Annotated in this window: 52 protein-coding genes and 1 pseudogene (2 of these 53 cut by a window edge); 18 read left to right on the forward strand and 35 right to left on the reverse strand. The window is 67.0% G+C overall.

The annotated features are described in order from the left end of the window. The 5 genes from IB259_RS03525 to IB259_RS03545 all read right to left on the reverse strand — a co-directional run. Positions 1 to 395, reverse strand: partial view of a taurine ABC transporter ATP-binding protein gene (locus IB259_RS03525; protein WP_054456797.1) — the 5' portion only. 439 nt of this gene lie to the left of the window's left edge; only the first 395 of its 834 coding nucleotides appear in the window; it begins with the start codon at positions 393 to 395; its stop codon lies beyond the left edge, outside the window. Positions 396 to 486: 91 nt separating this feature from the next. Beyond that, positions 487 to 1,515, reverse strand: coding sequence for a taurine ABC transporter substrate-binding protein (tauA, locus tag IB259_RS03530; RefSeq protein WP_119451109.1), 1,029 nt, complete (start codon positions 1,513 to 1,515; stop codon positions 487 to 489). A 229-nt stretch (positions 1,516 to 1,744) separates the two neighbouring features. Next, positions 1,745 to 2,290: a GTP cyclohydrolase I FolE gene (folE, locus tag IB259_RS03535; RefSeq protein ID WP_119451110.1), complete on the reverse strand. Its 546-nt coding sequence runs from the start codon at positions 2,288 to 2,290 to the stop codon at positions 1,745 to 1,747. A 117-nt stretch (positions 2,291 to 2,407) separates the two neighbouring features. Next, on the reverse strand, positions 2,408 to 3,064 hold the full coding sequence (locus tag IB259_RS03540) for a response regulator transcription factor (RefSeq protein ID WP_054456800.1): 657 nt from the start codon (positions 3,062 to 3,064) through the stop codon (positions 2,408 to 2,410). After that, positions 3,061 to 4,479: a cache domain-containing protein gene (locus IB259_RS03545; protein WP_054456801.1), complete on the reverse strand. Its 1,419-nt coding sequence runs from the start codon at positions 4,477 to 4,479 to the stop codon at positions 3,061 to 3,063. Before IB259_RS03545 ends, IB259_RS03540 begins: the two co-directional genes overlap by 4 nt. Positions 4,480 to 4,794: 315 nt before the next feature. Here IB259_RS03545 and IB259_RS03550 point away from each other — a divergent pair, with 315 nt between their 5' ends. Then, positions 4,795 to 6,876: a carbon starvation CstA family protein gene (locus IB259_RS03550; RefSeq protein ID WP_054456802.1), complete on the forward strand. Its 2,082-nt coding sequence runs from the start codon at positions 4,795 to 4,797 to the stop codon at positions 6,874 to 6,876. A gap of 20 nt (positions 6,877 to 6,896) precedes the next feature. Further along, positions 6,897 to 7,109: a YbdD/YjiX family protein gene (locus tag IB259_RS03555; RefSeq protein ID WP_013393534.1), complete on the forward strand. Its 213-nt coding sequence runs from the start codon at positions 6,897 to 6,899 to the stop codon at positions 7,107 to 7,109. A gap of 55 nt (positions 7,110 to 7,164) precedes the next feature. On the opposite strand, the gene IB259_RS03560 is transcribed toward IB259_RS03555, so the two are convergent. Continuing rightward, entirely contained in the window at positions 7,165 to 8,340 is a 1,176-nt protein-coding gene (locus IB259_RS03560) for an MFS transporter (RefSeq protein ID WP_054456803.1), read from the reverse strand. 192 nt (positions 8,341 to 8,532) lie between these two features. Between IB259_RS03560 and IB259_RS03565 the strand changes: the two genes are divergently transcribed. Then, on the forward strand, positions 8,533 to 9,084 hold the full coding sequence (locus IB259_RS03565) for a Dps family protein (RefSeq protein WP_013393536.1): 552 nt from the start codon (positions 8,533 to 8,535) through the stop codon (positions 9,082 to 9,084). Between the two features lie 58 nt (positions 9,085 to 9,142). On the opposite strand, the gene IB259_RS03570 is transcribed toward IB259_RS03565, so the two are convergent. Then, on the reverse strand, positions 9,143 to 11,347 hold the full coding sequence (locus IB259_RS03570; protein WP_119451187.1) for a TonB-dependent siderophore receptor: 2,205 nt from the start codon (positions 11,345 to 11,347) through the stop codon (positions 9,143 to 9,145). 325 nt (positions 11,348 to 11,672) lie between these two features. Between IB259_RS03570 and IB259_RS03575 the strand changes: the two genes are divergently transcribed. Next, positions 11,673 to 12,539 (forward strand): AraC family transcriptional regulator, encoded by an 867-nt coding sequence (locus IB259_RS03575; RefSeq protein WP_175180830.1) that lies wholly within the window; start codon positions 11,673 to 11,675, stop codon positions 12,537 to 12,539. A gap of 26 nt (positions 12,540 to 12,565) precedes the next feature. Here IB259_RS03575 and IB259_RS03580 read toward each other — a convergent pair whose 3' ends face one another. Together IB259_RS03580 and IB259_RS03585 are read right to left on the reverse strand one after the other, a co-directional pair. Further along, positions 12,566 to 13,066, reverse strand: coding sequence for a hypothetical protein (locus IB259_RS03580; RefSeq protein ID WP_054456804.1), 501 nt, complete (start codon positions 13,064 to 13,066; stop codon positions 12,566 to 12,568). Further along, entirely contained in the window at positions 13,063 to 13,230 is a 168-nt protein-coding gene (locus tag IB259_RS03585) for a hypothetical protein (protein WP_156337416.1), read from the reverse strand. Before IB259_RS03585 ends, IB259_RS03580 begins: the two co-directional genes overlap by 4 nt. A 200-nt stretch (positions 13,231 to 13,430) precedes the next feature. On the opposite strand from IB259_RS03585, the gene IB259_RS03590 reads away from it, so the two are divergent. Then, positions 13,431 to 14,165: an SDR family oxidoreductase gene (locus IB259_RS03590; protein WP_175163744.1), complete on the forward strand. Its 735-nt coding sequence runs from the start codon at positions 13,431 to 13,433 to the stop codon at positions 14,163 to 14,165. Here IB259_RS03590 and IB259_RS03595 read toward each other — a convergent pair. Beyond that, positions 14,046 to 15,053, reverse strand: coding sequence for a LysR family transcriptional regulator (locus IB259_RS03595; protein ID WP_192327530.1), 1,008 nt, complete (start codon positions 15,051 to 15,053; stop codon positions 14,046 to 14,048). The genes IB259_RS03590 and IB259_RS03595 overlap by 120 nt on opposite strands. Positions 15,054 to 15,237: 184 nt before the next feature. Between IB259_RS03595 and IB259_RS03600 the strand changes: the two are divergent. Beyond that, positions 15,238 to 15,402, forward strand: a pseudogene (locus tag IB259_RS03600) (nitrilase-related carbon-nitrogen hydrolase); the annotation flags it as partial. A gap of 265 nt (positions 15,403 to 15,667) precedes the next feature. Next, positions 15,668 to 15,838, forward strand: a complete 171-nt coding sequence (locus tag IB259_RS03605; RefSeq protein ID WP_175163740.1) for a hypothetical protein — start codon at positions 15,668 to 15,670, stop codon at positions 15,836 to 15,838. A 75-nt stretch (positions 15,839 to 15,913) separates the two neighbouring features. Here IB259_RS03605 and msrA read toward each other — a convergent pair whose 3' ends face one another. The 5 genes from msrA to IB259_RS03630 are packed head-to-tail and all read right to left on the reverse strand — an operon-like array spanning position 15,914 to position 18,992. Then, entirely contained in the window at positions 15,914 to 16,606 is a 693-nt protein-coding gene (gene msrA, locus IB259_RS03610; RefSeq protein ID WP_175163738.1) for a peptide-methionine (S)-S-oxide reductase MsrA, read from the reverse strand. Between the two features lie 31 nt (positions 16,607 to 16,637). Continuing rightward, positions 16,638 to 17,138, reverse strand: coding sequence for a peptide-methionine (R)-S-oxide reductase MsrB (msrB, locus tag IB259_RS03615; protein ID WP_119451117.1), 501 nt, complete (start codon positions 17,136 to 17,138; stop codon positions 16,638 to 16,640). A gap of 35 nt (positions 17,139 to 17,173) precedes the next feature. Then, positions 17,174 to 17,518 carry a pentapeptide MXKDX repeat protein gene (locus IB259_RS03620; protein ID WP_192327533.1) on the reverse strand — a complete coding sequence of 115 codons (345 nt, stop codon included), beginning with the start codon at positions 17,516 to 17,518 and terminating at the stop codon, positions 17,174 to 17,176. 42 nt (positions 17,519 to 17,560) lie between these two features. Continuing rightward, entirely contained in the window at positions 17,561 to 18,352 is a 792-nt protein-coding gene (locus IB259_RS03625; RefSeq protein ID WP_119451119.1) for a molybdopterin-binding protein, read from the reverse strand. A gap of 10 nt (positions 18,353 to 18,362) precedes the next feature. Next, complete coding sequence (locus IB259_RS03630) at positions 18,363 to 18,992, reverse strand: cytochrome b/b6 domain-containing protein (RefSeq protein WP_119451120.1); 630 nt, start codon at positions 18,990 to 18,992, stop codon at positions 18,363 to 18,365. 150 nt (positions 18,993 to 19,142) lie between these two features. Here IB259_RS03630 and IB259_RS03635 point away from each other — a divergent pair, with 150 nt between their 5' ends. Next, positions 19,143 to 19,871, forward strand: coding sequence for a response regulator transcription factor (locus tag IB259_RS03635; protein ID WP_054456812.1), 729 nt, complete (start codon positions 19,143 to 19,145; stop codon positions 19,869 to 19,871). Beyond that, entirely contained in the window at positions 19,868 to 21,340 is a 1,473-nt protein-coding gene (locus tag IB259_RS03640; protein WP_192327536.1) for a HAMP domain-containing sensor histidine kinase, read from the forward strand. The genes IB259_RS03635 and IB259_RS03640 overlap by 4 nt, the downstream gene beginning before the upstream one ends. A gap of 7 nt (positions 21,341 to 21,347) precedes the next feature. Here IB259_RS03640 and IB259_RS03645 read toward each other — a convergent pair whose 3' ends face one another. From IB259_RS03645 to IB259_RS03670, 6 genes are all read right to left on the reverse strand, one after another. Then, positions 21,348 to 23,921, reverse strand: a complete 2,574-nt coding sequence (locus IB259_RS03645) for a PEP/pyruvate-binding domain-containing protein (protein ID WP_192327539.1) — start codon at positions 23,919 to 23,921, stop codon at positions 21,348 to 21,350. Continuing rightward, positions 23,918 to 24,568: a TetR/AcrR family transcriptional regulator gene (locus IB259_RS03650; protein WP_192327542.1), complete on the reverse strand. Its 651-nt coding sequence runs from the start codon at positions 24,566 to 24,568 to the stop codon at positions 23,918 to 23,920. The genes IB259_RS03645 and IB259_RS03650 overlap by 4 nt, the downstream gene beginning before the upstream one ends. 81 nt (positions 24,569 to 24,649) lie before the next feature. Then, on the reverse strand, positions 24,650 to 25,807 hold the full coding sequence (locus tag IB259_RS03655) for a nitronate monooxygenase family protein (protein WP_054456816.1): 1,158 nt from the start codon (positions 25,805 to 25,807) through the stop codon (positions 24,650 to 24,652). 273 nt (positions 25,808 to 26,080) lie between these two features. Beyond that, positions 26,081 to 27,469, reverse strand: coding sequence for a tripartite tricarboxylate transporter permease (locus tag IB259_RS03660; RefSeq protein WP_119451124.1), 1,389 nt, complete (start codon positions 27,467 to 27,469; stop codon positions 26,081 to 26,083). Beyond that, positions 27,466 to 27,951: a hypothetical protein gene (locus IB259_RS03665; RefSeq protein ID WP_054456818.1), complete on the reverse strand. Its 486-nt coding sequence runs from the start codon at positions 27,949 to 27,951 to the stop codon at positions 27,466 to 27,468. The genes IB259_RS03660 and IB259_RS03665 overlap by 4 nt, the downstream gene beginning before the upstream one ends. Positions 27,952 to 28,072: 121 nt before the next feature. After that, entirely contained in the window at positions 28,073 to 29,362 is a 1,290-nt protein-coding gene (locus IB259_RS03670; RefSeq protein WP_175160763.1) for a hydroxymethylglutaryl-CoA reductase, degradative, read from the reverse strand. 131 nt (positions 29,363 to 29,493) lie between these two features. Between IB259_RS03670 and IB259_RS03675 the strand changes: the two genes are divergently transcribed. Further along, positions 29,494 to 30,912, forward strand: a complete 1,419-nt coding sequence (locus IB259_RS03675) for a PLP-dependent aminotransferase family protein (protein WP_192327545.1) — start codon at positions 29,494 to 29,496, stop codon at positions 30,910 to 30,912. Here the strand turns inward: IB259_RS03675 and IB259_RS03680 are convergent. The 5 genes from IB259_RS03680 to IB259_RS03700 form a co-directional block, all read right to left on the reverse strand. After that, a complete protein-coding gene (locus IB259_RS03680; protein WP_192327548.1) occupies positions 30,903 to 31,715 on the reverse strand; it encodes an anaerobic ribonucleoside-triphosphate reductase activating protein in 813 nt (270 codons plus the stop codon). The genes IB259_RS03675 and IB259_RS03680 overlap by 10 nt on opposite strands. Next, on the reverse strand, positions 31,681 to 31,863 hold the full coding sequence (gene nrdD / locus IB259_RS03685) for an anaerobic ribonucleoside-triphosphate reductase (protein ID WP_054456820.1): 183 nt from the start codon (positions 31,861 to 31,863) through the stop codon (positions 31,681 to 31,683). The genes IB259_RS03680 and nrdD overlap by 35 nt, the downstream gene beginning before the upstream one ends. Positions 31,864 to 31,934: 71 nt before the next feature. Continuing rightward, a complete protein-coding gene (locus IB259_RS03690; RefSeq protein ID WP_054456883.1) occupies positions 31,935 to 33,929 on the reverse strand; it encodes a ribonucleoside triphosphate reductase in 1,995 nt (664 codons plus the stop codon). Between the two features lie 111 nt (positions 33,930 to 34,040). Beyond that, positions 34,041 to 34,391, reverse strand: coding sequence for a DUF3325 domain-containing protein (locus IB259_RS03695; RefSeq protein WP_042793406.1), 351 nt, complete (start codon positions 34,389 to 34,391; stop codon positions 34,041 to 34,043). Continuing rightward, complete coding sequence (locus tag IB259_RS03700) at positions 34,388 to 35,995, reverse strand: PepSY domain-containing protein (RefSeq protein ID WP_192327551.1); 1,608 nt, start codon at positions 35,993 to 35,995, stop codon at positions 34,388 to 34,390. The genes IB259_RS03695 and IB259_RS03700 overlap by 4 nt, the downstream gene beginning before the upstream one ends. A gap of 288 nt (positions 35,996 to 36,283) precedes the next feature. On the opposite strand from IB259_RS03700, the gene IB259_RS03705 reads away from it, so the two are divergent. From IB259_RS03705 to IB259_RS03715, 3 genes are all read left to right on the forward strand, one after another. Beyond that, positions 36,284 to 36,898, forward strand: a complete 615-nt coding sequence (locus IB259_RS03705) for a hypothetical protein (RefSeq protein WP_054456822.1) — start codon at positions 36,284 to 36,286, stop codon at positions 36,896 to 36,898. A gap of 9 nt (positions 36,899 to 36,907) precedes the next feature. After that, on the forward strand, positions 36,908 to 39,301 hold the full coding sequence (locus IB259_RS03710) for a catalase (RefSeq protein WP_192327554.1): 2,394 nt from the start codon (positions 36,908 to 36,910) through the stop codon (positions 39,299 to 39,301). A gap of 152 nt (positions 39,302 to 39,453) precedes the next feature. Continuing rightward, positions 39,454 to 40,008 carry a lipid-binding SYLF domain-containing protein gene (locus IB259_RS03715; protein WP_225588717.1) on the forward strand — a complete coding sequence of 185 codons (555 nt, stop codon included), beginning with the start codon at positions 39,454 to 39,456 and terminating at the stop codon, positions 40,006 to 40,008. A gap of 23 nt (positions 40,009 to 40,031) precedes the next feature. Here IB259_RS03715 and IB259_RS03720 read toward each other — a convergent pair whose 3' ends face one another. Both IB259_RS03720 and IB259_RS03725 read right to left on the reverse strand, forming a co-directional pair. Continuing rightward, positions 40,032 to 41,012 (reverse strand): tripartite tricarboxylate transporter substrate binding protein, encoded by a 981-nt coding sequence (locus IB259_RS03720; RefSeq protein WP_119451129.1) that lies wholly within the window; start codon positions 41,010 to 41,012, stop codon positions 40,032 to 40,034. Positions 41,013 to 41,026: 14 nt separating this feature from the next. Then, the gene (locus IB259_RS03725; RefSeq protein WP_192327557.1) at positions 41,027 to 42,448 is read right to left on the reverse strand and encodes a M20 family metallopeptidase; all 1,422 of its coding nucleotides are present in this window, start codon (positions 42,446 to 42,448) and stop codon (positions 41,027 to 41,029) included. A gap of 118 nt (positions 42,449 to 42,566) precedes the next feature. Between IB259_RS03725 and IB259_RS03730 the strand changes: the two genes are divergently transcribed. Continuing rightward, positions 42,567 to 43,478: a LysR family transcriptional regulator gene (locus IB259_RS03730; RefSeq protein ID WP_054456827.1), complete on the forward strand. Its 912-nt coding sequence runs from the start codon at positions 42,567 to 42,569 to the stop codon at positions 43,476 to 43,478. 32 nt (positions 43,479 to 43,510) lie between these two features. Here IB259_RS03730 and IB259_RS03735 read toward each other — a convergent pair whose 3' ends face one another. The 6 genes from IB259_RS03735 to IB259_RS03760 all read right to left on the reverse strand — a co-directional run bounded on the left by IB259_RS03735 (position 43,511) and on the right by IB259_RS03760 (position 50,103). Next, positions 43,511 to 44,485 (reverse strand): tripartite tricarboxylate transporter substrate binding protein, encoded by a 975-nt coding sequence (locus tag IB259_RS03735; protein WP_119451131.1) that lies wholly within the window; start codon positions 44,483 to 44,485, stop codon positions 43,511 to 43,513. Between the two features lie 114 nt (positions 44,486 to 44,599). Next, positions 44,600 to 45,748: an FAD-dependent monooxygenase gene (locus IB259_RS03740; RefSeq protein WP_175160630.1), complete on the reverse strand. Its 1,149-nt coding sequence runs from the start codon at positions 45,746 to 45,748 to the stop codon at positions 44,600 to 44,602. Next, a complete protein-coding gene (locus IB259_RS03745; RefSeq protein WP_054456830.1) occupies positions 45,745 to 46,221 on the reverse strand; it encodes a thioesterase family protein in 477 nt (158 codons plus the stop codon). The genes IB259_RS03740 and IB259_RS03745 overlap by 4 nt, the downstream gene beginning before the upstream one ends. Then, positions 46,208 to 47,896 (reverse strand): AMP-binding protein, encoded by a 1,689-nt coding sequence (locus IB259_RS03750; RefSeq protein ID WP_054456831.1) that lies wholly within the window; start codon positions 47,894 to 47,896, stop codon positions 46,208 to 46,210. Before IB259_RS03750 ends, IB259_RS03745 begins: the two co-directional genes overlap by 14 nt. A 24-nt stretch (positions 47,897 to 47,920) precedes the next feature. After that, positions 47,921 to 48,820: a VOC family protein gene (locus IB259_RS03755; RefSeq protein WP_192327560.1), complete on the reverse strand. Its 900-nt coding sequence runs from the start codon at positions 48,818 to 48,820 to the stop codon at positions 47,921 to 47,923. A 23-nt stretch (positions 48,821 to 48,843) separates the two neighbouring features. Continuing rightward, the gene (locus tag IB259_RS03760) at positions 48,844 to 50,103 is read right to left on the reverse strand and encodes an alpha/beta hydrolase (RefSeq protein WP_192327563.1); all 1,260 of its coding nucleotides are present in this window, start codon (positions 50,101 to 50,103) and stop codon (positions 48,844 to 48,846) included. A gap of 219 nt (positions 50,104 to 50,322) precedes the next feature. On the opposite strand from IB259_RS03760, the gene IB259_RS03765 reads away from it, so the two are divergent. After that, a complete protein-coding gene (locus IB259_RS03765; protein WP_119451135.1) occupies positions 50,323 to 51,033 on the forward strand; it encodes a TetR/AcrR family transcriptional regulator in 711 nt (236 codons plus the stop codon). Between the two features lie 748 nt (positions 51,034 to 51,781). Here the strand turns inward: IB259_RS03765 and IB259_RS03770 are convergent. Then, entirely contained in the window at positions 51,782 to 52,510 is a 729-nt protein-coding gene (locus IB259_RS03770) for an IclR family transcriptional regulator (protein ID WP_119451136.1), read from the reverse strand. Between the two features lie 199 nt (positions 52,511 to 52,709). On the opposite strand from IB259_RS03770, the gene IB259_RS03775 reads away from it, so the two are divergent. From IB259_RS03775 to IB259_RS03785, 3 genes are all read left to right on the forward strand, one after another. After that, entirely contained in the window at positions 52,710 to 53,648 is a 939-nt protein-coding gene (locus IB259_RS03775; protein ID WP_192327566.1) for a hydroxymethylglutaryl-CoA lyase, read from the forward strand. An 89-nt stretch (positions 53,649 to 53,737) separates the two neighbouring features. Beyond that, entirely contained in the window at positions 53,738 to 54,934 is a 1,197-nt protein-coding gene (locus IB259_RS03780; RefSeq protein WP_175180846.1) for a CaiB/BaiF CoA-transferase family protein, read from the forward strand. Positions 54,935 to 54,936: 2 nt separating this feature from the next. Beyond that, positions 54,937 to 55,859, forward strand: partial view of a tripartite tricarboxylate transporter substrate binding protein gene (locus IB259_RS03785; protein ID WP_054454785.1) — the 5' portion only. 64 nt of this gene lie beyond the right edge of the window; only the first 923 of its 987 coding nucleotides appear in the window; it begins with the start codon at positions 54,937 to 54,939; the stop codon falls past the right edge of the window.

The raw sequence follows: 55,859 nt of genomic DNA on the forward strand, positions 1-55,859 counted from the left end.
ACCAGCTCCAGATTGCGGCGGGCGCGGGCGCGGCGCGTTTCCTTGTCCACGCCTTGCAGCTTCAGGCCGAACTCGGTGTTCTCCAGCACGTTCAGCCAGGGCAGCAGGGCATGCTTCTGGAACACCACGCCGCGGTCGGCGCCGGGACCCACGATAGGCCGGCCGCCCAGCGTGATCTCGCCCTCGGTGGGCGACAGGAAGCCGGCCAGCAGGCTGAGCAAGGTGGTCTTGCCGCAGCCCGAGGCGCCCAGCGCCACGACGAACTCGCCAGGCTGGATGGTCAGGTTGACGTTCTGCAACGCGATGACCGGACCGCTTTCGTGCAGGCCGGGGTAGGTGACGCTTACTTTTTCCGCGCACAGGCTATGCGTGGCGGACGAGGACTGCATGGTCATGCCGGCTCCCCTGGTTGCGACGGGCTGCGCGCAGCCCTGCGTGGCGCTGGGCAGGCGGCGCCGGACGGGCCGCCTTGGCCGCAAGCGCTCCTTACTTCTCGGCCGCCTTGGCGTACTTGTCGGTGACGTGCGGGCTGTAGTCGGCCAGGGCGCGGTCGATCTGCTTCTGGTCCTTCAGGAATTGGGCGCTGGCCGCGAAGGCGCGCGCGGCGCCCGATTCCTTGCCGCCGCCCAGCCAGACATTGGAGGCCTGTTCCTGCACGGTCGGGAAGACCAGCAGCTGGAGCGCTTCGACCATGTCCTCGGGCTTGCCGCCGATCAGCTTGACGATGCTCTTGACCTGCGGGGAATCGGCGGTCCACTTGGCGCTGTTGGCGCGGTAGTCCGCATAGGACTTGGCCAAAACGCTGGTGAAGGCGGCCATGAACTTCGGATTCTTGGCGGCCCAGGCGCGATCGACCACGATGCCGTCGAAGGTTGGCACGCTGGCTTTGCCGATCTGTTCCGAGTCGGCAATGATCTTGCCGCTCTTGGCGATCTCGGTCAGGGCGGGCGGCCAGACGTAGGCCGCGTCGATGTCGCCGCGCTGCCAGGCGGCCACGATCTGCGGCGGCTGCATGTTCAGGATGCGCACGTCGCGCGGATTGATCTTCCAGACCTGTTCCAGCCCGACCAGCAGATGGAAGTGCGAGGTGGACACGAAGGGCGTGGCGACGCGCTTGCCCTTCAGGTCCGCCGTGCTGTTGATGCCGGAACCGTTGCGCGCCACCAGCGCCTCGGATTTGCCGATGTTGTCCAGGATCCAGAACAGCTCCATGTCGACGCCGCGGGTGGCGGCCGCGGTGATGCCGGTGGAGCCCAGCACACCGACTGGCACGTTGCCGGAAGCCAGCGCGGTGGAAATGTCGCCGCCGGAGGTGAACTGGCGCCAGTCCACCTGGTAGCCGGCGTCCTTCAAGGCCTTGTCGAAACTGCCGTCGGCGATGGCCGTCAGGAATGGCCCCACGATCAACTGGTAGCCGACCACCAGCTTGGTCTGGGCATAGGCGGGAGCGGCCAACAGCGCGGCGGCCAGGCCGGCCAGGGTGCAGCGGCGGATGAGGCGGAATATCGCGTTCATGGAGATCTCCGGGAGGGAACGGCCGCGCTCCGGCGCGACCGGCATGCTGGAGCCAGTTTGCCCGGATGGAGCCAGAACGCTAGGGCCAGATGCCCTAATCAGTAGGAGCCAAAAAGGCCCGGGCCCGCCCGCCGCGCCGGCAACGCCAGTCCTGGCGCGGCCGGCGCGGCGGGGTGCGGCCGGCGAGGCGGCCCGCGATATGCGCCAAAAGGGGGAGAGGGGGATCGGCCTAGCGGATGAGGCTCAGGAACTCGGCCCGGGTCGACGGATTGTCGTGGAATTCGCCCAGCATGACCGAGGTGACCATGGACGAGTTCTGCTTTTCCACGCCGCGCATCATCATGCACATGTGCTGGGCCTCGATCACCACGGCCACGCCGGCCGCGCCGGTCACCGACTGCACGGCCTCGGCCACCTGGCGGCTGAGGTTTTCCTGGATCTGCAGGCGGCGCGCGTACATTTCGACGATGCGGGCGACCTTGGACAGACCCAGCACCTTGCCGTTGGGCAGGTAGGCCACGTGCGCCTTGCCGATGAAGGGCAGCATGTGGTGTTCACAGAGCGAGTACAGCTCGATGTTCTTGACCAGCACGATCTCGCGCGTGTCGGAGGTGAACAGCGCGCCATTGACGATTTCGTCCAGGTTCTGGCCGTAGCCGCGGCACAGGTGGCGCATGGCCTTGGCGGCGCGGGCGGGCGTATCGGCCAGCCCTTCGCGGGACGGATCTTCCCCTAGTTCTTGAAGAATGGCGGTGTAGTTCTTTTCCAATGACATCGGGGACTCCTGGGGGCGGCGCTGGTTGCGGCGCTTTACTGTGTAGCGTAGTGCTGCAAGTCTACCGCAGCGCGGGAAAACGATCAGGCCGGGCTCAGGCCCAGGCCCAGGCCCGGGTCAGACCCCGCGGTTCTCGACCGCGTACTTGATCAGCTCGGCCTGGCCGTCTATGCCCAGCTTGCGCTTGATGTTCAGGCGATGGGTCTCCACCGTGCGCACCGACAATCCCAGCGCCTGCGCGATCTGCTTGTTGGCCTCGCCGCTGGCGATGTGGCGCAGCACGTCGCGTTCGCGCTGCGTCAGCATGGTGGCTGGCGCCGTGGCCTGCGACAGGCGCACCGCGACCGCAGCGCTGAAATAGCTGCGGCCTGCCATGACCGCGTCGATGGCGGTGACGATCTCATGCGCCGGTTCGTCCTTCAGCAGATAGCCGCGCGCACCGGCCTTGACCGCCTGCACCATGTATTCGGGGTTGTCGTGCATGGACAGCACCAGCACCGCGATCTGCGGGTAGCGCTCGTGCAGCAGGGCGGTCAATTCCAGCCCGCCCACGCCGGGCATGTTCAGGTCCATCAGCGCCAGGTGCGGCAAGGTGCCTCCTTGCGGGTCCTCGGCCAGGCAGGCGGCCAGGAAGGCCTGGGCGGCGGCGGCGTTGCCGGCTTCGCCCACGACCCGCAGTTGCGGCACGGTTTCCAGGCGCAGCCGCAGCCCGTCCCGCACCAGCGGGTGGTCGTCGATCAGCAGCAGCCGGATGGCGTCGGGCTTGTGGTTCATGCGTCGGAACTCGCGGGGAGAGGGGCGGCGGGCAGCGGCAGCCAGGCCTGCAGCACCGTGCCGTGGGAAGTGGAGCGGAAAGTCAGCGTGCCGGACAGCGCGTTCATGCGTTCGCGCATATTGCGCAGGCCGATGCCGCGGCGCGGATCCTGTTGCACCTCGGCATAGTCGAAGCCGCGGCCGTCGTCGGCGATGGTCAGGCGCAGGTCGCGCGGCGAATAAGCCAGCGTCATGTCGGCGCGGGTGGCGCCGGCGTGGCGGATGACGTTGGTCAGGGCTTCCTGGGTGACCCGGAACAGGGCGGTGGCATAGGCCTCGGGCAGCTTCACCGGCTGCCCGGCGGTGTGCAGGCGCACGGCCAGAGGCGGGGCGCCATCCTGGCTGGGAATGGCGAATTCCCGGCCCAGATGTTCGAGTGCGGCCGGCAGGCCCAGGTCGTCCAGCAGCGTCGGCCGCAGGTTGTGCGAAATGCGGCGGACTTCGCCCACGGCGGTATTCAATCGGTCCAGCGCGCCGCCCAAGGGGGTGTCGATATGAGCGAGGACGCGTGGCTCGTCCGGCAGCGTCTGCCGCAGCCGTTCCCGCGCCGCTTCCAGCGACAGCTTGATCGACACCAGCACCTGGCTGATGCCGTCATGCAGCTCGCGCGAGAGCCGTGCGCGCTCGTCTTCCTGCGAACGCACCAGCTGGCGCGCCATCAGCCGCAGCTTGGCGTCGGACTGGCGGTGGTCGCTGATGTTCAAGGCCAGGCCGCAGGCCGCCACGCCCAGGATGGACACGGCGGCAATCCCGGCCACCCAGGCGAACATGCTGCGGATATTGGCCTGGGCGGCGGCGTCGATGCGCTCCAGCGCCTGCTGCACGTCGTCCAGGTAGATGCCGGTGCCCAGCATCCAGCCCCAGCGCTCCAGCACCACCACGTAGCCCAGCTTTTCCTCGGTCTGGTGGGTGGACGGCTTTTCCCAAAGGTAGTGCACCGCTTCGCCGTCCTGGCCGCCGCGCCGGGCGGCGGTCAGCAGATTCTGGATGACGGGCTGGCCCTTGGTGTCGCGCAGTTCCCAAAGGTCCTGCCCAACCAGCTCCGGCTGGCGCGGGTGCATCAGGTTCCTGCCCTTCAGGTCGTAGACGAAAAAGTAGCCGTCGTGGCCGAATTCCATTTGCGCCAGCAGGTCCAGCGCGCGCTGGCGGGTGGCGTCATCGTCGGCCGCCGCCTGCAGGGGGGCGATGGCGCTGTAGGCCAGGTTGACGTAGTGGCGCAGCTCGCCTTCCTTGCTGGCCAGCCAGGCGTTTTCCACGACCTGCTTTTCGCGCTGCGCCAGCTGCAGGCCCTGCACGTAGACGGCCACCGTGATGGCGGCGACGGCCACCAGCAAGGGCACCGCGGCGAGCAGCAGGATTTTCAGGCGCAGCTTCATGAAGGATTTGTATCAGCGCGAACGCGAATATTGCGGCGCAGCATTTTGCTTGCCGCAGTCAGGATCGGGAAATTTCAGCCGTGATTTTACGGTTTTCGCCAAATCATGCTGCGGCGCATTGCGTAGTAACACGTAGCGGAATTGCGTAGTTTCGCGCTTGTTGCTGCGTAGTCAAAACGAAATACTAGCGTCCGCGTCGACACGGCGCTGCGTGGACGCGCGCGCGTCCGCCACCCCACAACAATGAGTCTGCCTTCCGCGGGACGATAAAAGCGTTTCACGCCAAAAGCATGGCGGGAGGCTAGAGGAGCACTTATGCAAACCAGCAGTAAGGGACTGGGTCAGCACCTGGTCTGGCTGGCGGTTGCGGTACTGGGCGCGTTCGCGCTGGGCACCGTGGCGCTGGCCAGAGGGGAGACCATCAATGCGCTATGGGTGGTGATCGCCGCCGTATGCGTGTATTTGATCGCATACCGTTATTACAGCCGCTTCATCGCCAAGAACGTGTTCCAGCTGGATCCGACGCGCATGACGCCGGCCTGGAAGCACAACGACGGCCTGGACTACGTGCCCACCAACAAGCACGTGCTGTTCGGCCACCACTTCGCCGCCATCGCTGGCGCTGGCCCCCTGGTGGGCCCGGTGCTGGCCGCGCAGATGGGCTATCTGCCGGGCATGCTGTGGATCCTGGCCGGCGTGGTGTTCGCCGGCGCCGTGCAGGACTTCACAATCCTCTTCATCTCGACCCGCCGCGACGGCCGTTCGCTGGGTGACCTGGTCAAGTCCGAGCTGGGCAAGATCCCGGGCGTGATCGCGCTGTTCGGCGCCTTCATGATCATGGTCATCATCCTGGCCGTGCTGGCGCTGATCGTGGTCAAGGCGCTGACGCATTCGCCCTGGGGCACCTTCACGGTGGCCGCGACCATTCCCATTGCGCTGTTCATGGGCGTGTACCTGCGCTACATCCGCCCGGGCAAGATCGGCGAAGTGTCCATTATCGGCTTCGTCGGCCTGATGGCCGCCATCACCTTCGGCCAGGACGTGGCCGCGCACCCGGTGATCGGCCCCATGTTCGACTTCGACGGCAAGGGCCTGACCTGGATCCTGATCATCTACGGCTTCATCGCTTCGGTGCTGCCGGTGTGGCTGCTGCTGGCCCCGCGCGACTACCTGTCGACCTTCCTGAAGATCGGCACCATCGTCGGCCTGGCCATCGGCATCGTCGTGGTCGCGCCCGAGCTGAAGATGCCCGCGCTGACCCAGTTCGTCGACGGCACCGGTCCGGTGTGGTCGGGCAACCTGTTCCCGTTCCTCTTCATCACCATCGCCTGCGGCGCGGTGTCGGGCTTCCACGCCCTGATCTCCTCGGGCACCACGCCCAAGCTGATCGAGAACGAAACCCAGGCCCGCTACATCGGTTACGGCGGCATGCTGATGGAATCCTTCGTGGCCATCATGGCGCTGGTGGCGGCTTGCGTGATCGAGCCGGGCATCTACTACGCCATGAACAGCCCGGCGGCCGTGATCGGCACCACGCCCGACCAGGTGGCCCAGGTGGTCTCCAGCTGGGGCTTCGTGGTGACGCCCGCGGACCTGATCCAGACCGCCAAGGACGTGGGCGAAAGCACCATCATCTCGCGCGCCGGCGGCGCTCCGACGCTGGCCGTGGGCATGGCGCACATCCTGCACCAGGCCATCGGCGGCCCGGGCATGATGGCCTTCTGGTACCACTTCGCCATCCTGTTCGAAGCGCTCTTCATCCTGACCGCTGTCGACGCCGGCACCCGTGCGGGCCGTTTCATGCTGCAAGACCTGCTGGGCACCTTCGCCCCGTCGCTCAAGCGCACTGACTCGCTGCCTGCCAACCTGATTGCCACCGGCCTGTGCGTGGCGGCCTGGGGCTACTTCCTGTATCAGGGCGTGGTCGATCCGCTGGGCGGCATCAACACGCTGTGGCCGCTGTTCGGCATCGCCAACCAGATGCTGGCCGCGATTGCGCTGACGCTGGGCACCGTGGTGCTGTTCAAGATGAAGCGTGACCGCTACGCCTGGGTCACGGTGCTGCCGACCCTGTGGCTGCTGGCATGCACGCTGACCGCCGGCTGGCAGAAGCTGTTCCACGCCGACCCGCGCGTGAGCTTCCTGGCCCATGCCGACAAGTACAACGCGGCCATCGCCGAAGGCAAGGTCCTGGCTCCGGCCAAGTCCCTGGGCGAAATGTCGCGCGTGGTCTTCAACGACTACATCAACGCCGGCCTGTGCGCGATCTTCATCTTCGTGGTCGTGAGCATCGTGGTGTTCGGCCTGCGTTCGGTGCAGCGCGCGCGCAACGAGAACAAGCCCACCGCCCGCGAAATGCCGTACGAAACGCTGCCGGCCGCCGCCGGCGCGGACTGAGCGCAACAGGGAGACGACGCATGCTGTTCACCAACATGAGTTCCGCGGCCGGCGCCGCCGGCCGCTACCTGGGGCAGACGCTCCGGCTGATGGTCGGCGTGCCGGACTACGAGACGTATGTGGCGCACATGCGGCGCACGCACCCTGACCAGGAGCCGATGACTTACGAAGCATTCTTCCGCGAGCGCCAGGACGCGCGTTATGGCGGGAAGAAGCGGATCGGTTGCTGCTGACAGGAAAGGCCTCGCTTGCGAGGCCTTTTTTTCGTTGGGCGCAGGCGGCGACGGGTTATACCGACTTTCTGCGTACCCTTTCGGCGTAGACCACCAAAGGCACCGCCCCGATCGCGCACAGCGACATCACCAGAAATCCCCCCGGCGCATAGCTGCGGTACAACGCGCCGCCCAGCTGGATGCTGGCGAACATGAAGACCCCTCCCGACAGCAGCGCGTAGAGCGCGATGGCCGACGTCTTGATGGCGGCGGGCACGTGGCGCGTGATGTACCACATGATCGCTGCGTTATTGCCCGCCAGCGTGAAGCACTGCAGCAGTTGCAGGCCCGCGATCAGCGCCGGATCGGTGGTGGCGGACAGACCGGCCCAGCGGATCGCGGTCATGACGGCGGACGCCAGGATCAGCCATTGCGCGCCCGTGCGGGCCAGGATGCGGGGCGCCAGGAAAAAGAACAGGACCTCGCTGGCAACGCCTACCACCCACAGCATGGAAATCAACGCGGTCGACAGGCCGCTGGCGGTCCAGTACAGCGTGGAATAGGAATAGAGGAAGCCGTTGCTGGCCTGGACCAGCGAGGCCGCAGCGATGCACATCAGCAGCGGGCGGTCGCGCAGGACTTCGAGCATGGGCAGGCGGACCGCCGGCGCGAGCGCTTCGCCCGCAGCGGGGCGCGCCGCCCGAGGCAGCAGCCGCACGCAGGCCAGGCAGGCGATGATGAGGACGATGGACAGCCACATCACCCAGTCGGCGTCGAACGTCTTGATCAGGTAGCCGCCCGCCAGGGTGACCACGGCAAAACCCAGCGAGCCGCAGGCGCGCATGACGGTGTAGGAACTCCCCTGGCCCCGACCGCTGGCGATGGCCATGCGGTCCATCAGCGGCAGGACCGCCGGGAACACCGCATTGAGCAGCAGCGTGATGGCCAACAGCCAGCCGGGCGCGCTGCTGAACGGATAGCAGACGAACAGCGCCAGCGACGCCGCCAGCGCCGCCGCAATCAGCGCATGGGCGCGGCCGGTCTGGTCGGCGACGTGGGCGACCACTGGCGTGGACAGGATCTTGGGCAGGAAGGACGTGGCGACGATCAGGCCGATGACGGCGGGATCCAGTCCGCGGCTGGCGAACCACAGGGGCAGAAAGGGGATGCTGACTCCCTGCAGGCCGTAATACAGGAAGTAAAACCCGTGCAGGGCGATGGCGCCTTGCCTGGGGTCGGGGTTGCCGCGCATAGCGATGGAGGGATCCGGCTGAATTGACGCGCCGTAGCATACTCCTAGCCGGATCGGATTTCAGAAGGGAGGGCGCCTTGATCCCGGACATTGGCAAAAGAACGCGTGCGGATTTACGCTAGCGAAGTCGCGGCGCAAGCAAGCCTCGCGCCGCGCGTGTGTTTTCACCATCATTCCTAGGAGTTGCGACCCATGGCCAAGAAACTGGATGAGAAGACCACCAAAGCCCTGAAAGAGCGGCGCAAGCGCCCGCTGGCGACGCCGACCGACCTGGCGTCGGCGGCCACCAGGGATATTTCCGCCGCGCTGAACCAGATACTCGCCGACGTGTTCGCGCTGTATCTCAAGACCAAGAACTTTCATTGGCACGTCAGCGGCCCCCATTTCCGCGACTACCACCTGCTGCTGGACGAGCAGGGCGACCAGCTGTTCGCCATGACGGATCCCATCGCCGAACGCATCCGCAAGATCGGCGGCACGACGCTGCGTTCCATTGGCCACATTGCGCGTTCGCAGCGCATCTCGGATAACGATGCGGACTACGTGCAGCCGCTGGATATGCTGGCCGAGCTGCGCGAGGACAACAAGGTCCTGGCCGCGGCGCTGCGCGAAGCGCACAACATCACCGACGAGCACCGCGACATCGCCAGCTCCAGCCTGATCGAGAACTGGATCGACGAGACCGAACGGCGCACCTGGTTCCTGTTCGAAGCCAGCCGGGAAGGGGATTCGACCGGCCATTGAGGCCGCAGGCGAGCCCCGCGCGCCCTGTCCACCGGGCCGCGCGGCTGGCTTGCCCGCCTTAGAACGACGCGGTGACCGTCGCGTAGTAGGCGCGGCCCGGTTCGTTGTAGGTGGCGGCGCCCGCTTCGCCCGCGTTGCCTTCGCGGTAGAGCTTCTTGTCCAGCAGGTTGCTGACGCCGACGCGCAAGCGCAGGTTCTTGTTGAGCTCGTAGCCCGTGCTCAACCCGACCAGGGCGTAGGGGCTGACGCTTTGCAACCCCTGGCCCGTGATGGTTTCGCCGCGGCGCGGGTTCAAGGTCGGGGCTTCCTGCTTGCCGTAGTAGGTCAGGTTGGCCTGGAACGACAGCTTTTCGGTGGCGAACCAGTCCAGCGTGGAATTGATCGTGTACTTCGGGATGATGCTCAGCGGCTGGCCATTGTCCTTGCTTTCGCTCTGGATCATGTAGGTGAAGTTGGTGTTCCAGTCCAGGCTGGGCGCCAGCGGAATGAAGAGATTGCCTTCCAGCCCCTCGACCACGGCCTTGCCCGAGTTGCTCCATTGCAGCACGCGCGCGCCGTTGGCCAGGCGATAGGCGATGTCCGTGCCGGCCACGATCTTGTTCTTGTAGTCGTTGCGGAAGTAGGCCGCGCTCATGCGCCAGCTGCCGGGGTCGTACTCGAAGCCGATTTCCTTGTTGACGCTGGTTTCGGGCGACAGGTTTTCATTGCCCACCAGGTAGCAGCCGTTCTGATTGGCCTGCGAGGCCAGGCAGCCGAAGCCGCGGCTGTACATCAGGTAGTTCGGATTCGACTGGTACAGGTTCGGCGCCTTGTACGCCCGCGCGATGCCGCCCTTGAGCCTGAAGGCCTCTGTGACCTTGTAGGCGGCATTCAGGCTGGGGCTCCAGTTGTTGCCGAACTTCTCGTTGTGGTCCAGGCGTACGCCCGGCGTCAGGGTGGTGCGTTCCCCGGCCTCGATATTGTCCTCGACGAACAGCGCGTAGCTGTTCTGCGTGGTCTTGGGATCGCGGTTGCCAGGCGCCACGCCGCCGATGACGCCGCCCGTGTAGGTCTGGCGCAGGCTGGCGGGATCGTCCAGGGATTCGCGCAGCCATTCCACGCCTACCGTCGCGACCTGCTCGAAGCCGAGCTTGAACGGGACGTTGACCTCGCCCGCCGCGCGCAGGTTCTTCAAGCGCGAGGTGGACCAGCCCAGGTCCATCGGGCTGCCTTCGCCGCTGCCGGCCAGGCCTTCGTTCTGGCGCGCGTTGCGGGTGTAGTCATAGCCCATCGAGGCGCGCGAGGTACCCCAGTCCCAGGTGCCGCGATGCGTCAGGCTCAGGCTCTCGCGGTAGAGCACGTTGGTTTCTTTGCCGTACAGGCTGTCGGTGAACTTGGTGGTGGAGTTCAGCATCGTGTCGCCGGCATAGAGGTTGCCCTGGCGGCTGAAGGCGGCTTCCAGGTCCAGCGTGTTGCGGTTGTCGGGACGCCAGGAGAAGACCGTATTCAGGTCCTGGTTGATCACGCCTTCGCGGCCGGCCGATTCCGCCTGGCCGTCGCCGTTGAGCAGCGAGCGGCCGGCGTTGATGTTGCGGGCGTCGGGGTTGGTCTTGTTGTAGTTGCCATAGAGCCGGAAGCTGAGGGTGTCGCTGATGGGGCCGCTCAGGCGAATGCCGACCCGGTTGGTATTGCCTTCGTCGCTGTTCTCGGGCTGGTTCAGATAGTAGGTCAGCGAACCGCTGAGCTTGTCCGTGGGCCGCTTGGTGATGATGTTCACCACCCCGCCCATCGCGCCCGAGCCATAGCGCGCGGCGGCGGGGCCGCGCAATACTTCGATGCGCTCGACTTCCTCGGCGGGCACCCAGTTGGTGTCGCCGCGGGTGTCGCGGTCTCCGCTCCAGCCATAGCGGATGGCGTTGCGGGAGGTGGCGGGCTTGCCGTCGATCAAGATCAAGGTGTTTTCCGGCCCCATGCCGCGGATGTCGACCTGCCGGCTATTGCCGCGTGAGCCGCTGGCGCTGTTGCCGGTCAGGTTGACCCCAGGTTCGCGCCGGATGATGTCGGACAGGTCGTTGGTGGGAGGACGGCGGGCGATTTCCTCGGCCGTGATCACCGAGACGCCCAGCGCTTCCTTCACTTCCTCTTCGGCGGTGCCGAGCACCTGCACGGTGGGGAACTGCTGGATGTGATCATCCTGCGTCGAGGTCGTCTGCGCGGTGGCGCCGGCGGTATGAAGCGCGCAGAACAGCGCCGCTGCGGCGTAGTTCAGGCGTTGGTTGGACAGGGACAGCACGAAGTTCTACTCCACAGGCAACGCAGCATGCGGACCGGGCGGGCAGGGTGGGGTTTTCACAACGCCCGCCGCAGATGCTCAACCCAAAGCCGGATGTGCATGATTTAATTGAGAACGATTTCTATTTGAAGCGTTCAGAATTATGTCAGCGGGAGTGCACGCCGGGTTTTGCGCCGGCACCACAATGCTTTGCGGCATCGCCAATCCTCCGGAATCCGGCATGGACGAGCTTCGGCGCGTAGCCGTTGCGGAATCAGCACATCGGGTCGTCCATTACGGGATGGCGCCTGTGGTCCCTGCGCGCGCGCAGACCGTCATGGAAGGCTGGTCTGACCTGGCCGAACTGGACCCGGGCATGGTGTTGTGGCGGCTGGACGCGCGCGATCTGCAAGGCGCGCGCATGCGGGCGGCGGTGCGGCCAGGCCTGCACCTGGCCCTGGTGGTCGGCGGCCGCGTGAACGTGACGCTGGGGGAACACAGGCTCACCCTGGGACCCGGCGCCGATGGTAGCGTGCAAGGGGTGATGCTTTCCGCGCTGCGGCCGGACGCCTTCCTGCGCGAGTCATGCCGTGGCCATATCGAGCGCACGGTGATGCTGACCTTGCAGCCGCAATGGCTGGATCGGCATCTTCCCGGCGAAGAGGGACTGGCGCTGCGCGCGTTCGCGCAGCGCCATCTGGCGTTGCAGACCTGGAAGGCATCGGACCAGGCCGTGGCCGCCGCGCAGCAGATGTTGCGTCCGCCCGTGCTGCCGCCGCCTTTGTGGCGCCTGTACCAGAAGTCGCGCGCGCTCGACATCGTGGTCGAGGCGCTGGCGCATGCGCACGGCACGGCCACCGAGGAGGCCGCGCCGCTCAGCCCGCGCGACCGCCGCCGCATGGCCGCGTTGCGGGAATGGATAGACCAGGGCGGCGCCGATGCCTTGCCGCTGGCGGAAATTGCCGCGCGGGCGTGCGTCAGCGTGAACACGCTGCAGCGGCACTTTCGCGCCATGTGGGGCACCACGGTGGCGCAATACCTGCGCGAGGGCAGGCTGTCGCGCGCGCGGTTGGCGCTGGAGCGCGATGGCATCAGCGTCGCGCAAGCGGCTTGCATCGCCGGCTACGGCAGCGCAGCCAACTTCGCCACCGCATTCCGGCGCCGCTTCGGCGTGCCGCCGGGGCAGGTCCGCGCGCGGCGCTAAGGCGCGGCCGAGGCCGGGGTTTCAGGTCAGCCGTGCTTGCCGAAGCCGCCGCTGGCCCACTCCGAGGCGCGCTGCACGCTCAGCTTGTAGGTCGGCGCGACATGGGTCTGGGCCAGTTGTTCGCCGGATTCATCGTAGGCGCTCAATACGGCATACGGCTCGTCTTCGTCGGGAACGATATCCAGCTTGACGGTCAGGCGGCCGGCGGCGGCGTCGATCTTCACGCTTTTGTGTAGCGTCGCGTGCAATTGCTGCTCGTGGCGGCGCAGGACTTCCCGGGCGGTCTTGACCAGGGTGATGAAGGCCGGGGAGTCGAGCGGCTTGGGGTTTTTCTTGTCGCGGCCCATGGTCCATGGACCGACCAGGGCCGGCTCGGCCTCGCCGTCCATGGTCATTTCCACGGCCCAGCCGTCGTCTTCCTCGTTCTTGATGATCCTGGCGGTCCAGCCATCGTCGCGCCACAGCGTGGGCAGCTGTTCTTTGCGGTCTTCGGGGGTTTCCGTTTCCGGTATGTGGGTATCGTTCACTGCTGTACTTCTCCTGGACTCGTTTGCCGGCAGGCCCGCGATTGGCGGGCATCGCAGCTTCCGGCTGTTGCCGGAAACCGTTGCCGCAGCGCGAACGCCATCGCGATGGCGGCAATTCCGCCTGCCGACAATTGGGTGCCGGCAACGCCGGTCTTGGCCAGCATGATACCGCCCAGCGTCGCGCCGCGGCCGATGGCGCAGGATGCAGCATTGCTTTTCCGTTTTCGTCATTCACGCAAAGCGCCGGAACCTGGACACGCCCGCATCGGGCAAGCCGATACCCCGATCGGACATTCCTGCTGGCGCCCGGCACTTCGTAGCGCCACCATCGCCTGCTCCAAACACGTGTTTCAAGGAAATGAGCATGGACAATGGTCTTGCAGGACAACGGGTGGTGGTGGTCGGCGGTAGCTCGGGCATGGGGTTGGCCGTCAGCGAGCGATTGCTGGGCATGCACTGCGAGGTACTGATCGTGGGCAGGTCCCGCGACAAGCTCGACGCGGCGCGCGAGCAGTTGCGCGCGTTTGGCGCGCCTCGCCTGCACCAGGCGGATGTGACGAGTGAAGCGCAAGTGCAGCGGCTGTTTGAAGAATCAGGCCCGGTGGATCATCTGGTCTGCACGGCTGCCGACATACGCGGCGCCTACGAGCTACTGCCGCAACTCTCGCTGGACGCGCTGGACCGAGCCATCCGCTCCAAGGTCGTCGCGCCCATCCTGCTGGCCAAACATGGCGCCCCGCGCATGCCGGCGCACGGTTCCATCACCCTGACGTCGGGCATTGCCGCCTACCGGCCCCGGCCGAAGGGCATCGCCGTGGCGGCGATCAATGCCGCGTTGGAGGGTGTCGTGCGCGCCATGGCGGTCGAGCTTGCGCCGCTGCGGATCAATGCCGTATCGCCGGGCTGGGTGGATACGCCCATCTGGAATGACGTAGCCGGCGCCGACAGCGGACCGCTTTTGGCATCGATGGCCGAGCGGCTACCGGTGGGCCGGGTCGGCGCCGGCAGCGATATCGCCGATGCCATCGGCTTCCTGATCGGCAATGGCTACACCACCGGCACCGTGCTTCATGTCGATGGCGGCCATCGGCTGGTCTGAGCCAGTCGCCGCGAGGCGGATCATCTCGATGAAGGCGGCCACCTGGCGCGTAGGCGTCCGGTGCAGGGTGAGCAGGCAGATGGGAAGACCTGCTTCCGCGGTCGACAACGGCCGCCACCGGACGCAAGCCGTTGTCGCTGCGGGATCCATGGCCATCCGCGGCAGGATCGATACCCCGAGGCCCGCGGACACCATCTGTATCAAGGCCGGTACGCTGTCGGCGACACCGCGGATACGCGGCTGCACCGGGGCTTCCTGCAACACGGCCTCCAGGTATTCCCGGTATCGGCAGCCGTCCATCGTGACGACCAGCGGGAATGCGGCAAGCGCGTCGGCCTTGATGTCTACAGCCTCGGATAGCGGATGCCCAGGGGGCATTACGACCACCGGCATGTCCCGCGCAATGGCTTGCGCCCGGAGCTTGGCGTCGCTTGCCGGCCATCCGTGCACCAGACCGAGGTCGGCCGTCCCATCGAGCACCGCCTGAGCCGTCGCCATGGAGTTTTTTTCTTGAACTGCAACCTGCGTTCCGGGGTGCATGCCGGCAAAGCGCAACAATTGCGGAACCAGCACACTGGTGCACAAGGTCTGCGGCGCGGCGACCCGGATCGTGCCTCCTGAATCGTCGACGTTGTCGCGAACTTCTTGGAAGGCGTCATCGGCCCGGGCAAGCAATTCGCGTGCTCGAATGGCCAGTCTCTCTGCGGCCGGGGTGGGTTGCAGGCGATTGTTCTGGCGGATGAAGAGCGCCTGGCCGACGCTCTCTTCCAGCGCCCGTATCTGTTCCGTAACGCTGGGTTGCGACAGATGCACCTGTTTGGCGGCTTTCGTGAAGCTCAACGTTTCCATCGCCGCGACGAAGATCTTCAGCTGTCGTAGTTGGAACATGTGGGTACGCGGTTGTGCTGGGTGGGCCTGTGTGCAGGTGGCTGTCTGCTGCCGAGTGTACTTCCGGTCCAAGACGGGCGGTTCAGGCATAGCGGGCGCCCTTGGCCAGCTCAGGCCGCGGGCAGGCATGACACCCCGAAGGCATCGAACCGCATGCGCCGGTGCTGGGCTCGGCTGGCGCAGCAAGCAACGCAAATTGATGCCGACCGTCGTGGAACGGTTGATCTGGGGCTATGGCGACGGCTCCACCATGCCCGTGTTCGATACACCCCGCGGAAAACTGGGTGCCGTGATCTGCTGGGAAAACTACATGCCGCTACTGCGTATGGCGATGTACGGGACAGGCATGAGCCGCCGTGGCCGAACTGATACGGTCGCGTATACGTAGCAGTTTCCGGTGCAGCAAATTGCATGAAGTTCGACGGTAAACTCCGATTGTTTGCAGGGCGTATGGCGCTCGCTCTGCCCATTTCCAACCTCTTTTTGCGTTGCCATTTTTAAGCAACCGTCAGAGGAAGGCATGGGGAAAAATCTCCGGTTCCTATTTGCGGTACCTGCTGATAGCGCTCGGCGGCGCTGAGTTCGTTTGTCGTTGCCTGGCCCGCGAGTCGTAAATGAAGCTGCTGAAGCAGCGTTTTGAGGAAATGATGAATTTTTGGGTCCCTGTAGTCTTCGGTACGTTCAAGCTTCTGGTGTTGGGCACGGGCATGTTTCTCGCCATCAAGTCCCATTACGATGGAGAAAAAAAGGAGAAAGCGGAAAAGAAGGAGATAAAGGCTCCGTAAGCGAGCCTTCGTTGCTACGCAAGGGTTTAGAGCGCGGCCGACTTTATTCAGCGCGGCCGGCTCCATTTATCGTCTTCAGTTCACCAGCACAGGCTTGTCCCGATACTGCTGCGGAAACGTCTTGGCCAGGTTTTCGACCTTGGGCACGTCGTTGACCATGATGTACATGCTGTACGGATGGCGCACGAGATAGTCCTGGTGGTAGTCCTCGGCAGGATAGAAGGCTTTCAGCGGTTCTATCGTCGTGGCAAGCGCCTTGGGGTACACACCTGTCTTGTTCAGCTGCGCGATGTAGGCTTCGGCGACCTTGCGCTGGCCGTCGTCCGCAGGAAAGACCGTTGAACGGTATTGGGTACCGCTGTCCGGACCCTGGCGGTTGAGCTGGGTGGGATCGTGGGCCACCGAGAAATAGATCTGCAGCAGCTGGCCGTAGCTGACCTGAGCGGGGTCGTAGGTGATCTCGACCGCTTCGGCGTGGCCGCTGCGTCCGCCGCTGACGGTATCGTAATTGGCGGTGGACGCCTGGCCGCCGGCGTAGCCGGAGACGGCGGAGCTGACCCCCTTGACGTGCTGGAACACGGCTTGCACGCCCCAGAAGCAGCCGCCGGCGATGACGGCTTTTTGCGGTGCGGCGGCCGCGGGCTGGTCCATGGCCGGGGGCGGAATGATGAAGGCGGTTTCCGCGGCGCTGGCGGAGGCGGCGCCCAGCAGGCCGCAGGCGACGGCCAGCGCGGCGCAAAGTTTGCGGGGCAGGTGGATGGCGGACATGGTGTCTCCTGATGGATGGGGCGGCCGGAGTTCAGGCCTGCGGGGTGAACGCCAGGGCCACGCCATTCATGCAGTAGCGTAGCCCGGTCGGACGCGGGCCGTCGTCGAAGACGTGACCCAGATGGCCGCCGCAATTGGCGCAATGCACGGCGACGCGCGTCATGCCGAAGCTGCGGTCCTTGGTTTCGCCCACGGCGCCGTCCAGCGGCTGCCAGAAGCTGGGCCAGCCGGTGCCGCTGTCGAACTTGGTGGAAGAAGAGAACAGCGGATGGGCGCAGCCGGCGCAGGCGTAGGCGCCCTTGCGATACTCCTTGTCCAGCGGGCTGGAGTAGGGACGCTCGGTGCCTTCGCGGCGCAGCACTTCGTATTGTTCGCGCGTGAGCCGTTCGCGCCATTGCGCGTCGCTTAGCGTGTAGGGGAAGGCCTGGGCGGCGGCGGCCGGGCCGCCGCGCGCCGCCAGGACCGGGGCCAGGCCGGCGGCGATGGCCGCCGCGCTGCCCAGGCCCAGGAAATGCCTGCGGTCTAGTTTCATGACATGCTCCGGATCAGGGGCGGGCCGGGTGGGCGCTATTGCTTCATGCCATCCTTGGACATGCCGCCTTTCGACATGCCGTCCTTGGACATCGAATCCTTGGACATGCCATCCTTTGACATGCCATCCTTGGACATCGAGTCCTTCGACATGCTGTTCTTGGACATCGAATCCTTGGACATGCCTTCCTTCGACATGCCGTCCTTGGACATGGAATCCTTGGACATGGAATCCTTGGACATCCCGCTCTTGGCCATTCCGTCCTTGGCCATCGAGCCGCCGCCCATGGCGTCCTTGCTCATGCTGTCCGCGGCATGGACCGCCGCGGCGCCGAAAGCCAGGCACAGGGACAGCGCGGCGGTGGTAGCGATTTTCTTCATGATGCGTTCCTTTATGGAGAGTGAAAGCGTGAAAGATTCCACCTAGCTGCCGCCGAACCAGTTGTAGCCCTGGTCCTCCCAGTAACCGCCCGGGTAGGTGTTGGTGACGAAAATTGCCTGTATGTGCTTGGGGTTCTTGTAGCCAAGCTTGGTAGGCATGCGCAGCTTCATGGGGAAGCCGTACTCTGGTGGCAGCGTCTGGCCGTCATAGGTCAGCGCCAGGATGGTCTGGGGGTGCAATGCGGTGGGCATATCGATGCTGGTGTAGTAGTCGTCGGCGCACTTGAAGCCCACGTACCTGGCGCTCAGGTCCGCGCCCACGCGCTTGAGGAAGGCGGAGAACGGCACGCCGCCCCATTTGCCGATGGCGCTCCAGCCTTCGACGCAGATGTGCCGCGTCACCTGGTCGATCTGCGCCATGGCGCGCAGTTCCTCCAGCCGCCAGCGGCGCTTGTCTGCGACCAGTCCGCTGACTTCCAGGCGGAACGATTCCTCGTCCACATGCCGCACCTCGTCAATGCCGTAGTAGGCATTGAAGGGGAAGGGCCGCGTGATCATCGATTCGGGATAGGTCGGCGCCAGCTGGTCGGGGTCGAAGATCCAGCCCTGCACCCGGTCGTTGAAGCGCGAAACCGCGGTCAGCGCTTTCTCCACGCTTTCGTCGTCCGACAGCGAGCAGCCCGACAGCATGGCCAGTCCGCCCAGGGTCAGGCTGCTGCGCAGGAAGGCGCGGCGCGAGGGCTGTTCGACCCGCTTTTCCAGGATCCTGCCGGCTTCCTTGAGGATGGCCGGGCCGTCCAGGCCGGGCAGGGAGGGGCGCTTGTGCTTGTTCACGGATGGCTCCTTATTTGCCGCGGATCATGGCGATCAGGCTGCGCGGCACCAATGCAACCATCACCAGGTGGACCGCCACGAACGCCGTCAGCAAGGCCATGGCAATGAAGTGCACGCGGCGCGCGGTCTCGTAACCGCCCATCAGTTCGCGCAGCAGTTCGAACTGCACCGACTTCCACAGCACCAGTCCGGAAAGCACCAGCACCGCGATGTCGAGCATCACGAACAGATAAGCCAGCCGCTGCACCTGGTTGTAGCGGCGCGGATCGGCGTGGGCGAGCTTGCCGCGCAGCGCCGCGCCCAGGTCGGCGGCAATGCCGCGGATGCTTAAGGGGAAGAACTTGCGCCAGAGGCGGCCGGTGACCAGATTCATGGCCAGGTACAGGATGCCGTTGAAGAACAGCAGCCACATGCCGGCGAAATGCCATTGCAGGGCGCCGCCCAGCCAGCCGCCCAGCGTGATCTCCCGTGGAAATACGAAGTCGAACAAGGGCGAGGCGTTGTAGATGCGCCAGCCGCTCATTACCATGACCACCACGGCCAGGGCGTTGAGCCAGTGCATGGCGCGCAGCCAGCCGGGATGGATGGGTACATTGGCCGGCGGGGCCGGAACGTCGTGGCTTGCGGGAGGGGCCAGCATGGCGGGACTCCGGGGGGGGCTTGTTGTCGTTGGAGCCATTCTTCCCCGGGGCCGATACCGAAGTCCTCACGCAAACTTAAATTAATTGTGATAACTCGGCGGCGCGGATTGGCGACAATAGGCGCATAACCCCTTTAGAGTTTGCTGCCCATGGACACGCCCCGACGCGTACTCATCGTCGAAGACGACGCCCACATCGCCGAACTGCTGCGCCTGCATCTGCGGGACGAAGGCTACGCGGTCGAGCATGCCGCCGACGGCAACGAAGGCATGCGCAGGCTGGAGGAAGGCGGCTGGGACGCCCTGGTGCTGGACCTGATGTTGCCCGGCATCGATGGCCTTGAAATCTGCAAGCGCGCCCGCGCCATGGCGCGCTATACGCCCATCATCATCACCAGCGCGCGCTCCAGCGAAGTGCACCGTATCCTGGGCCTGGAACTGGGCGCGGACGACTACCTGGCCAAGCCGTTCTCGATGCTGGAACTGGTGGCGCGGGTGCGGGCGCTCCTGCGCCGCAGCGACGCGCTTGAGCGCAACGCGCGCATCGACGCCGGCAGTCTGGCCCTGCACGGCGTGGCCATCGACCCGGTGGCGCGCACGGCCGAGGTCGACGGCCGCCGGCTGGACCTGACCCCGCGCGAGTTCGATCTGCTGCATTTCTTCGCGCGGCACCCGGACAAGGTTTTTTCGCGGATGGATCTGCTGAACCAGGTATGGGGCTACCAGCACGAAGGCTATGAACACACGGTCAATACCCACATCAACCGGCTGCGGGTGAAGATCGAAGCGGACCCGTCGGATCCGCAGCGCATTCTGACGGTCTGGGGCAAGGGCTATAAATTCGCCGCGGGGCCGGGCGGCGCGGGAGGCGCATCATGAAGCGGTTCACGCTTACCCAACGGCTGTCCGCCGTGTTTGCGTTGCTGTTGCTCGCCAGCTGCGGCGCCTCGGCCTGGCTGCAGATCGCGGCCAATTCCCGCTACGAGCAGGAGGTGGTCCAGCGCCTGTCCAGCGGACTGGCGCAGCATATCGCCGGCGCCAACGAATTGATGGACACCAACGGCTGGAAGCCCGCTGCGGTGCGCTCGCTGTTCGACATGCTGATGGCGGTGAATCCGGCGGTCGAGGTCTACCTGCTGTCCAACGACGGCGACATCGTGGGCGATGCCGCGCCCGCCGGCCAGATCAAGCGCGAGCGTGTCGACCTGGGGCCGGTCAAGCGCCTGTTGGCCGGCGAGATGCTGCCCATCACCGGCGACGACCCGCGCAGCCTGGACGCGCAGAAAGTCTTCAGCGCCGCGCCGGTGCGCGTGGGCGGGCAGGACAAGGGCTACGTCTACGTGGTGTTGCAGGGGCAGGCGCACGACGCGCTGGCGATGGCCGTGTCGCGCAGCTCCGTGCTGCGCACGACCTTGTGGTCGATCGCGCTGGTCGCGCTGCTGGGCCTGGTGGCTGGCCTGGCGGCGTTCGCCTTGATCACGCGGCCGCTGCGCGGGCTGACGCGCGCGGTGCGCGCCTTCGACGGCGACGACGGGCAGGCCCTGGCCGCGCTGGAGCGTCCGGGCGACGCCTCGGAGCGCAATGGCGACGAGATCGCGGTGCTGCGGCGCAGCTTCGTGCAGATGGGCAAGCGCATATCCGACCAATGGCGCGAACTCACCCGGCAGGACCAGCAGCGGCGTGATCTGGTCGCCAACATCTCGCACGATCTGCGCACGCCGCTGACCTCGCTGCATGGCTATCTGGAAACCCTGAGGTTGAAGGATCAGACGCTGGACCCGGACGAGCGCCGCCGCTACCTGGACATTGCGCTGGCCCAGAGCCGCAAGGTCGGCCGCCTGGCGCAGGAACTCTTCGAACTGGCGCGGCTGGAGTCCGGGCTGGTGCGGCTGGAACCCGAGACCTTTTCGTTGCCGGAATTGGTGCAGGACGTGATCCAGAAGTTCGAGCTGGCGGCCGAGGCGCGCCAGCAACGCCTGACCACCGACATCCCGCGCGAACTGCCGCCGGTGCGCGCGGACCTTGGGCTGATCGAACGCGTGCTGACCAACCTGCTGGACAACGCCATCCGCCACAGCCCGCCCGGCGGCCTGATCGAACTGCGGCTGGGCAGCGCGCATGACCTGGTGCAGGTGCAGGTCAGCGACACGGGCGAGGGCATTCCGCAGGCGCTGCGCGCGGGACTATTCACGCGGGCCAGCGCCTTGAATCGAGGCCCTGGCGACGGCGGCGGGCTGGGGCTGGTGATCGTGCAGCGCATCCTGCAGCTGCACCACAGCGAGATCAGGCTTGTGGACCGCGCCGGATCGGGCGCGGTGTTCCAGTTCGACCTGGCCGCGGTGCGCTAGCGGGCTTCTACGAGTCGGATGCGCCCAGGCTGGAAGCGGCTGCCAGCCGCCGCACCGTGCCGCGCGACGCGTCCACTTCCAGGACGTCGCCGGTGGCGACCTGCCGCATGATGCCTTGCACATTGACGATAGCCGGTATGCCGAACTCGCGCGCCACGATGGCGCCGTGCGACAGGTAGCCACCCGCCTCCATGACCAGGGCCCCGGCCCGCAGGAACAGCGGCGTCCAGGCCGGGTCGGTGGACGCGGCGACCAGGATGCCGCCGGCCGGCATGGCCAGTCCTTCGGAGGGCGAGCGGGCGACGAAAGCGCCGGCCCGCGCATGGCCGCCCGCGGCGGGCGTGCCGCGCCAGGATCCGGCGGCGCCGGCATCGGCAGGCGCAGGGGGCGGCATGTCCGTGGCGGCGCCTGCGGCATCTTCGGCGATGACGTCCTGATCGGGGGCCGCGGCCCAGGACTCCAATTGAGCGCGGCGCAGGGCGGCGCGGCGGCCCGCGGCGGCGGGCGTCAGCCTGGCGTCGGCCAGGGCGAAGAGTTCGGCCGCATTCAGGTGGAAGATGTCGTCCGCGGCGGCCAGGCCGTCGGCGTGGACGTAGCGGCGCCCCAGCGCCAAGGCGTTCTGGCGCGCGGCGGCAAGATAGGCCACCAGTACGCTGCGCGCGGCCTCGCGCTGCCGGCCCTCGATGCGGGCAGCGGCCAGCAGACGGGCGATCAGCGGGCGCTGCCAGAAAGGTAGCGCCGCGCGCAGGCGCAACCGGGCCTGGCTTGCGGCGCTGTCCTGCCGGGCGCGCAACGCGGCAGGGTCGGCGTCGGTCAACTGCAGCACGCTGTCCAGCAGATAGCCGGGGTCCTCGCGCCAGCGCGGGTTGCGCAGATAGGTTTCATAAACGGCGCGATGGCCGTATTGGCGCAGGAAGTCCGCGAAGGCTTGCTTGAAGGGAGCTCCATCCGGCAAGGCGCGCTGCCAGCCGGCGCTGTCGCGCTGGGGATCGCGCAGCCACTCCATCACGCTTGCGTCGCCGGCGGCCAGTTTGGCCAACGCCATGAGGGCATAGCTTTGCGCCGCGGTCACGCTGGGTTCGCCGCCAGCCATCAACGCGGCCGTGAGCGCATGGCCTTCGCCCGGGCAGGCTTTCTCCACCAGTTCCAGCAGCTTGTGCAGCGCGCCGCCGCCCGAGCCCTGCAGGAAGAACAATTGATCCGCCGCCAGCACCGTGTGGAACTGTTCCCGCAGGCGCGCGCCCAGCGCGGCGTTGGACGCGGGCGCGGGCTCGTCCAGCCAGGCCTGGGCGCGGGCGAACAGGCGCGGCAGGTCCTGTTCCGCCTGCTTGCGCAAGGGGGCTGCGCGGCGCAGGTAGCGCAGGATGCGCGCGCCATGCCGCAGGCGTTGCGCCAGCGTCAGGGGCGTCACTGCGATTTCGGGCTGGGGACCGCCCAGCAGCGCGTTCATGGCTTTCGGCGGCACGCCCAGCGCGTCGTAACCCAGCCATTGGATGACCGAGGCGTCCAGATAGACCCGGCCCTGGAACAGCGCCGCCAGCCGCACGCCCGGCAGGGTGGAATAGCCGCTCAGTTCAAAGCCCGTGGTCAGCATACGCTGCGCCATGACGCGCCCCGTATCCCATTCCAGCGCCGACATGGCCAGCGGCAGCACTTCGCGGGTGTTGCCGCGCGACCAATAGGCTGGCTGCGCGCGCAGCGCCGGATAGGTGTGGCGCGCCGCCGCGGTGATGGGACGGGCCTGCACGATCCAGAAGCGCCGCCCATCCCAGACCCATTCGATGTCGTAGCCGCCGCCGGCATAGTCCAGCGCGCGCGCCGCGTCGCGCACGATATCGCCCAGGGTTTCGGCCTGCGCGTCGCTCAGCACGGCCTGGGCAGCGCGCGCGGCCGGCGTCGGAGCAAGCAAGGTGCCGGCGCCTTCCGCGGCCTGGCTGGCGTGGCGCTTGGCGCCGATGCGCCGGCCGGCCAGCGGCCAAGCCTGGCGCAGATAGTCTTCGCGCAGGCGGTACTCGTCGCCTTGCGCCGCGCCGTCGACCAGCGACTCGCCCAAGCCCCAGTTGGCGTGGATGACCATCTCGTCATGCCGCCCCGACACGGGATCGAGGGTGAAAGCGATGCCCGAGGCGACCGCGTCGATCAGCGGCATGACGACCACGGCCATTCCGGCCGGGTTCAAGCCGAGCTTCTGCCGGTAGGCGCAGGCCTGCGGCGTCCATTGCGAATCCCAGACCTGCCGGACCGCGTCGATCGCCGCATCCGCGCCGCGCACGTTCAGGCAGGAAAGATGGATCCCCGCGAACGAGGCGCCCGCGGAATCTTCCTGTGGCGCGGACGAGCGCAAGGCCAGCGGCCGTTCGAGCCAGCCGCGCGCGGCCAGTTCATCGCGCAGCGCCTGGGCGGCAGCGTGCGGCAATGCCTGGCCCGGTTCGCGAGCCAGGCTCAACGCTGCCGGCAGCACGAAGCCGTCGGGCACCGGCACGCCCAGTTGCGACATGCGGCCCAGCTGCCAGCCCTTGCCGCCGGCCGCCTGTGGGCCGGCCAGGGCGGCGGCGGCCCAGTCCAGCGCGGCGGCGCTCATGCCGCCGCCTCGGGCGTCACGCCGCGCACGAAGAGGCTGATGGCGGCATCGAACTCTGCCTTCAGGCTGCTGCGGGGCTGGTCCAGCCAGCGCAGCATCGCGCCCAGGTACAGGAATTGCAGCTGATGGGCCAGTCGTCCGGCGTCCAGATCGGTCCGCGCCTGGCCTGCCGCCTGCGCCTCTTCGATCAGCGCGGTGTACAGCGCCTGCATGCCGCTGCGCGGGTAGCGGCCGTCGTCGCGCGCGCCGGGCTGCAGCGTGGATAGCCGGTAGCGCAAGTACGGCCCCAGATAGGTCCGATGCGATTCGGACCAATGTGCCGAAGCATGCAGTATCCGCGTCAGGCGCTGTGCGAGGGTGGGCAGGGCGCGCAGCGCGGGCTGCAGTTCCCGCAGGCTCGCCGCCAGTTCGCCATGGAAGCGGTGCGCAAGCAGGGCTTCCTTGACCGGAAAATGGTTGTACAGCGTGCCCTTGGAAACATCCGCCTGCGCGGCGATCTGTTCCATGGTGACCACGTCATAGCCCAGGGTCTCGAACAGGCGCCAGGCGGTTTGCGCCAGGTGGTCCAGGGTCTGCAAGCGCTTGCGTTCGCGGCGCCCGGCTTCGGGTGCGGCGGATTCGGATGGAGATAGGGCGGAGGTATCCATGGGCGGAAATAATTGAACGACGAATAATATTGTACGTCGTTCAATTATTTTAGGAAGCCCCCGCGTTTGGGCCGACCTGTTTCAGGCGGAGGCGGGCATCTCGCCGTGCAGCAGGTAGTCCATCAATTCACGCACCGAGCGCATGGCGCTGCCGAACGGCAGCTTGGACGCGCCGCGGAAGAACAGGCCGCGGCTGACCTCGCCGCGCATGGCGGCCGCCAGCTTCAGGTCGATGCAGAATTGTCCGAAGCGCGCCAGGCCGTCGCGCAATCCGCATTGCGTCAGGCAGTCCATGCGCTGGCTGCAGCGGCGCGCATCGCAGCGGGTGTTGGCTTGCAGGGTCTTTTCCTGCCGCAGATAGCGCGTCAGCCAGGGCGTTTCCACGGCGCGGGCGGGCAGGCCGGCCACGCTGGTGAATTCGGCCAGCTTGTCCGGATCGGCGTCAATCAGCACCCGCTTGAAGTTCTCATGCGCGTCGCCTTCGCTGGTGACGGCAAAGGCCGTGCCGACCTGCACGCCGTCGGCGCCGTTGGCCAGCCAATGGCGCACCTGCTCGTGGCTGCCCACGCCGCCCGCCACGATCAGGCGGGGCGCATCCGAACCCAGCGCCAGTTCCTGGAACAGCTTGTGGCAATCGGCCAGCACATGCTGGAAGTCGAAGCGCTCGCTGTGCACGTCATCCAGCCGGGCCGCGCCCAGATGGCCGCCGGCGTAGCCAGGGTGTTCGATCACCACGGCATCGGCCATGCGGCCCTTTTTCATCCATTTCTTCAGCACCACCGCCACGCCGCGCGCCTCGGACAGAATGGGCACCAGCGCTACCTTCGGGTAGTCGGCCGTCATCTCGGGCAGGTCCAGCGGCAGGCCCGCGCCCATCACGATGGCGTGGGCGCCGCTTTCGCAGGCCTGGCGCACCAGGGCGGGATGGTCGCGCACCGCCTTCATGACGTTCACGGCCACCAGGCCGCGGCCTTGCGCGGTGTCCAGCGCGGCGCGTACCTCGCGGTCCAGCGCGACCTGGTTGGCGCTGTCGATGACGTCGCGATCATGGCAGCGTTCGGTTTTTTCCAGCAGGTCGGGATGGTGGTGGCGCAAATCCACACTGGCGATGGTGCCCATTGCGTTCTGGCTGGCGACCGCGCCGGCCAGGCGATGGGCGGATACGCCGACGCCCATGCCGCCCTGGACAATGGGCAGCAATTCGCGTCCGGCGAGGGTGAGTGATTTGAACCACGTCATGATGAGTCTTTCCTCTTTTCAAGTGGAAAGAGGCTAGAGCAAGGGAGTGCGCGTCGCCTTGCGCAGGATCAAGCGGCGAACAATGGAGGGCCCGGCTTAGGCGCAGGCCCACCGCCGGGCCGCCCCAAGGTGGGCCAGCCCCCTCGGGGGGCAGCTAGCCCCGCAGGGGCGCGGCGTGGGGGCCCTCCCAGGCGCAGGCCCACCGCCGGGCCCCAAGGTGGGCCAGCCCCTTCGGGGGGCAGCTAGCCCCGCAGGGGCGCGGCGTGGGGGCCATTAGCCTAGCAGCTTGACGATTGCCGGCACCGACAGCACGGCGGTGTAATAGCCCATGAACTGCACGCCCGTATTGAAGCCGAACAGGCGCGACAGCAGGCCGCCGATCAAGCCCATGGTCAGGATCACCAGCAGGCCGAGGAACTGCCCTTCCCAGATGCTGATGACGATGATCAGGCCTACGAAGGTGGCGATGATGGCTTCATGGCTGACCTTGCGCGACACGAAGAGCGCGGCGCGGCGTGCGAAATTCATCGCGAACGGATAGGACACGACCGCGGCCAGCAGCACCGCCAGCATGCCGTAACCCAGGAATTCCCAGTGGTTGAGCAGATTGTGCAGGTTGTGGGTCTGGCCCGAGGCGGCATCCACCGTGAAGCGCGGCGGCGCGTTGAAGAGCGGCGCGGCCGGGCCGGCGGCAACCGGGCTTAGCGGCAGGCCGAAGGCGATCAGCGGGATCAGCGCCTCGGCGATGTAGGTGGCCTCAGTCACGCCGTTGCGCGCGCTCAGCACCGTCGTCAGGCGGTGGTAGGCATGCTTGATGCGCGAGCCGACCAGTTCCCCCAGCACCACGGTCATGGCCACGGGACTGAACACGAAAGTGGCGCTGGAGATCGCGGCCGTGGCCAGGGTCCAGCGCGTCTGCGTGCGGTCCATGACCTTCAGCGGGTTGGGAAAATAGCCCGACCAGCCCTTGACGTCGGGCGCCAGCGAGAACGTGCGCACCTTGTCGCGCATCATGCGCGAGCGGCCCTGGGGCGAGATCACCGTGAACAGATCCGCGATCAACGGGCCGATGGCGATGCCCAGGAAGTAACTGATGCTCAGCTTGACGCCGTACTTGGCCGTGAGGCTTTGCAGCGCGATGATGACCACCACGAAGGGCACCAGCAGCGCCACGGCGGCCCAGCGTCCGGCCGAGAAATAGGCGATCAGCACCGCGGCGGCCAGGAAGATCCAGGGCGCGGACTTGGTGATGGCGGCGCCGAACGGAGCCAGCAGCACCGCGAACAGCACGGCCAGGGGCACGGCCACGAAGGCCGCGACGATGGCGCCGGACACCATCTTGCGCAGAGCGATGTGCGGCACGCCCAGCTTGCGCAGCATGTTCGCGTCCTGCAGCAGCGGCGTGGCCAGCGTGTCGCCCGGGATGCCGAGCAGGGCCGTGGGCACTGCGTGCGTCATGTGTTTGGCGACCGCGCCGGCCAGGAAGAAAGTGAATACGCCAGCGGGCGGCACGCCCAGCAGCACCACCAGCAGGGTCAGCGGCGCCAGCGTGGTGGTTTCGTCGGTGCCGGACACCAGGCCGATGGCCGCGAACACCACCGCGCCCAAAAGCCCCATCGCGGCGGCCACCATGATTTGTTCAAGCAGGATGGGGTCGCTCATGCCAGCGCCTCCTTGCTTGGGCCGGCCTGCGCTGCCGCGGCGGGTTGCGGTTGCGCGGGTTGGGCGGCGGCTTCGGCGAACAGTTCGTACAGACCCAGTTCCTTCAGTTCGCGCTTGGTGGGTTCAGGCAGGTCCGCCAGGGAGCCCAGGCCGCCCGGTTGCTCGGCCAGTTCAGCCAGGACTTCGGCGCGCCAGGCAGGATCATGGGCGGCGCTGTGTTCGATGACTTCGCGCTTGGGCGGAAACAGCCGGGCGCAGATCACGCCCGCCAGCACGCAGCCGGCCAGGCCGGCCAGCATGGCGTAGGCGTGCGCAAGTTCGGGTGATGCCACGATGCCGCGCAGCCAGCGGCTGGCGGCGTAGAAGCCCGCCACGCTGATGACGATGCCGAGGCCGATGGCCCAGGCCAACTGGCGCAGATCCACCGTGTCGCTCCAGACTTCCGCCAGGCGCCAGGAGGGCGCCGGGGTGCTTGGTTTCATGTCTCTCTCCTCTGTGGTCGGGCGGCATCCGGGGAGTCCGTGCGCCGCCTCTGTCGTTGTCCAGGGCCCGCGAGGGGCGCCTGTCGCTGCATGCAAAGCCGCCTGACCTTGCGGGACAAACTCATCGCGGGTTGCGCAGTTCCTCCAGCAAGGCCAGCGCGCGGTCGGTGCGGACGTCTTTTTCCGCCGCCATGCGCTTGGCGACCGCGTCGATCTCCGCGCCCGTCGCGCCGGCCACCAGCGCGATGTTGCGGGCGTGCAAGGCCATATGGCCGCGCTGTATGCCTTCGGTGGCCAGTGCGCGCAGCGCGCCCAGGTTCTGCGCCAGGCCCACAGCCACGGCGATTTCGCCCAATTCCTGGGCGGAGCGCAGGTCCATGATCTTCAGCGCCACCTGCGCCAGCGGATGCGTCTTGGTCGCGCCGCCCACCAGGCCCACCGGCATCGGCATTTCTATCGTGCCGACCAGCGCGCCCGAATTGTCTTTCTCCCATTGCGTCAGCGAGGTGTAGCGTCCCGAGCGGCTGGCATAGGCGTGGGCGCCGGCTTCGACCGCGCGCCAATCGTTGCCGGTGGCAACGATGACGGGGTCGATGCCGTTCATGATGCCCTTGTTGTGCGTGGCGGCGCGGTAGGGATCGACGGCGGCGAAGGTGTAGGCGTCCAGCACGCCCTCGATGATCTCGGCGCCGCTGCGCTCTTTGGTGTCCAGGACTTGCGGCGTGAGACGCACGCGGGCGCGGGCCAGGCGCAGGTCCGCCAGGTTGGACAGGATGCGCAGCCGCACCGAGCCGCCGGTGATTTGTTCGACCAGCGGCGCCACGGCCTCGGCCATGGTATTGACCGTATTGGCGCCCATGGCGTCGCGCACATCCACGATCAGATGCATCACGATCATGGGACCGCGCGGCGTGTCGGGGAATACATGGACCTCGATGTCCTGGCAGCCGCCGCCCAGCTCGATCAGCACCTTGTCGCGGCTGTTGGCCAGCGTGACGATGCGTTCGCGCTCGCGCAGCAACGCCAGGCGCGCCCCTTGCGGGTCGCCCAGTCCCAGCACCTGCACCTGCGCGCGCATCAGCGGGCGGGTACTGGAGGTTTCGAAGCCGCCGCATTCGCGCGCCAGCTTGGCCATGTAGGATGCGGCCGCCACCACCGAGGGCTCTTCGACCGCCATGGGCACCAGCACGTCGCGGCCATTGACCTGGAAATTGCCGGCTACGCCCAGCGGCAGCTCGAACGAACCGATGACGTTCTCGATCATGCCGTCGGCGCGGTCCAGACCAAGCGCGCCCGGTTGGGCAAGCAGCGCGCGCTCCGCGGGCGTGAGCGCGGCGGCGTCGGCGATGGCTGTCAGGCGTTGCGCGGGGGTCAGGGCGCGGAAGTTGGGCAGGCGTGAATCGGCCACGATGAGGTGTCTCCGTATAAGAATCAAGTGGCCTGATTCTAGGTAAACTGTACCGCTATTGAGAGGTACAGTTTTGGCAAACAGTACCATTGCACTGCACCAATTCTGATAGTCCAGCCAACAGGAAGACGCGCGTGGAAGCAGCACACACCGGCGGCAGGCCCCAGCGCGCCGCGCCCATCGCCGAAAGCCTGGCCAAGTTGATCGGCCAGCAGATTGCCGATGGCCTCTACCGGCCGGGCGACAAGCTGCCGTCCCTGCGCGAACTGGCGCAGTTGCATCGCTATGCGAAGAACACGGTGGTGGTGGCGTTTGAAATGCTGGTGGCGCAAGGCTTGGTGGAACCGCGGCGGGGCTCGGGCTTTTTCGTGCTGGAGACGAAGTTCGCGCGCCAGGCTGCGGAAGAAGAGCCAGGGCAGTTGAGCCGCGCCATGGACATCGTGTGGCTGATGCGCGAACAGCTCAAGACCCAGCCCGACGCCGTGGCCGTGGGGGACGGCTTTCCGCCCGTGGAATGGCTGGCGGACATGCGCATGGACCGCTATCACCAGAAGGTGGTGCGCACCGGGTTGGGCGCCTTGTTCCGATACGGCAGCCGCTTCGGCTATGCGCCGCTACGCGAGAGCCTGGTGCGCAAACTGGGCGACGTGGGCATCAACGCGGCGCCGCCGCAATTGGTGCTGACACAGGGGGCGAACGAAGCCATGGATCTGGTGATCCGCTATTTCGTGCCGCCGGGCGCCGCCGTGCTGGTGGACAACCCCGGCTACTACCCTCTGTTCGGCAAACTGAAGCTGGCCGGCGCGCGCATGCTGGGCGTGCCGCGCCTGGCGGACGGTCCCGACGTGGCTGCACTGGAAGCGCTGTTGCAACGCGAAAAGCCGCGCCTGTTCTTCACCCAGTCGCTGGCGCACAACCCCACTGGCTCGGACATCTCGCTCGCCAAGGCCTACAGGGTCCTGCAACTATCCGAACGCTACAACCTGACGGTGGTAGAGAACGATCCGCTGGCTGATTTCAAGCCCACCTCGGCCGTGCGCCTGTCGGCGCTGGATCAGCTGGAACGCACGATCTACATAGGCAGTTTTTCAAAGTCCTTTTCGGCTGCGCTGCGGGTGGGCTTTATCGCATGCAACGCGGCCCTGGCCAGCGATCTGGCCGACCTGAAGGCGCTGGTGCATGTCAGCAGCTCAGAGTATTGCGAACGCATGGTGGACGTGATGCTGCGCGAAGGGCACTACGAACGGCATCTGGTCAGGCTGCGCCAGCGGCTGGAGGCGGCGACCGGCCATGCCTTGCAGGTGCTGGACGCGCTCGGCGCCGGGGTATACACCCGGCCGACCAGTTCGCTGTACCTGTGGTCGACCTTTCCGGGTGTAGAGGACTCCCTCAAGCTGGCGGCCGATTTGATACCCGAGAAGGTCACCATGGCGCCGGGGCGCGTGTTCAGCGTGGATCCCACGGCGGTGTCGCCGTGGTCCCGCTGCAACGTGGGCGCGGTGGGATCGCCTCGTTTTCTGGCCACCATGCGGCAGCACCTGGCTCAGCGATAGGCGAACTCCTCGAACCATTGCATCAGCAGCGCCAGGGCCGGCGAGCTTAGCGCGCGTACCGGCGGCGCATCGGGCGAGCGGCGCGCGCCTTGCACGGCAAAGCGGCGCACGCCGCGACGCGCCAGCTCGCGGGCCAGGGTCAGCAGCCGGGTCTCGTCCAGCCAGTCCGGGTGCCAGGTGATGCGGCACTCGAAGTCGATGTCGGCCGCCAGCAGTTGCGTCAGGCAGGCCAGCGCGGGGCGCTGGGAATCGCGGCGGCCGGTGATGTCGTCATAGCCCTGGGCGTCGGCCTTGATGTCCAGGCCGATCCAGTCCAGATGGCGCAGCACGTCGGCCAGGCGTAGCGGATAGATGCCGGCGGTATGCATGCCGACGCGGTAGCCCATGCGCCAGACGTCGCGGATCATCTGCGGCAGGCGCGGTTCGCTCAAGGGCTCGCCGCCGGAGAAAACAATGGCGTCGAGCAGGCCCTTGCGCGTCTCCAGGAAGGCGCGGACCTCGCGCCAGTCGTAGCGGGCGGCGCGGGTCTGGAGCTCGACGTTATGGCAATAGTGGCAGCGCCAGGGGCAGCCCGAAATGAATACCACCGCCGCCAGTTGCCCGGGCCAGTCCACGGTGGAAAACGGCACCAGCCCGCCGACGGCATGCGAATGCCGGGGCAAGGGCTGGGCCACCGGTTGCGGCGCGGCCGGGTAGGCCGGGCGCGCCGTCAGCCGCCGCGTGCCCGGGCCGCAGCCCGTGGTTGACGCGGCGGCTCGCATCGCGCCCTCAGGCGCGGCGTTCGACGAAGAAGCGGCGTTCATTGAATTCGCCCTGTTTGCCGGTGTTGAAGGAAGTGACGGGGCGGTGGTAGCCCATGACGCGGGTCCAGATCTCGCAGCGCACGCGCTGGCTGTCGTCCAATTGCGCGGCGGGAGCGGTGGTGACTTCGGGAGCGATCAAGGTTTGCATGGCGGTTCCTTATGGAGTGGATGCCGGGCGGTTGCCCGGCGGTCCGGTCCGGGGCCTGTCGTTTACAGGTCCTAGGCCGGGGTGCAGCATGCCGCTTGCTTGGCCAGCAGTTCGGCATCGCATTTCGGGCAGAACTCGTGGTGCCCCGCCAGATAGCCATGGTTGGGGCAGATGGAGAAGGTCGGCGTGACCGTGATGTAGGGCAGCCGGAAGTTCGACAGCGCGCGGCGCACCAGCTGCTTGCACGCGGCGGAAGAAGAAACCGCTTCGTTCATGTACAGATGCAGCACGGTGCCGCCGGTGTACTTGCCCTGCAGCGTTTCCTGCAGTTCCAGCGCATGGAAAGGATCGTCGGTGTGGCCGACCGGCAGCTGGCTGGAATTGGTGTAGTAGGGCTGCGTCTCGCTGCCCGCCTGCAGGATGGCGGGATAGCGCTTCCTGTCTTCGCGGGCGAAGCGGTAGGTGGTGCCTTCGGCGGGCGTGGCTTCCAGGTTGTACAGGTGGCCGGTCTCTTCCTGGAACTCGGTCATGCGGTCGCGCACGCGGTCCAGCAAGCGCACGGCCAGGGCATGGCCCGCGGCGGTGGTGATGTCCTCGGCGTCGGCCGTGAAGTTGCGGACCATCTCGTTGATGCCGTTCACGCCCAGCGTGCTGAAGTGATTGCGCAAGGTGCCCAGGTAGCGGCGGGTATAGGGGTAGAGGCCTTGATCGATGTAGCGCTGCACCACCTTGCGCTTGGTTTCCAGCACGTCGCGGCCCAGTTCCAGCAGGTGGTCCAGCCGCTGCATCAGCCGTGCTTCGTCGCCGCGGCAGGTGTAGCCCAGGCGCGCGCAATTGACCGTCACCACGCCGACCGACCCCGTCTGCTCGGCCGATCCGAACAGGCCGTTGCCGCGCTTGAGCAGTTCGCGCAGGTCCAGCTGGAGGCGGCAGCACATCGAGCGCACCATGTGCGGCTCCAGGTCCGAGTTCAGGAAGTTCTGGAAATAGGGCAGGCCGTAGCGCGCTGTCATCTCGAACAGGCGCTCGGTGTTGGGGTGGTCCCAGTCGAAGTCGGGCGTGATGTTGTAGGTCGGGATGGGGAAAGTGAACACGCGGCCCTTGGCGTCGCCGGCCATCATGACTTCGATGTAGGCGCGGTTGATCATGTCCATCTCGGTCTGCAGGTCGCCGTAGGAGAAGGGCATTTCCTCGCCGCCGATATACGGGATCTGGTCCTTCAGGTCCGGCGGGCAGGTCCAGTCGAACGTTAGGTTGGTGAAGGGCGTCTGCGTGCCCCAGCGGCTGGGCACGTTCAGGTTGTAGATGAGTTCCTGCATGGACTGCTTCACGTCCGCGTACGTCATGGCGTCGCGGCGGATGAAGGGCGCCATGTAGGTGTCGAAGGAGCTGAAGGCCTGCGCGCCGGCCCATTCGTTTTGCAACGTACCCAGGAAGTTGACGATCTGGCCGATGGCCGCGGACATGTGGCGTGGCGGCGTGGCTTCGACCTTGCCGGGGATGCCGTTGAAGCCTTCGGTCAACAGCTGGCGCAGTGACCAGCCGGCGCAATAGCCGCTCAGCATGTCCAGGTCATGGATGTGGATGTCGCCTTCGCGATGGGCGCGGCCCGCCTCGGGCGCGAATACGTTGGACAGCCAGTAGTTGGCGGTGACCTTGCCGGCCACGTTCAGGATCAGGCCGCCCAGGCTGTAGCCCTGGTTGGCGTTGGCGTTGACGCGCCAGTCGCGCTGGTCCAGGTATTCCTCCATCGCGCTTTCCACGTCCACCAGCGTGTGGCGCAGCGCGCGCAGCCGGGCGTGCTGTTCGCGGTGCACGATGTAGGCGCGCGCTGTGCGCCAATGGCCGGCCTGCACCAGGGCTTCTTCCACGCGGTTCTGGATGGTCTCGACGCCCGGGCAGGGGTTGCCTTCCAGCGCGGCGATGACGGTGTCGGTCAAGGCCTGTGCGCCTGCCAGGTCCAGTTCTCCCGTGCTGTTGCCGGCCGCCGCCATGGCTTGGGCGATCTTGTCGCGGTCGAATTCCGCGACCCGGCCGTCGCGCTTGAGGATGTGCTGGATATGCATGACTGACACCATATGTAGTAGGGTGTGAAAACTCTACCACCACATATGGTGCGGGCGCCGCCCAGCACCGCCTGGATATCAGGCTTGCTTGATGCGCGTCAAACCTGCGCTTCAGAAGCCGATGCCGACCCCGGCCAGGGATATCGCCACGGCCAGCGCCGCGGTGCGGGCTGCCGGACGCGGCGCCCACGACAGCATGCCGACCCAGAGCAGCGCGCCGGCCGACAGCCAGCCCAGCCAGGCCACCACGCCTACGGTGTTGCCCCAGAGTCCCACGCAGGGCAGTAGCGCCAGCGCCAGCAGCAGCACGCCGGCGCCGCGCAGCACGCGGGTATGGCCGGCGGAGGGATCGCGTCCCCAGACCTGGTCGTAATGGCGCGGCATGGCCAGGCTCAGGCAGGCCATGCCTGAATAGGTCAGCAGCAGCGCCATGGAAATCGCGTACAGGTCGTTGGTGTTCATGCGGCCGCCTCTGCGTCACTGCGGGGATTGCGCCGGATGGGCGCGGATGCGGGCCGTCGCCACAACAGCAGGGCCGCCCAGCCCGATAGTACGCCGAATGCGGCGGACGTCAGTTCGACGCCCGCGCTTTCCCAATCGCCGCGTGCGATCTGCGCTGCCGGATGGTCGCCCAATGTGACGAACGATAGCGCCGGCAGCAGCAGGCACAGCGCCGACAGCAGGACCAGTTGCGAGATCCAGGCGCGGCGCGGGCTGCACAGCCAGGCATGCGCCAGGGTCAGCGCCCACACCAGGAAGAAGCAGCGCAACTCCCATAGCGCGCGGTTTTCCAGCGCCACGGGCAGCAGGCGGTTGGCCCAGAGGTAGCTGATGCAGGCGATCGCCAGCCCGGCCAGCGCGGCCACGTTCAGGCCTTCTATCAGCCGGTACATGCGCGCCGTCGCGCTGCCGAATTCTCCGCCATGCTTGGCGCGGCGCTTGACCATGAACAGCAGCGCGCCGGTACCCATCATGGCCGCGCCCGCCAGGCCGCAGATGAAGTACAGCCAGCTGACGGCCAGTCCGCCGAACTTGGACATGTGCAGGTCGCTCATGACCTGGAACGCCAGGGCCGGCGCACCGCCATGCACGCCGCCCGCGGGCCGCAGGCGCAGCAGTTCGCCGCTGGCGGAGAACTCCGCCATGCCCGTGGTGGCGCTGATATTGCGGAAGGTGTCGGCGTCTTCGTTCCAGCCGTAGACGCCGATGCGCATGGAGCTATCTTCGGGATTGTTGATGACGATGGCGCGCGCCGTCTGCCCGATCAGTTGTTCGCCGCGGGCCACGATGGGCTCGAGCGCCGGCATGGCCAGCGCCACACCCGTGCGCGAGGGACGCTCCTCGCCGGACAGTTCGGCCAGATAAAGGCGGCTGGCCTGGGGACCCGGGCCGTAGGTGGCCGTGACGGGGGCGGGCATCAGTATCGCGCTCGAAATCACGATGCCCGTGTAGGCGATCATGAATTGGAAAGGCAGGGTCAGCACCGCCACGGCGTTGTGCGCATCCAGCCAGGACCGTTGGCCCTTCCTGGCGCGGAAGGTGAAGAAGTCCTTGAAGATGCGCTTGTGCGTGACCACGCCGGAAATCAGCGCGACCAGCATCGCCATGCTGGCGAAGGCAACGATCCACAGCCCCAGGCCGGCGTCGTGCAGCGTGTAGTGGAAGTTCACGAAATGCGTGCCGCCCATCGTCGCGCGACCTTCGGCGTCGTGGTGGTCCGCCAGTTCGGCGCCCGTGTCGGGATCGAGTTCGGCATCCGCGTACTGGCCGTTCTGGTCGAACCAATAGGCCGTCAGGCCATTGTCGTGAAAGCGGTCCACCGGCCAGATTTCCCACATGCCGGCGCCCGCATGGTTGCGCGCCATATAGTCCACCGCCAGTTCCAGCCGGCGCGCGCGGTCCACCGGAACGCTTTCCTTTTGCGCAGCCTGCGCTTCCGCCTCCTGGTGCTCGGGCGTCATCCAGTGCGTGATGGGTTCGGAGAAGACGGCCAGCGATCCCGTCAGGAAGATGGCGAACAGCAGCCAGGAAAACCACAGGCCGACCCAGGTATGGAGCCAGGCCATGGATAGGCGGAAACCGGATTTCAGGACGAGCCTCTTTCTTGTTGGCGCCGCCGCGAGCCGGGCGGTCTGATTTTATTGAGAATGGTTCCAATTCTAGTCTAAATGGGGACGAGGTTGTCCCTGCCGTCGGCCTTGTATTTTTTGCCGCGCAAGCGGCATCCGCTCCGAGCTGCCGCAGGCAATCGCCATCGCGCGGGCCGGGCACGGCGATTGCTGGGTAGGCGCTCCATCCGCATATCCGCCGCGGGCATGCGCGGATGCCCGCAAGACATGAAAGAGGAGCGCCACATGAAACGCAAAGCTGCAAACGCCTCGCAGATCGAGGAATTGCTGTACCAGGCCCTGGAAACCGAAATAGGCGGCCTGGCCGTGTATGAAACCGCCGTGTCCTGCGCGGTGAACGAGGACCTGAAAAAGGAATGGCTCGGCTACCTGGAAGAAACCCGCACGCATCGCCGGGTGCTATTGACCGTATTCGAGCAACTGCGGCTGGATCCGCAGGCGCAGCCGCCGGGCCGCCAGGTCGTGCGCCATATCGGCGAGGCATTGGTCAAGGCCATGAAGATGGCGATCAGCGCGGGCGATCCGGACGCGGCCCAACTGGTCGCCACCGAATGCGTGGTGCTGGCCGAGACCAAGGACCACGCGAACTGGTCCCTGATCGGCGTGATTGCCGAGCAGCACAGCGGCGACGAGGCCAAGGTATTGAAGCAGGCGTATGACGCCGTGGCCACCGACGAGGACCACCACCTTTATCACACGCAGGGCTGGTCGCGCGAATTGTGGATCCAGTCGCTGGGATTGCCGGCGGTGCTGCCGCCGCCCGAAGAGGTCAAGCAGGTGGAGACCGCCATCGGCGCATCGCGGGCCGAACAGGCGCGCGGCAAGATGTTGAGCCACTAGGAGATTGCGATGCCAGCCAAGAAAGCAGCAGGCAAGGGCGGCGCAGGCGCGGCCGTGGACACGGCCTACCTGAATACGGACAGCGGCCCCGCGTCCGGACCCGCGGGCAAGCCCAGCCATCCGGCGCTCAAGCGCGCCGCGGCCGTGGGTGATACGGCCGCCGCGATTCCCCACAATGCCGGCAAGGCGGCGGAGTACGGTGAAGCAGGGGCGCGGTGCCCCTATGCCGGCGCGCACGTCGCGGCAGCGGATCCTTCCGCGACGGCCAGTTCGCTGTCCGAAGCCGAGACCTCGGCCAAGACCGGGGGCGCGGCCGCGGCCGGCATCAACGCGGCCGACGGCCGGCTGGAACGCGTGCGCGCGGATTCAAGCGGACAGATGCTGACCACCAACCAGGGCGTGCGCGTCAGCGACAACCAGCACTCGCTGAAGGCGGGTTTGCGCGGGCCGGCGCTGCTCAAGGACTTCATCCTGCGCGAGAAGATCACGCATTTCGACCACGAGCGGATTCCCGAGCGCATCGTGCATGCGCGCGGTTCGGCGGCCCACGGCTACTTCGAATGCTACAAGCCGCTGACCGACCTGACCGCGGCCTCTTTGTTCGCCGAAGCCGGCAAGCGCACGCCGGTGTTCGTGCGTTTTTCGACGGTGGCAGGCGAGCGCGGCTCCAAGGACACGGCGCGGGACGTGCGCGGTTTCGCCGTGAAGTTCTATACCGACGAGGGCAACTGGGATCTGGTCGGCAACAACATGCCGGTCTTCTTCATCCAGGACGCGATGAAGTTCCCGGACCTGGTGCACGCCGTCAAGCCCGAGCCGCATCATGGCATGCCCCAGGCCGCGTCCGCGCACGACACCTTCTGGGACTTCGTGTCGCTGATGCCGGAATCCACCCACATGCTGATGTGGCTGATGTCGGACCGTGCCATCCCGCGTAGCTATCGGATGATGCAGGGCTTTGGCGTGCACACCTTCCGCTTCGTCAACGCCGCGGGCGAGTCGCGGTTGGTGAAATTCCATTGGAATCCGCTACTTGGCACGCATTCGCAGGTCTGGAATGAAGCCGTGAAGGTATCCGGCGCGGACCCTGACTTCCACCGCCGCGATCTTTGGGAGGCGATCGACGCCGGCAATGGCCCGCAGTGGGAGCTGGGCGTGCAGGTATTCACCGAGGAGCAGGCCGAAGGCTTCAGCTTCGACGTGCTGGACGCCACCAAGATCGTGCCGGAGGAACTGGTGCCCGTCGTGCCGGTGGGGCGGATGGTGCTGGACCGCAATCCCGACAACTTCTTCGCCGAGACCGAGCAGGTCGCCTTTTGCGCTGCCCACATCGTGCCGGGCCTGGACTTCACCAATGACCCGCTATTGGCCGGGCGCATCCATTCCTACGTGGACACGCAGATTTCGCGGCTGGGCGGCCCCAACTTCCATGAAATCCCGATCAATGCGCCGCTTGCGCCCGTGCACAACAACCAGCGCGACGGCATGCATCGCCAGGCCATCCATCGCGGCCGCGTGGCCTACGAGCCCAACTCGCTTGCCGGCGGCTGTCCGTTCCAGGCCGGCATGGATGGCTTCGTGTCGTTTCCGGAGCCGGAGACGGGCGACGAACTGCGAGGGCATCCTGAAAAATTCGCCGAGCATTACAACCAGGCGACGCTGTTCTACGACAGTCAGGCAGACTGGGAAAAAAGCCACATCGCCGACGCCTATGCCTTTGAATTGAGCAAGGTCACGGTGCCGGCGGTGCGCCAGCGCATGGTCGCGTCGCTGCGCAACGTGTCCGAAGAACTGGCGCAGGGCGTGGCCGACCAGTTGGGCATGGCCTTGCCCGCGCCCTTGCCGCGGGCGATCGAGCGTCCGCCCAAGCCGGAAGTCGAGGTGTCGCCGGCATTGTCATTGGCCGCGCGCCCTGGGGATGGCGGCATCGCCACGCGCAAGGTCGCAATCCTGGTGGCGGAGGGCGCGGATGGCAAGAGCGTGTCCGCCGTAGCCCAGGGGCTGATCGCGGCGGGCGCCATCGTGCGGCTCGTCGGGCAGCGCATCGGGCCCGTCCCGGCTGCCGGGGGCGGCACGCTGGATGCCGATGCTTCCCTGGACAACCATCCTTCGGCGCTGTTCGATGGCGTGGTTGCGGCGGGCGGCGAGGCTGCGGTGGCCCGCCTGGAATCGGACGGACGCGCGCTGGAGTTCCTGCGCGACGCCTATCGCCACGGGAAGACTTTGATGGGCATGGGCGAGGGCGTGCAGCTGCTTGCCGCGGCGGGCCTGTCCGCCGATACGGCGGATGGCGGACTGCTAAGGATGGACGCGGCGGCCGCCGCCAAGAGCGTGACCGCCTTCATCGAAGCCCTGGGCCGGCATCGCCACCCGGAAAGGGAGACCACGCCGCCCAGGGTTTGATGCCGCCGCTGCGGCCAGGTGCATGTGTATCTTGACAAGGCATCGGCGCCTGCCAATACTGATCCGGCAAGTCGGGGCGAGCGCGTCGGGCGCTTGCCGTCCTTTTCCTTTCGAGATCAGGGGGCTGTATGCGTCGCGCGTCCGTTTTGCCTATGAGTATCCGCGGCTGGCTTTGGGCCAGCCTTTTTTTGTGGGTCGCCTGTATCTTCCTGGCGCCGCAGGCCAGGGCGGAGTCCGCGGCCGAGCTCAGCCGTGAAGCGCAGAGTGCGCTGGATCGCCTGTACCAGCAGGAACCCAAGACGCGTGTACTGGGCAACAAGGCAGTGGGCGTGCTGGTGTTTCCCCGCATTCTGAAGGGCGGCCTGCTGGTCGGCGCGGAAACCGGCGACGGCGCGCTCATCCGTCGCGGCAAGGTCCAGGCCTACTACAACATATCGGCCGTATCGTTCGGTCTTCAGGCCGGCGCGCAGGAGTTCAGCTATGCGCTGTTCTTCATGAACGAGCCGGCGATGCGATACCTGGACCAGAGCGACGGCTGGTCGCTTGGCGCCGGCCCCAGCCTGGTCGTGGTGGATGACAGCTATGCCGCCAGCATTACCACCACCACCCTGAGCCAGGATGTCTACGCCGTGCCATTCGGAGGACAGGGGCTGATGGCGGGCATGGGCCTGGAAGGGTCCAAGATCACCCGCACCCAACCGGACTGAGGCCAGGCTTCAAGCTGCCGCGGTTAGTCCAGCGTGATGCCGGCGCGGGCCGCTACTTCGGAAAAGGTGTGCAGTTCCTTCGTGATCTGCGCCTTGAATGCCGGCCCGGGCAGATAGACCGGATCCAGCGCCAGGTCCGCCACCGATTTGCGGACCTGCGGATCCTCCATGATTTCCGCCACGGCGCGGCTCAGGGTATCCACCACAGGGGCCGGCGTGCGCGCCGGCGCCACCAGCGCGTACCAGCCCACGAAAGAAACGTCCGCCATGCCGGCTTCCGCGAAGGTCGGCACGTCGGGCAGTTGCGGCATGCGACGTTCGCCCGTCACGGCCAGCGCGCGGATCTTGCCGGCGCGGACCTGCGGCGCGGCGGAAGACACGGTGTCCACGCCCAGGTCGACCTCGCCGCCTATCATGGCCGTGACCAGCTGCGCGCTGCCCTTGTAGGGCACCGGCAACATCTTGGCGCCCGCGGCCTCGGCGTACATCTCGCCCGCCAGGTGTGGCGCGGATCCGGGACCGAAGGTGCCGTACATCAGGCCGCCCTTGGCGCTTTGCTGCCGGGCCAGCGCCGCCGCTTCCTGCGCAGTGCTGGCCGCAAGGCCGTTCTTGGCCAGCAGCACCACGGGCGCCATGGCGACGATGGCGATGTGTTCATAGCTCTTTTGCGGGTCGTAGGGCAGCCCGGGCTTGAGCGCCGGCAGCACGGTATAGGTGGTGCTGCCCGACAGCATCAGGGTGTAGCCGTCAGGCTGCGCGCGCGCCGCCGCTTCCGCGCCGATCACGGTGGATGCGCCGGGGCGGTTCTCCACGATGACCGGCTGGCCGAACTTGCCGGACAGCTTGTTGGCCAGCAGACGCGCCACGGCGTCGGTCGCTCCGCCCGGCGTGAAGGGTACGACGATCTTGATTGCCTGTTCAGGATAGGCGGCTTGGACGCCGCCCGCATGCGCGGCGGCGGCAAGGCTTGCGGCGGCCAGGGCGGCGCGGAGTTTGACGTTCATGTCGGAGATTCCGGTCAGTTGGCGTTGGAAGACGGGCGCGCAGCCGCCTGGCGCAGGGCGCTGCCCTGATCGCCCAGGTCCCAGTACAGGCCAGCCATGATGGCCAGCCCCTCGCGGGCGACGCTGCCCAGCAGGTGTTCGTTGGGCGCGTGCTGGGCGCAAGCGGGATAGGAATGCGGCACCCACAATGTGGGCAGTCCCAATTGGTCGGCGAAGATGTCGTTGGGCAGCGAGCCGCCCAGGTTGGGCAGCAGCGCCGGCCGCTTGCCGGTGCTGCGTTCCAGCGAGGCCGCGGCCCAGCGCACCCAGGGATTGTCGGGCGATAGGCGGGTGGCGCCGGCCTGCATGCCGATGCGCACCTGCACGTCCTCGAAGCCCGCCGCGCGCAGGTGTTCCCGCACGTGCGTTTCCAGCGCGCGCCAGTCCGTGCCGACCACGAAACGCAGCTGGCACCAGGCCACGGCCTCGGGCGGTATAGCGTTGACCGGCTTGGCCGGATCGCCGGCGCCAAAGGTCAGGACGTCCAGGCTGTTCCAGCCGAACACTTTTTCGGGCGCGCTCAGCCCGGGTTCGCCCCACCACGCGTTGATGTCGGGGTCGTCTTCGCCGCCGCCGACTTCCAGGTCGGCCAGCGCCCCGGCCACCGCCTCCGGGATGGGGGGCGGGCGCAGGCCGGGCACCGTGATTCGGCCGCGCGCATCGACCAGCGTGGCGATGGCGTGCGCCAGCACGATGGCGGGGTTGGCCAGCAGGCCGCCCCAGTTGCCCGAGTGGTAGCCGCGTTCGCGCGCGCGCAGTTTCAGTTCGAAGTTCACCGCGCCGCGCGAGCCCATGAACAGGGTGGGACGCTGCGCGCTCAGCCGCGGGCCGTCGCTGGCAATGAAGACATCCGCCGCCAGCGCCTCGCGCTGTGCCTCGCAGAAGGCGGCCAGTCCGGGGGAGCCCGCTTCTTCGCCGGTCTCGATCAGCCAGGTCGTGTTGAAACCGAGCCTGCCGCCGCGCGCGGCGATGACCTGGCGCAAGGCTTCCAGATTGATGCTGTGCTGGCCCTTGTTGTCGGCGGTGCCGCGTCCGTACCAGCGGTCGCCTTCGACCTGCAGGCGCCAGGGATCGCGGCCGGCTTCCCACTTGGCGGCGTTGCCGCGCACCACGTCGCCGTGGCCGTACATCAGCACCGTGGGCAGACCGGCCTGCTCGATGCGGCGCGCCACCAGGATGGGCAGGTCGGCGCCCGAGGGGTTGGGGTGCACCTCACAGGCGAAGTCCAGTTGCTGGAGCAGCGGAACCAGTTCTTCGTTCAGGTAGGCATGCTGGGCCGGCGCCTGGTCGGGCACTTCGCTTTCCGTCGCGTAGGCGACGCGGCGGGTCAGCGCGGCATGCAGGTCGCCGTTGTCGTAGGCTTGAACTGCTTGGAGCAGGGCTTGTTCGCGTGTCACTTCGGTGCCTGGGATGGGATGCAGAGGGAGGCACAAAGTTATTACGCTTCACTACATGCCACAATTAGATAATTAGCATTCTTTCATTGCCATAAAGGCATGGATAAGAGGGGCCGCCATGATTTCGCTGGGCTTGAGGTATTTTCTGGAGGTCGCGCGCTGCGGTTCCATCGCGGGCGCCGCGGCGGCACAGCACGTGGCGGCTTCTGCCGTAAGCCGGCAGATCGCCAAGCTGGAGGACGGGCTGGGCATCGCGCTGTTCGAGCGGCAGGCGCGCGGCATGGAGCTGAGCGAAGCCGGCCGCCAATTGGCGGCCTACGCCAATGCCGCCGCCCTGGAAGCCGAGCGCGTCACCACCGAGATCCGCCAGCGCGGCCACCTGGGCGACGTGACCATACGCCTGGCCTGCACCGAGGGTTTCGCCCACCGCTTCCTGCCCATGTGCATGGCCGAGTTCAAGCGGGTCAGGCCCGAGGCCCGTTTCCATTTGCACGTGGAGCGCCCCGAGGAGGTCAGCCGCCAGATCCTGGAGGGCCTGTCGCAGCTGGCGCTGCGCTACACCACCGCGCAGGACGACCGGCTCAAGACCGAACTGCTGGTGCGCGCGCCGGTCTATGCGGTCATGTGCCGCAACCATCCGCTGGCCAGCCGCCGCAGCCTTGGCGTGCGCGACCTGACCAAGGTGCCGCTGTCGCTGGGCGACCATGGCACTACGGTGCGGCAGCTGTTTGACGCGGCCTGCGCCAACGCCGGACTGCACATCGAGCCGGCCTACGTGTCCAATCATTCCGCGGCCTTCCTGCCCATGCTGCCGGGCAGCGACATCGTGGCGCTGTCGGGCTACCTGACGGTGCTGGGACAACGCGACGGCGAAGGCCTGGTCGCGGTGCCGTTCAGCAATCCCGAAATGCGGCAGCGGAGCATCCAGGTCCTGACCTTGCAGGGGCGGACCTTGCCGGCGCTGGCGCGCGAGTTCCTGGAGTTCATGGCGCAGCGGCTGACGGCCACGCCCAAGGCGCCGGAAGGGTAGCGGGGCCGCGCGGGCGGCCCCGGGACTGCGCTTCAGTCCAGCGAGATATTGGCCTCTTTGACCACGGCCGCGAAGCGCGCCGAATCCGCGTCGCGGGCCTGGGCCAGCGCGGCGGCATCCTGCGGCCAGGCGTCGAAGCCATAGGTCTCGAAGCGCTTGCGCACCGCGGGCGTGACCACGGCCTGGGCAATGGCGGCGTTGATGCGCTTGACCACGGCATCCGGCGTGCCTTTGGGCGCGAAGGCCGCGACCCAGGTCTTCAACTCGAAGTCCTTGGGGCCGCCGGCCTCGCTGACCGTGGGCACGTCGGCGTAGGAACCGAGGCGGGACGGCGCCGCCAGCGCCAGCAGCTTGACCCGCTTGGCCTGGTACAGGTTCTGCACGGTGGCGGCCGTGCCGAAAGCCCAGTCGACCTCGCCATTGGCCACCGCCGTGTAGAGCTGGGCCAGGTCCTTGAAAGGCACGTGCGTCATGCTGGTCTGCGTGGCGGTCTGGAACATGGAGGTGCCCACATGCGCCACGCTGCCCATGCCCCAGGTGCCGTAGGTCAGCTTGCCGGGCTGGGCCTTGGCCGCGGCGATCAGGTCGGTGACGTTGTTCCAGGGGGACGAGGCCGACACCACCATGAAGAAATGCGTGGTGTAGATCGGCGCCACAGGGACGAAATCCTTGACCGGATCGAAGGGCAGATTGCGGTAGAGCTGCGGCTGCAGCGTCATGTGGGTGTTGTCCACCACGGCCAGCGAGTAGCCGTCGGGCGTGGCGCGCTTGACCTCGCCGATCGCCAGCCAGCCGTTGGCGCCGGGCTTGTTCTCCACGATAAGCGGCTGCTTCCAGGCCGCCGTGAGCTGTTCGCCCAGCATGCGGGCGACGGCGTCGGGGCCGCTGCCCACCGAATACGGCAGCACGATGCGCACCGGCCGTTCGGGGTACTTGTCGGATTGGGCCTGTGCCGAGGCGCAGGCCAGGGCGCCGGTCAGCGCCATGCACCAGAGAGTATTTTTCATGTCTCCTCCACTTTCCATGGATGGTTTTTGCGGCGCTTCCCCGCGCCGTTTATCGTCGGGGCCGCATGCGCGGATGCGCCGCGGCCGGGTACTTACAGCAAAAGGGTGCGTGGCTCAGGACACCGCTGCCGCCTCCGGGTGCAGCGCCTCGTAGGCGGCGGCGAAGCCGGGGTCGCGCTGGCGCAGGTCGTCGTGGCTGACCTGGCCCGTGCGGCGCATGTAGTCGTAGGCGAAGGACACGGGGTCCAGGTGCATCTTGTCGGCCACGTTCTCGTACCAGTCCAGGCTGCGCGCGGCGGCAGTCTGGAAATTGGCCGATGCCGGACGGCGCTGCGCCTCGAAGTGCGCGAAGGCGGCCTGCGTGTCTTCCGGATGCTGGGTGAGGCCCTGGTGCAGCGCGATCGCGTCCTGCATCGCCATGCGGGTGCCGGAGCCGAGCGAGAAATGCACGGTGCGCAGCGCATCGCCCAGCAGGACGATGTTGCGATGCGACCAGCGTTCGTTGCGCACGATGTTGGCCTCGAACCAGAGGGAACGGTTGCCCAGCAGTTCGTTGGCGCCCAGGTCGGCGCGGAACACCTCGGCGCAATATTGGCGGCTTGCGTCCTCGCTGGCCGTGTCCAGGCCGGCGCGCTGCCAGGTGTCCGGGTCCACTTCCACCAGGAAGGTGCTGAGGTCCTTGCTGTACTGGTAGCTGTGCGCGATGAAGATACCGTGGTCCGTTTCGCGGAAGATCAGCGATACCGGATGAAAGCGCTGGCGTGTGCCGTACCAGGCGAACTTGTTGCGGCGGCGTTCGAAGCTGGGCCGGAAGTGTTCGGCGTACTGCTTGCGCACGGCGCTGTTGCTGCCGTCCGCGGCCACGACCATGTCCACTTCCGCGGCCAGCCGCTCCACGTCGTCGATCTGCTGTTCGTGCAGGATCTGGACGCCGGCCTCCAGGCAGGCTTTTTCCAGGACTTCCAGCATGTCGATGCGGGCCGTGCGCGAGAAATGGTTGCCCTGGACCTGGACGCGGGCGCCTTGGTGGATGATCTCCATGTAGTCGCAGCGTTCGTGGTGCGCGACGAAGGCCTTGAAGAATTCGGGGTCCGCTTCGCGCAGGAAGGCCAGGCCGATGTCCGAGAACACCACGCCCCAGCCGTAGGTGGCGCCGCGCGGGTTCCGTTCGTAAACGGTGATTTCATGTTGCGGCGCATGCTTCTTGGCAAGCAGCGAAAAGTACAGGCCGGCGGGGCCCGCTCCGATGACAGCGATCTTCATTTGGCTTCACTCCTGTTTGCTTCGGCCTGCGCGCAGGCTTGCCGATATGACTGCAGCGCGCCGCGCAGCGCGGCGGGTACTTCGATGGCGCGCCGTTCGCCGCGCGCCACGCAGATCGGGGTCAGCCTGGCGTCGAACGCGGGCTGGCCCCGCACGCTGCCGGCGACGTGCAGGGTGTAGGTGCGGGTGCGGATTTCCTCGACCCTGACGCACATGTCGAATTCCTCGTCCGGCCACAGCGAGGCCTGGAAGTCGAACGACAGCGCGCGCGTCGGCGTGCCGAAGCCGTGCTCATCCTTGATGCGCTGCGGCGTGCCATTGAACAGGTGGCCGTAGAACAGTTCGGCGGCCGATAGCACGTATTCGCCGAACGTGACGGTGTAGACCACGCCCGCGGGATCGCAGTCGCCCCATTTGACGCGGCGGCGCACGATGAAAGGCGTTTCGCTCAGGACGTATTCAGTGCTGGTCATTGCCGTTCTCCCGGGCCTTGGCGGCTTCCTGGTTGAGCATTTCCGCGACGCTATGGCGCAGGGCCGCCTTGTCGAGCTTGCCGACCTTGGTGACGGGGAAGGCTTCGATCTGCTCGATGCGTTCCGGACACTTGTATTTGGCGAGCCCCTGGCCGGTGAGGAAGTCCGCCAGCTCCGTCAGGCCGGGCGCCGTGTGGCCGGGCCGGACGATGATGAAGATGCAGCCTTTTTCGCCATAGAAGGGGTCGGGCATGGCCACCAGGCGCGCTTCGGAAATGGCCGGATGCGCGCCCACCAGCGCCTCGACTTCCTCGCAGCCGATCTTCTCGCCGCCGCGGTTGATGTTGTCGCGCAGGCGGCCTTCGAAGGCGTAGCAGGTTGCGCCATCGACCACGCGCGCCGTCATCATGTCGCCGGTACGGTAATAGCCGTCCGAGGTGTACGCGGAGGCGTTGGCCGCGGGAGCGTCGAAGAACCCGGGCAGCGTGGCGGGGCCGCGGAAGCAGAGTTCGCCCATCTGGCCTTCGGCCACTGGTTCCTCGGTGCCGGGCGCGAGCAGGCGGATGTCGTCCTCGGGACAGCCCGAGCGGCCTTGCGTATGGTGCCGTTCGTACTCGGACGCGTCGGCGGGCGAGCCCAGCAGCAATCCTTCCGTGATGCCGAACAGGTTGGAGCAGGGCACGTTCAGGTGCGCTTCAAGCCGGTCCGCGGCGCTCATGGTGATGAACAGGCGCAGGGACGACAGGTCGTAGTTCGCCAGGTCGGCGAAGGCCATGATCTGCGGCGCTATCGGCCCGATGGACATGGCGCGGGTGACGCGGTGGCGCTCGATCAGTTCCAGCATGCGTGGCACGTCGACCCGCGGCATCAGCACCGCGGAAACGCCCATGGCGATGACGGGAATCAGCACATAGACCTGGGCCGCGTTGTGCAGCAAGGGCAGGGCCCAGATGATGCGGTCGTCGTCCTGCATCTTGTAGCGCCGGGCGCAGGCCAGTGAATGGCCCAGGTACTCGGCATGGAAGCGCGGGATGATCTTGGGCATGCCGGTCGTGCCGCCCGACAGCTGGAAGCTCAGCACGTCCTCGCAGCCGGGGCCTTGCTCGGCGAGGATGAGGCGGGCCTCGGCCAGCGGCATCGCATCCAGCAGCGCGTGCAGGGACACGCCATGCGGCGAGTCGCCGCGCGCCACGACCAGGTGCTCCAGCGTGTCGCTGGCGGCCAGCATGCCGGCGGCGAAGGCGGGCAGATCGAACTTGCCGAAGTCGGCCTGCACGAAATAGCCGCGGGCGCGGGTCTGGCGCGACAACTGGCCGATCTCCAGTTCGCGGTGCTGCGGCAGGGAACAGACGGGGACGATCCCCGCCTTGTAGCAGGCAAGCAGGGCCAGCGCCGTTTCCAGCGTGGTGCCCATCTGGAAGATGGCGCGGTCCGCGGGCGCGAGGCCCAGCTTCAGCAGCGCGGCGGCCAGCCGGTCGGTCTGTTCGTCCAGCTCGCGAAAGCTCAGGCTGCCTTCGTCGATGATCAGCGCGGTGCGCTCGGGGCAGCGCTGGGCGGTGGCGTGCAGCGCCGCGCCGACGGTCGAAGGTTCCCAGGCGCCGCTGGCGAAGTACTGGCGCGCCCGCTCGGGGTGGTGGTAGATCACGCCCTCTATGGGGTGGCGTATATCTCGCATGATGGTCTCCTCCAGGCCCGTGTCTCAGTGCCGCGCGGCCGAGATCCGCACGCGGTCCCGGTCCAGTACGTCGATCGTGCCGCTGACGCCGCCGGTGAACAAGCCATACCAGACGGCGGGCTTGAGTCCCAGGGCCTTGCGCTGGAATTCCACCGGGCCGTCGGAGACGATGCAGTCGAAATGCTCGCCCGGCACCACGGTGCAGTTTTCGCGACCCGAGGCGTCCTCGACCAGGGATGAAAACTCTTCGACGCGCGGCACGAAGATCCGCACGGACGGTTCGACGCCGCCATCCGCCAGCTCCAGCCGGTCTTCCAGCAGCGCCGCCTTGCGCGCCCAGACGTCGTCGATGTGCTGGATGCGCCCGCCGGCTGATTCCGCATCGGCCTCGGCCTGCATGGCCGCCTGCAGCGTCAGGGCGGCGTCGATCGAGTCGACTTCGCCCAGCGGCCGCAGCTTGCGCGTGAATTCGATGAAATAGCCGTTCGGATCGCGCACGTAGATGGATTCGATCACTTCATGGCGGGTTTCGACCGAGACTTCCAGCCCGGCATCCTGCAACTTCTGCTTCCAGGCCTTGAGCTCGTCCTCGCTTTCCACCAGCCAGGCGGTATGCGTGGCGTCGAACACGTGGTCTTCCGGCAGCGGCCGCATGCGGCTGCGTCCGCGCAGCGTCTCGGGTTCGTCGGAACCCAGGTAGTAGAAGAAGGCGATGGTGCTGCCCTGGCCGCTGTCGAAGAAGAAATGCAGGAAGTCCGGGTGCGTGGCGGGACCCCAGCCGCGCGCCGAGATCACATGCACCAGCGGCAGGCCGAGGATGTCGCGATAGAAGGCGACGGTTTCGCGCAGGCGCCAGGTGGGCCGCGCCGTATGGTCCACGCCGTGCAGGCGCAGGGGGGCGGGGGTCTTGGGAGTTGCAGTCATGACTTGCTCCGTCGGCATTCGGATTACAGGAAACGTTGGCGCAGCCAGGCGGCCAGTTCGCGGCCGGCCGCGTAGCGCCCGGGCTCTTCGCCTTCAACCAGCGCGCGGCCGTGGTGATCGCCGCGGATGCGCAGGTGGGTCTTGTCCGGCGCGGGGATGGCGTCGTGGATGGCGCGCACGTCGGAAGGGAAACAGGCCTGGTCGCCCGTGTATTCGACGATCAGGGTGGGCTGACTGATGCCGCCGGCGGTGCGCGCCATGCTGGCGTTGGAAGACAGGCCGGACCAGGTCGACAGCCAGCTCTCGGGCGTGCAGAAGCGGGCGAAGCCGACGGCGCCGTAGTTCGACGCGTACGGATCCTTGCCCCAGAGCGAGCCCGGGTGGCGGTCCGAAGGATCCAGGCTGAGGTCCAGGCAACGCAGGTCGGCGTCGGTGCGCCAGACCACCAGCACCGGCGTGTGCGCGGCCTGGCGCCGGCGTTCGGCCGAGGCGTCGGCGCCGCTCTTGACGTCGGCGCGGGCCGCCAGGCGGTCGGCGATCATCTGCCGCGCCTGCGCGTCCAGGCGCGCCACGCGGTCGCGCTGCGCCTGGCGGTAGCGGGCGACGAACTCCGGCGCATAGCGCGCCTGGCCCTTGGGCCGATAACCGTTCTCGGGCGCCAGCGGATCCAGGTCCGGCGTTACCGACAGCGCGTCGTTCTCGTCGGCGACGGACGGATCGATGCAGTTCAGCAGCAGCGAGCCCTGGCCCGGGTGCGGGCCGACCAGCACCAGGCCGTGCACCTCGGGCATGTCCAGTTCATCCAGCCCGCTGGACTTGCCGCCCGGCGTGCGGGCGACGCGCTCGCCGGCGGGCAGGCCGGCCTGCTGCGCATAGAACGCATACAGGCCGGCGCCGCCGGAATTGCCCAGCAGCACGATTTTCTTGAAGCCCTGTTCGCGCAGGAAGCGCAGGCCGGCGGCCACATCCTGCAGCGCTTGTTCGTGTTCCAGCCTGAGATCGTTGCCGACCGAGCGCGCGCCTTGCGACCAGGCCGCAAGACCGGCGCCGACGATGTCGGGGATCAGGTAGTGGCAGGCCATGAACTCGCGCGGATGCATCACGCAGACCACGGTGTCGGGACGGGGGCCGGCCGGCTGGTACAGCGATCCGGAAGTGGCGGCGCCGTCGGCGGTGCGCAGCACGACGTTGCGGGTCGAGGCGCCGGCGGGCAGGTCGCGCGGATTCCAATCGGTGTTGAGAAAGCCGGCGGTGATCTGGCTGGAGGGGGCGGCGGTAGTCACATTCGTCTCCTGTGGCGATGGTCCTGGGACCTCGGTTTGACGTATTAGACGAATATTTGACTTTAGTGTCAATTAAATTTAAAAAACTGACAGTGGCGTCAAAAATTGGGGACTCAGTCGCGGGAAAACGCCGGCCGGCGCGGCTTGGAGACGTAAACGCGCATGCCATAATTTCGGGACAGGGCCGTCCCGGACGGTCCATTCGAGGAACATCGCAACGTGAACGACGCAAGCACCAAGGGAGCGCTGAAGGGCGAAGCGCTACGCACCGCCATACTCGACGCCGCGGCGACGCTATTCATCAAGCGCGGCAGCGGCGGCACCAGCATCCAGGACATTGCCGAATCCCTGGGACTGAGCCGCACCGCCGTCTACTACTACTTCAAGAGCAAGGACGAGATCCTGCGTTCGCTGACCGAGGACGTGCTGAGCGCGGCCAAGAAAATGGCCGGCGAGACCGCCACCCGCGAGGACCTGGATCCGGTCGAGGCGCTGCGCGCGCTGGTCACGCGGCATGCCGACCTGATCCTGTCGCGCACCGCCGAGTTCCGCGTGGCCGACCGTACCGAGGCCGACATGACGCCCAAGCAGCGCGCCGCCGTGCAGGCGTCGCGCCGCAACGTGCTGGAGAACTTCAGCCGCGTCATCGAAAACGGCATCCGCGACGGCCAGTTCCGCATGGTCGATCCGCACGTCGCCGCCTTCAGCCTCATCGGTATGTGCAACTGGTCGGCGTGGTGGTACAAGCCGGATGGCCGGCTGAGCCGCGCCGAAGTCGCGGCCATCATGGCCGACATGGCGGTGCAATCGCTGTTGCGCGACGCTGCCCGTCGGCCGCGCTCGCCGGACGTGAGCGAGTCCTTGCGGTTGGTGCGCGAGGATCTGGACTACCTGGAAAAGCTGGTGCTGCCTGGCGGGCCGCAGTCTTGATCGCCGTGGCCGCTGCGGGCTGGGAGTTGCCTAATGCGTTGGTTTCAGCCCCCGTTCATAGGCAGATGCCGTGAGCCGGTGGCCGGGCGGAGGGATCCGAAGCGCAGCCCCACCGGGGTGAGCATCGGAATCCCGCAGTCCGGACTCCGGCGACTCAAGAACCCCGCCTCACTAAATCGAAGCGACCGGGCTTCGAGCTTGCGGATGTCGGGGTTCTTAAGCCGCCGAGGCAGCCCTGCGCCATTCCGATGCTCGCCCCAATGGGGCTGCGCTTCGGATGGCTCCGGGCCACCTCGGCTGTAGTCGCCTAATGCGGTGGTTTCGAACCCCGTTCATGGGCAGATACTGTGAGCCGGTGGCCGGGCGGAGGGATCCGAAGCGCAGCCCCATCGGGGCGAGCATCGGAATCCCGCAGCCCGGACGCCGGCGACTCAAGAACCCAGCCTCACAAAGTCGAAGCGACAGGGCTTCGAGCTTGCGGGTGTCAGGGTTCTTTCGCCGCCGAGGCAGCCCTGCGCCATTCCGATGCTCGCCCCAATGGGGCTGCGCTTCGGATGGCTCCGGGCCACCTCGGCTGGTAGTCGTCTAATGCGGTAGTTTCGAACCCCGTTCATGGGCAGATACTGTGAGCCGGTGGCCGGGCGGAGGGATCCGAAGCGCAGCCCCACCGGGGGAGCATCGGAATCCCGCAGTCCGGACGCCGGCGACTCAAGAATCCTTCCTCAGTGGGGCCCCGGCTCCGGGTCCGCTAACCGACTTTCCCCGTCAGGCGCCGCGCCGCCTCCTGTACCGCTGCCAGATGGGCGGCAACGTAACGATGGACGGGCGCGGTCAGCGTCACTGCCGCCGCGATTTCGCCATTGAGCAGAAAGACGGGCGCGGAAATACCCGCCACTTCCGCCAGGCGATCGCCCATGGCTGCGAAATAACCGTCGGCGCGGATGCGCGCATGCAGTTCCTGGTCCGGTCCCGGCGCCCGCCCCAGCAGGGGATCGTAGGCCGTCAGGACGCGTCCGCCGCTGCCGCGGTCCAGCGGCAGCAGATCGCCCGCGCGGATGTGGTCTCTTACAGGATGCGGCGAATCCACGCGGTAAAGGCACAGACGCGCATCGCCCTGGCGGACGTGATAGGCCGCGCTTTCGCCGGTTGCCGCGACCAGGTCGCGCAATACCGGCATGACCACCTCTTCCAATGAAAACGAGGCTGCGTAGATGCCGTGCAGACGGGCGATTTCTCCGCCCAGGGCATAGCGGCCATCGTCCAGGCGCTGGATCCATCCGGCATGCTCCAGCGACGCCAGCAGTCGCAGGACCGTGCTCTTGTACAGACGCGTGCGCTCGGCCAGTTCGCCCAGTGACAGAGCTTTGTCGCCGGCCGCATAAACCGACATCAGGCTGAGCGCGCGGTCTACCGCAGCCACGCCGCCTTGGGCGGCATCGGTATCGGCCAGTGATTCCGTGGCGGCTTTACGCGGCATGTGCGGCTCCGTGGGGTTGATTCCGGGGCGGGACCATATTCCATCCTTTAGAACGAATGACGGCATTGTAGGCGCTGCCTAATGCCCCGCTCGTGGTTTTCCTGTACGCCCCGGCGCTTGACAGCTACGGTCGGTGAATTCAATAATTCTATCTAAAGAAACATCGTTCTATTAGATAGAATTATTGGAGATTTCAAACATGGCCCAGCCCAACGACCGCAAACCCGACGTCCTGATCAGCGAGGTCGGTCCGCGCGATGGCTTGCAGTCCGTCAAGGCGACCATGCCCACCGCCGACAAGCTGCGCTGGATCGACGCGCTGGTCGCGGCTGGCGTGCGCGAAATCGAAGTGGCTTCCTTCGTGCCGGCGCGCCTGCTGCCGCAGATGGCGGATGCTGCCGAGGTGGTGCGGCATGCGGCGCGCCATCCGGCGCTTACCGTCATGGCGCTGGTGCCCAACCTGCGCGGCGCCGAGGCGGCGTTGCGGGCCGGCGTCCACAAGCTGACGATGCCGGTCTCCGCCAGCCGTGAGCATTCGCTGGCCAATGTGCGCAAGACGCCCAAGGAAATGGTGGAGGAGGTCCGGGCGATCGCAAGGCTGCGTGATGAACTGGCTCCCGCGGTCAAGCTGGAGGCCGGCATTTCAACGGCCTTCGGCTGCACCTTGCAGGGCGTGGTGCCCGAAGACGAGGTCATCCGCCTGGCGGCGCTGTGCGTGGCTGCGGGCGCCGACGAATCGGGGCTTTCGGACACCGTGGGCTATGCCAATCCCGCGCAAGTGCGGCGGCTGTTCCGTCGCCTGCGCGCAGAAATCGGGGAGCAGGCGGGCGCGGCCCACATGCACAACACGCGTGGCCTGGGCCTGGCCAACTGCCTCGCTGCCTGGGAGGAAGGCGTGCGCACTTTTGATAGTTCGCTGGGCGGCCTGGGCGGTTGCCCCTATGCGCCGGGCGCGTCCGGCAACGTCGTCACCGAAGACCTGGTCTTCATGTTCGAGGCCATGGGCGTGCGCACCGGCATCGACCTGGATGGAATCGTTGCCGCGCGCGAGCCGCTGGCGGCCGGCCTGCCCGGCGAGCCGTTGTATGGCATGACCCCCGACGCCGGCTTGCCCAAGGGATTCGTCCAGCGGGCCTGATCGGCCATTCCCGCAGGCCTACGACCTAGATACACGCGGCCAGGCCGGCCTTTGCCGTAATGGCCCTTACTTGCAGAAGATCCACACCCATGTCCAGCCACGCCCATCCGCGTCTTCCGTACGAAAACATCCGCGTCGTCGAATTCACTCACATGGTCATGGGCCCGACCTGCGGCATGCTGCTGGCGGACCTTGGCGCCGAAGTCATCAAGGTCGAACCGGTAGGCGGCGACAGCACGCGCCGGCTGTTGGGTTCGGGCGCGGGCTTCTTCCCCATGTTCAACCGCAACAAGAAGAGCATCGCCCTGGACCTGAAGCAGCCCGAGGGCATAGAGGCCGCGTTGCGCCTGATCGACTCGGCCGACATCGTGAGCGAGAACTTCAAGGCCGGCGTCATGCAGAAGCTGGGCCTGGACTACGCCACGCTCAAGCAACGCAATCCCCGCCTGATCTACGTGAGCCACAAGGGCTTCCTGCCCGGACCCTACGAACACCGGACGGCGCTGGATGAAGTCGTGCAGATGATGGGCGGTCTGGCCTATATGACGGGGCGTCCCGGCGATCCGCTGCGTGCGGGCGCCAGCGTCAACGACATCATGGGCGGCATGTTCGGCGCCATCGGCGCCATGGCGGCCCTGGCGCAGCGCGAGCAGACGGGAGAGGGCACGGAAGTGCAGGCCTCGCTGTTCGAGAACAACGTCTTCCTGGTGGGGCAGCACATGATGCAGTACGCCGTCACCGGACGCGCTGCCGCGCCCATGCCCGGCCGCATCTCGGCCTGGGCCATCTATGACGTGTTCACCGTCAAGGGCGGCGAACAGATCTTCCTGGCCGTGGTCAGCGACAAGCAATGGGGCACCTTCTGTCGCGCCTTCGGCTTGGCCGAGCTGCTGGCCGATCCGCGCCTGGCCAGCAACAACGACCGCGTGCAGGCGCGCGACTGGCTGATGCCGCAGCTGCGCTCGCACTTGGCGGACCGCAGCGCGGCCGAGTTGGCGGCGGTGTTCGAGCATGAAGGGTTGCCCTTCGCGCCGATCACGCGGCCTGAGCAACTGTTCGACGATCCGCATCTGGCGGCTACCGGCGGCCTCGCGCCCATCACCCTGGAGGACGGGCGCGAGTCCCTGGCGCCGCTCGCGCCTTTCACGCTGGGCGGCGCCCAGCCCGGAATACGCCTGCAGCCGCCTGCGGTGGGCGAACACACCGACGCCCTGCTGCGCGGCGTCGGCTATCGCGACGACGAAATCGCAGCCTTGAAAGCAAGGCAAATCACACAAGGAGACTAACCATGATCACGCTATCCCGCCGCGCTTTCCTGGGCGCGGCGATGTGCGCTGCGGCCTTGCCGCTGCGCGCCCAGACCGCAGCCGCCTATCCGAACGGGCGGCCTGTGCGCCTTATCGTTCCCTATACGCCGGGCGGCGGCACGGATTCAGTGGCGCGCGCCATCGCGGCCAAGGTCACTGCGCTGGCCGGCTGGTCGGTGGTGGTGGAGAACCGTCCCGGGGCGGGCGGCAACATCGGCATGGATTTCGTCGCCAAGGCCAAGCCGGACGGCTACATGCTGGGCCTGGGCCAGACCGCCAACCTGGCCATCAATCCCGCCCTGATGCCGCAGATTCCCTTCGACGCGGAAAAGGACTTCGCGGCGGTCTCCCTGATCGCATCGCTGCCGGTCGTGCTGGTGGTCAAGGCCAACGCACGTTGGCAAACCTTGGCCGACTTGATCAAGGACGCGCGGGCCGAGCCTGGCGCCATCAAGCAGGCGCTGGCGGGTTCCGGCACGGTGGGCCATCTGGCGGGCGAACTGCTCGCCTATCAGGGCAAGTTCCAAGTGCTTAACGTGCCCTATCGCGGCGCGGCGCCTGCGCTCAACGACTTGTTGGGCGGCAATACCGACTACATGTTCGCCACGCCGCAGGCCGCGCAGGAAATGCTCAAGGGCAAGGTGCTGCGGCCGTTGGCCGTCAGCTCGCGCGCGCGGCTGGAGATCCTGCCCGATGTGCCCACCGTGGCCGAGTCCGGCTACGAGGGCTTCGAGGCGCTGGACTGGAAGGCGCTGGTCGCGCCGGCCGGCACCCCGCCCGAGGTGGTCCGGGCCGTTAACGCGGTAGTGGAGAAGGTGCTGGCGGATCCGGCCACAGTTGCCATGTTCACCGCTGAGGGCAGTACGGCCATGGGCGGATCTCCGGAGGCCGCGCAGCGCTACAT

This window comes from Achromobacter sp. ACM04, assembly GCF_014851465.1.
Lineage (GTDB): Bacteria > Pseudomonadota > Gammaproteobacteria > Burkholderiales > Burkholderiaceae_B > Achromobacter > Achromobacter aegrifaciens.

What these genes read in the sequence shown, in the direction of transcription:
- IB259_RS03640 (WP_192327536.1), top strand. Translation starts at nt 19,868, where the DNA reads ATGAAGCGGTTCACGCTTACCCAACGGCTGTCCGCCGTGTTTGCGTTG.
- IB259_RS03705 (WP_054456822.1), top strand. Translation starts at nt 36,284, where the DNA reads ATGAAACGCAAAGCTGCAAACGCCTCGCAGATCGAGGAATTGCTGTAC.
- IB259_RS03585 (WP_156337416.1), bottom strand. Translation starts at nt 13,230, where the DNA reads ATGCTGGCCAAGACCGGCGTTGCCGGCACCCAATTGTCGGCAGGCGGA.
- IB259_RS03680 (WP_192327548.1), bottom strand. Translation starts at nt 31,715, where the DNA reads ATGAACGCCGCTTCTTCGTCGAACGCCGCGCCTGAGGGCGCGATGCGA.
- IB259_RS03700 (WP_192327551.1), bottom strand. Translation starts at nt 35,995, where the DNA reads ATGGCCTGGCTCCATACCTGGGTCGGCCTGTGGTTTTCCTGGCTGCTG.
- IB259_RS03605 (WP_175163740.1), top strand. Translation starts at nt 15,668, where the DNA reads ATGAAGCTGCTGAAGCAGCGTTTTGAGGAAATGATGAATTTTTGGGTC.
- IB259_RS03645 (WP_192327539.1), bottom strand. Translation starts at nt 23,921, where the DNA reads ATGAGCGCCGCCGCGCTGGACTGGGCCGCCGCCGCCCTGGCCGGCCCA.
- IB259_RS03770 (WP_119451136.1), bottom strand. Translation starts at nt 52,510, where the DNA reads ATGCCGCGTAAAGCCGCCACGGAATCACTGGCCGATACCGATGCCGCC.
- IB259_RS03565 (WP_013393536.1), top strand. Translation starts at nt 8,533, where the DNA reads ATGGCCAAGAAACTGGATGAGAAGACCACCAAAGCCCTGAAAGAGCGG.
- IB259_RS03655 (WP_054456816.1), bottom strand. Translation starts at nt 25,807, where the DNA reads ATGACGTGGTTCAAATCACTCACCCTCGCCGGACGCGAATTGCTGCCC.
- msrA (WP_175163738.1), bottom strand. Translation starts at nt 16,606, where the DNA reads ATGTCCGCCATCCACCTGCCCCGCAAACTTTGCGCCGCGCTGGCCGTC.
- IB259_RS03660 (WP_119451124.1), bottom strand. Translation starts at nt 27,469, where the DNA reads ATGAGCGACCCCATCCTGCTTGAACAAATCATGGTGGCCGCCGCGATG.
- IB259_RS03575 (WP_175180830.1), top strand. Translation starts at nt 11,673, where the DNA reads ATGGAAGGCTGGTCTGACCTGGCCGAACTGGACCCGGGCATGGTGTTG.
- IB259_RS03595 (WP_192327530.1), bottom strand. Translation starts at nt 15,053, where the DNA reads ATGTTCCAACTACGACAGCTGAAGATCTTCGTCGCGGCGATGGAAACG.
- IB259_RS03735 (WP_119451131.1), bottom strand. Translation starts at nt 44,485, where the DNA reads ATGAAAAATACTCTCTGGTGCATGGCGCTGACCGGCGCCCTGGCCTGC.
- IB259_RS03545 (WP_054456801.1), bottom strand. Translation starts at nt 4,479, where the DNA reads ATGAAGCTGCGCCTGAAAATCCTGCTGCTCGCCGCGGTGCCCTTGCTG.
- IB259_RS03590 (WP_175163744.1), top strand. Translation starts at nt 13,431, where the DNA reads ATGGACAATGGTCTTGCAGGACAACGGGTGGTGGTGGTCGGCGGTAGC.
- IB259_RS03620 (WP_192327533.1), bottom strand. Translation starts at nt 17,518, where the DNA reads ATGAAGAAAATCGCTACCACCGCCGCGCTGTCCCTGTGCCTGGCTTTC.
- folE (WP_119451110.1), bottom strand. Translation starts at nt 2,290, where the DNA reads ATGTCATTGGAAAAGAACTACACCGCCATTCTTCAAGAACTAGGGGAA.
- IB259_RS03690 (WP_054456883.1), bottom strand. Translation starts at nt 33,929, where the DNA reads ATGCATATCCAGCACATCCTCAAGCGCGACGGCCGGGTCGCGGAATTC.
- IB259_RS03635 (WP_054456812.1), top strand. Translation starts at nt 19,143, where the DNA reads ATGGACACGCCCCGACGCGTACTCATCGTCGAAGACGACGCCCACATC.
- IB259_RS03715 (WP_225588717.1), top strand. Translation starts at nt 39,454, where the DNA reads ATGAGTATCCGCGGCTGGCTTTGGGCCAGCCTTTTTTTGTGGGTCGCC.
- IB259_RS03745 (WP_054456830.1), bottom strand. Translation starts at nt 46,221, where the DNA reads ATGACCAGCACTGAATACGTCCTGAGCGAAACGCCTTTCATCGTGCGC.
- IB259_RS03630 (WP_119451120.1), bottom strand. Translation starts at nt 18,992, where the DNA reads ATGCTGGCCCCTCCCGCAAGCCACGACGTTCCGGCCCCGCCGGCCAAT.
- tauA (WP_119451109.1), bottom strand. Translation starts at nt 1,515, where the DNA reads ATGAACGCGATATTCCGCCTCATCCGCCGCTGCACCCTGGCCGGCCTG.
- IB259_RS03710 (WP_192327554.1), top strand. Translation starts at nt 36,908, where the DNA reads ATGCCAGCCAAGAAAGCAGCAGGCAAGGGCGGCGCAGGCGCGGCCGTG.
- IB259_RS03555 (WP_013393534.1), top strand. Translation starts at nt 6,897, where the DNA reads ATGCTGTTCACCAACATGAGTTCCGCGGCCGGCGCCGCCGGCCGCTAC.
- IB259_RS03560 (WP_054456803.1), bottom strand. Translation starts at nt 8,340, where the DNA reads ATGCGCGGCAACCCCGACCCCAGGCAAGGCGCCATCGCCCTGCACGGG.
- IB259_RS03780 (WP_175180846.1), top strand. Translation starts at nt 53,738, where the DNA reads ATGTCCAGCCACGCCCATCCGCGTCTTCCGTACGAAAACATCCGCGTC.
- msrB (WP_119451117.1), bottom strand. Translation starts at nt 17,138, where the DNA reads ATGAAACTAGACCGCAGGCATTTCCTGGGCCTGGGCAGCGCGGCGGCC.
- IB259_RS03550 (WP_054456802.1), top strand. Translation starts at nt 4,795, where the DNA reads ATGCAAACCAGCAGTAAGGGACTGGGTCAGCACCTGGTCTGGCTGGCG.
- nrdD (WP_054456820.1), bottom strand. Translation starts at nt 31,863, where the DNA reads ATGCAAACCTTGATCGCTCCCGAAGTCACCACCGCTCCCGCCGCGCAA.
- IB259_RS03775 (WP_192327566.1), top strand. Translation starts at nt 52,710, where the DNA reads ATGGCCCAGCCCAACGACCGCAAACCCGACGTCCTGATCAGCGAGGTC.
- IB259_RS03540 (WP_054456800.1), bottom strand. Translation starts at nt 3,064, where the DNA reads ATGAACCACAAGCCCGACGCCATCCGGCTGCTGCTGATCGACGACCAC.
- IB259_RS03730 (WP_054456827.1), top strand. Translation starts at nt 42,567, where the DNA reads ATGATTTCGCTGGGCTTGAGGTATTTTCTGGAGGTCGCGCGCTGCGGT.
- IB259_RS03650 (WP_192327542.1), bottom strand. Translation starts at nt 24,568, where the DNA reads ATGGATACCTCCGCCCTATCTCCATCCGAATCCGCCGCACCCGAAGCC.
- IB259_RS03740 (WP_175160630.1), bottom strand. Translation starts at nt 45,748, where the DNA reads ATGAAGATCGCTGTCATCGGAGCGGGCCCCGCCGGCCTGTACTTTTCG.
- IB259_RS03665 (WP_054456818.1), bottom strand. Translation starts at nt 27,951, where the DNA reads ATGAAACCAAGCACCCCGGCGCCCTCCTGGCGCCTGGCGGAAGTCTGG.
- IB259_RS03750 (WP_054456831.1), bottom strand. Translation starts at nt 47,896, where the DNA reads ATGCGAGATATACGCCACCCCATAGAGGGCGTGATCTACCACCACCCC.
- IB259_RS03720 (WP_119451129.1), bottom strand. Translation starts at nt 41,012, where the DNA reads ATGAACGTCAAACTCCGCGCCGCCCTGGCCGCCGCAAGCCTTGCCGCC.
- IB259_RS03755 (WP_192327560.1), bottom strand. Translation starts at nt 48,820, where the DNA reads ATGACTGCAACTCCCAAGACCCCCGCCCCCCTGCGCCTGCACGGCGTG.
- IB259_RS03695 (WP_042793406.1), bottom strand. Translation starts at nt 34,391, where the DNA reads ATGAACACCAACGACCTGTACGCGATTTCCATGGCGCTGCTGCTGACC.